The sequence below is a fragment of the Actinoplanes hulinensis genome (genome assembly GCF_019429605.1).
Lineage (GTDB): Bacteria > Actinomycetota > Actinomycetes > Mycobacteriales > Micromonosporaceae > Actinoplanes > Actinoplanes campanulatus.
In genome coordinates, this window is sequence record NZ_JAHXZI010000007.1 from 197,970 (window position 1) to 252,890 (window position 54,921).

Genomic DNA, 54,921 nt, shown 5'->3' on the forward strand with positions numbered 1-54,921 from the left:
TGTACAACACCCAAAGTATGCGGGGGGGGGGGGGGGGGGGGGGGGGCCGCCCCGCCCCCCCCCGCCGCCGGCCCACGGCCGGTCGAGCACCGTACCGTCGCTGAGGACCCGCGCGAACCGGACCAGATCCGGAGCGCTGGCGAAGCCACCGTCACGGTGCCGTATGCGGCTTTCGATACGCCCGCGACAGATCAGGTCAGAACGTGACCTGCAGGGAGACGAGCCGGTGGCCGAACGGCGGGGTCGGTTCGCGGTCCGGGGTCTCGTAGGCGGGGCGCAGGTCCGGGCAGCGGTCGAGCAGGATCCGCAGGCACTCGTCGGTCTCCATGCGGGCGAGCGCGGCGCCCAGGCAGTAGTAGGTGCCCATGCCGAAGGCGAGGTGCCGGTTGCGTTGACGGGTGATGTCGAAGACGTCCGGGTCCTCGAACACGGCCGGGTCGCGGTTGGCGGCCATCAGCGCGAGGTAGACGTGCTGCCCCGCCGGGACGGTGTGGCCGGCCAGTTCGACGGGTTCGGTGGCGATGCGGCCGATGACGCCGGCCGGGCCGCCGCAGCGCAGCATCTCCTCGACGGCGGAGGGCATCAGGTCCGGATCCTGGCGGAGCCGGTCGAGCTGGTCAGGGTGGTCGAAGAGCAGCACGAGCCCGTTGGCGATCAGGTTGGCGGTGGTCTCGTGGCCGGCGAAGAGCAGCAGGACGCAGTTGGCGACAGCCTCGTCCTCGGTGACGATGCCCTCGGCCTCGGCGGCCATGAACATGCTGAGCACGTCCTCGCGGGGCGCGCGGCGCCGGTCGGCGGCGAGCACCCGCAGGTAGTCGTGGAACTCGAGCATGCTGCGCTGAGCCTCACGCAGTTGCTGTACGTCACCGTTGCCGAAGATCGGCAGAATGTCGCGGGACCAGGCCTGGAGTTGCTCGCGGTCGCTGACCGGCATGCCGAGCAGTTCGGCGATCACGTTGGCGGGCAGCGGGTAGGCCAGGTCGTGGACCACGTCCATCTGGCCCTTCGCGGCGACGGCGTCGAGCAGTTCGTGGGTGAACGCGCGCACCCGGGGCCGGAGCCGGTCGACCATCGCCGGGGTGAAGTAGCGCTTGAGCAGCTGCTGGAAGCGGACGTGGTCGGCGGGAACGGTGTGGCCCATCCACATCTCGACAGCCCCGCGCACCGGGCCGAGTTCCTCGTGCTGGAGGGCGCGTGCCATGTTGGCGCTGTCCATGCGCTTGTCCCGCAGGGCGGCGTTGACGTCGGCGTACCGGGTGAGCAGGTAGGCGTCGAGCGGGGGCAGCCAGGCGAGCGGGCTCTCGGCCTGGATCCGGCGCAGAAAGCCGGTGGGATTCGCCATCGCCTCGGGAGTGAACGGGTCGTAGTCCTGCACTGTCGCGGCATGGTTACTCATGGTGCCGATTCTGGCCGAATTGCGTGATCGTCATCTATCCTGCGTTTCTTAAACTCGCTAACTTTCCTGGTTGACCCACTGGGAGCGCGGCCATACGGTGACATCGATCACACTCGATGTAGCCAGGAGAACGCGCATGAGGAGTCGCATCGTCGCCGTGGTGGCGGCCGTGCTCGGTTCGCTCGCCGCGACCGCACCGGCCGCCGCGGCGCCGGAATCGCCATCGCCATCGGCCGGGTTCGTGGTGCGGGACGGCCACCGGCTCGAACTGAACGGGAAGTCGTTCCGGTTCGGCGGGACGAACAACTACTACCTGTTCTACAAGAGCCGGGCGATGGTCGACGACGTGTTCGCCGACGCCCGGGCCGCCGACTTCACCGTGCTGCGCACCTGGGCGTTCGGCCTGATCGGCAACGCCGACGGCAGCAACTCGGTGGCGCCGGCCCCCGAAGGCGTCTACTTCCAGTACTGGGACGGCGAGAAACCCGCCTTCAACGACGGCCCGAACGGCCTCGAACGCCTGGACTACGTCATCGACGCGGCCCGCCGCAGCGGCATCAAGCTCGTGCTGCCGCTCACCAACAACTGGTCCGACTTCGGCGGCATCGATCAATATGTACGCTGGCGCGGCGGTCAATATCATGACGACTTCTACACGGATCCCGTCATCAAGGGCTGGTACCGCGACTACATCGATCACGTGTTGAATCGCGTCAACACGATCACCGGGGTCAAGTACAAGGACGACCCGACGATCATGACGTGGGAGCTGGGCAACGAGCCGCGCTGCAAGGGCTCGGGCATCTACCCGCAGAGCTCCGGCTGCACCACCCAGACGATCACCGCATGGGCCGACGAGATGTCCCGGCACATCAAGAGCATCGACACGAAGCACCTGGCCAGCGTGGGTGACGAGGGCTTCTTCTGCGACGGGCCGGACGCCCCGGACTGGATCGACAACTGCGGCGAGGGCATCGACACCATCGCACTGACCAAGCTGCCGGCCATCGACGTGATGTCCTACCACCTCTACCCGGACGGCTGGGGCAACCGCACCGCGCAGTGGGGCTCGGACTACATCACCCGGCACAACCGGGCGGCCCGCGAACTGGGCAAGGCCTCGATGCTGGGCGAGTTCGGCTGGAAGAACAAGAGCACCCGCAACCCGGTTTACCAGCAGTGGATGAGCGACTTCACCCGTACCGGTGGAAGTGGTTTCCTCTATTGGATCCTGTCCGGATCGCAGGACGACGGCACGCTGTACCCGGACTACGACGGCTTCACCGTCTACTGCCCGAGCCCGGTGTGCACGACCATCACCAACGGCAGCCACGAGATCGCGTCGGGGCAGCGGTCACTGCCGCCGGTCGCCGACCACGACACCGCGGTGACCGAGTTCGACACCCCGGTCACGCTGCGGCCGACCGCGAACGACATCGCCTACCGCACCAAAGTCCAGCCGGCCAGCGTCGACCTGGATCCGGCCACGCCGCAGCGCCAGACGACCCGGACGGTCACCGGCGGGACATTCACGGCGACCGCCTCCGGCGACCTGACCTTCACGCCCGACTCCGGGTACGTGGGACGCGCGGCCGTCTCCTACACGGTCAAGGACCAGGCCGGCCGGACGTCGAACGTGGCGACCGTGACGGTGACCGTGAAGCCCGATCCGGCCGCGGTGGCGGTGCTCGCCTCGTTCGAGACCGGCACCGAGGGCTGGGCGTCCGCACCGTGGCAGGCCAACGGCGGCACGGTCGAGCAGACCACCGCGTTCGCCACGCACGGCACCCACGGGCTGCGCGTCAACGCGGCCGACGGCGGATGGTTCGGCGTCACCTTCGCCGAACCGGTCGACCTGTCCACCCGGACCGCGCTCAAGTACGACCTGCGGACGAGCCCGACGGCCGGCACCAACGCGGCGATCGCGGTGCAGACCGGTTCCGGGCTCGCCTGGTGCCAGTCGAACTTCACCTGGGTCGACCAGGACTCGACCACGACCGCGACCATCGACCTGCTGTCCGCGATGTCGTGTGACAGCACGGCGCTGGCCGACGTCCGCATCCTGTGGATCTACATCAACCCGGGCACCGTCGACATCGACCACGTCCGGGCCGAATGATCCAGCGCCTGTCCCGGAAGGGGGCCCAGCCGCCCCTTCCGGGACAGGCTCTACAGAACCTGATGAGGTCTAGGTCCGCGTTTCGGTTCCTCCTCTTTTCCGGTACGCGTGTCCTCGTCCCCGCCTGATCAGGGCCGTTCCGTCCGGTCGACGCGCGCTTGCTGCCCGCTCCAGCCTGTGCCGCGCCCGCCGGGCGTAGATCGGTTGGACACCCCCGCATGTGCCGCCGCTCGCGCCGGGTGGGTGGTAGCGGTCGTGCTTACCAGGCATCCGGAGTGCCACTCCCCGCCGTCACGCCACTCGCACCAGGCGGGGTGGTGGAGCTTGATACCGGGCGCGCCTCGGGGAACCGTCGGGAGTCACTCACCGTGACCATGACGGCGAGCGCGTGGAAGATGCGGGCTGTTCCGGAGCCTGTTTCTCGGTTGTGGGTGGCCTCGATGTCAAGTCGCGCATTCGGATGGCTGCGACATCATCCCGACTCGCAACGATCTTGGGCGATGGTAGCTGTCGGGCCGACCTTGATTCCTGGTTGCCATTCGGCGGCAGATAATCGCCCATGATCTATTTTCCCTGGAAGACCTTGGGTTATCGGATACATCCGGACGGCCGCGATCGCCCAAGATCGCGCCGTTCGGCAACGATCGCTCAAGATTCACATGAGAGCACACGAAAGCCGCCACGTAGGCGACCCTCGCCGCGATAGGCCACGTAGGCGACCACGACAATGCCGCCGTGTGCGCCCACCGGGTGTAAGCGCGACAACCTGCACCGGGTGACCGGCGCAACGGCCGCAAACGGGCAACCCTGGTGCCTGGCCAGCGAACCGCGACCACCCACCCCGGGCAACCGGCGCAACGGCCGCGAGCGGGCAACCTCCATGCCTGGCCAGCGAACCGCAACCACCCACCCCGGGCAACCGGCGCAACGGCAGAGGGCAACCCGGGAGCCTGGCCGCAACACCGCGACCACCCGCCCAGCGTGACCAAACGGCCGTGAGCGGCGGCAGACGGGGTGGCTGCGACCGGGCCGGCCTGCCCGGGCACCGATCTGCGCCCGGCGGGCGCGGCAAAGGCCGGAGCGGGCAGCGAGATCGCGCCGACCGGACGGGACGGCCCTGAGAAGGCGGGACGAGGACACGCGTACCGGAAAAGAGGAGGAACCGAAACGCGGACCTCGACCACCGAAGACCTTTAGTGCACCAGGGCGGCCACCGGCTCCGGGTCGACGGCCGGGAGCCGGCGCGGCCGCACCACCAGGAAGAACACCGCGGTGGCGGCCACCATGCCCCCGGCTACGACGACGGCCATCGCGACCGCGCCGACGCCGAGGAGCCCGACCACCGGCGCGGCCAGCGCGCCCACCCCGAACTGGACCGCGCCGAGCAGCGCGGCCGCCGTGCCGGCCGCCTCGCCGTGCCGGGACAGGGCGAGCGCCGGGGCGTTCGGCATGGCCAGGCCGACCATGGCGAGAACCAGGCCGAGCGGGACGAGAATGCCGGCCAGGCCGCCGAACCCGGTGACCGCGGTCAGCACCAGCACCGCGCCGGATCCGACGCCGGCCAGCAGCGCGACGCTCATGATCTGCTGCGGTGTCCAGCGCAGCAGCAGCCGCACGTTGAACTGGGTCGCCCCGATCAGGCCGATCGCGCCACCCGCGAAGATCAGCGCGAACTGCTGCTCGCTGAGGTCGTAGCCCTCCTGGAAGACGTACGAGGACCCGCTCACGTAGGCGAACAGCGCCGCCATCGCGAGCCCCGCCACCAGGATCAGTCCCACGTACACCCGGTCGGTGAGCAGCCGCCCGTAGTCGCGGGCCGTGCCGAGCAACCCCTCGTTGCGCCGCTTGGCGACCGGCAGCGTCTCCGGCAGCACCCACGTGGAAACCGCCATGATCGCGACTCCGGCGAGGGCCAGCACCACGAACACGCCGCGCCACGAGGTCCAGTTCAGGACCAGGCCGCCGATGGTCGGCGCGAGCACCGGGGCGACGCCGATGACCAGCATGAGCCGGGAGAAGATCCGGGCCGCGTCGCGGTCGGAGAACAGGTCGCGCACCATCGCCATCGCCACCACCGACGCGGCGGCGGCGCCCAGGCCCTGGAGCACCCGCAGGATGCCGAGGGAGACCACGCCGGGGGAGACGACGCAGAGCGCCGAGGAGATCACGTGTACGGCGGTGCCGGCGAGAAGCGGGCGGCGGCGGCCGAACGCGTCGGAGAGCGGGCCGATCAGCAGCTGGCCGAACGCCAGGCCGGCCAGGGTGCCGGTGAGGGTGAGCTGCACGGCGGCGGCCGTGGTGGTCAGGTCGTCGGTGATCGCCGGAAGCGACGGCAGGTACATGTCGATGGTCAGCGGCCCGAGCGCGGAGAGGAGGCCGAGCACGAGAACGATCCGGAAGCGGCTTCGGGGCGGGGTCACAGGCACTTCTGCGACAAGTCGCGCCGCCGCGCGGATCTTCCGGCTCCGGGGATTCAGTAACGCCGGTCACGCGTACGTCTTGCCGAAAACGTTTTCGTAAGGCAGCCTTGCCGCAGGCGATACGCATCGATTGGGGCTGATGCGTGTGGTCCGTCCGGTGATGTCCCATGCACGGAGCCGACCGGGCGAAACCCATCCTCAGGCACTACTTCCGTGGAGGTTCCGTGCGAACGAAACGCCTGTTCACACTGGTCGCCGCACTGCTGGCGATCATCCTCGTACCCACGTCGGCGCAAGCCGCTCCCCCGACCTGGAGCCCGCCCGCGAACCTGGTCACGCCGCTGGCCCAGGTCTGGCAGCACCAGGAGCAGACCTACAACAACGGCAATCTGTACGGGTTCCGCAACTACGGCTGGGACCAGATCATGGCCAACCGTGGCTACGTCAACTACTGCGTGCGCTGGGACTCCTCGGCGACCGTCACCGCCGCCCAGCGCGACCAGATCCACGCCGCGCTCGCCCGGCAGCACAAGAAGTGGATGGACGAGCTGGTCGGGCACAACGCCTGGCCGTACGGTGACGTGCCGGTCCGTGTCGTCGGCTGGGCCGTGCGCAACCGCTCGCAGTTGCAGTGGTCCGACACGAGCGTGGCCATCTACGTCAACGACATCCGCGAGAACGCCCCGCAGTGCTCGGTGCCGTGCGGGCGGTTCTTCAACCAGAACGGCCAGTACCCGAACTGTCCCGGCGGCTACGCCCGCCACTACGACCAGTCGCTGTGGCTGACCGACGGCTTCGGCGGCGGCGCGGGCGGCGACTGGGGCCAGCGGATGGGCCGCGAGTACTTCATGAACAACATCAACGCGGCGAACATGCACATCCTGCTGCACGAGATCGGCCATACCTGGGGTCTGGACGACTTCTACGACTGGACCCCGTCCGGCGTCAGCAACTTCATCATGCGCGCCGGCAGTTCCACCTCGATCACCGAGTTCGACGGGTGGATGCTGCGTGACTGGTGGCGGCACCTGAAGAGCCGCTACGGCTACTGAGACGGCGACGTCCCGGCCGGGTGTCACCCGGCCGGGGCGGTCCGCTCAGGCGGTGGTCACCCACAGCCCGCGGCGGGTGAAGTGCTCGGCCGCCGCGGCCAGTTGCTCCGCGGTCGGCGGGACGGTGTCCGGCAGCGGGTAGCGCAACCCCAGTTCGCGGTACTTGGCGACGCCGAGCCGGTGGTAGCTGAGGATGTCGACCTGCTCGATGATGCCGCCGTCGTCCACCGAGCCCCAGCGGGCGGCGTATTCGGCGACTCCGTCGATGTTGGCCGGGTCGTCGGTCAGCCCCGGCACCAGCACGAACCGGATCCGGGCGCGGTTGCCGCGTGCGGCCAGCCGGTCGCCGAAGACGATGGTCGGGTGCAGGGCGACGCCGGTGAGCTTCCGGTACGTGTTCGGGTCGCTGGACTTGACGTCCAGCAGCACCAGGTCGGTGTCGTCGAGCAGCTGGTCGGTGGCGCGGGCGCCGAGGAACCCGGCGGTGTCCAGCGCCGTGTGCATCCCCTCCTCCTTGCAGCGGCGCAGGTACGCCTCGACGAAGCGGTTCTGGAGCAGCGGCTCGCCACCGGAGACCGTCACCCCGCCGCCGGCCGCCTGGATGAACCCGCGGAACGACAGCATCTTGGCGACCAGGTCGCTGAGCGTGACCTGCTGACCGTTACGGCCCTCCCAGGTGTCCGGGTTGTGGCAGTACAGGCAGCGCAGGTGGCAGCCGGCGAAGAACGTGACGAACCGGGTGCCCGGGCCGTCCGCCGCGGTGACGACGTCCCACGAGTGCACCGACGCGACCGGCTCCCCGTCCGCCGGGTGCGCCCCGACCGGCGTGATGCCCAGGTCGGGACGCTGGATGACGACCTTTCCGGTCACAGCGCGCCGTGGAAGGTGCGGGAGATGACGTCGCGCTGCTGCTCCTCGGTGAGCCGCACGAAGTTGACCGCGTACCCGGAGACCCGGATGGTCAGCTGCGGGTAGTTCTCCGGATGCGCCATCGCGTCCTCCAGGGTGTCCCGGTTCAGCACGTTGACGTTCATGTGGAAGCCGTCGACCGTCGAGTAGCCGTCCAGCACGCCGACCAGGTTGCGGACCCGCTCGTCGCGGCTGTTGCCGAGGCCGTTCGGGGTGACCGTCGTGGTCAGTGAGATGCCGTCCAGGGCGTCCCCGTACGGCAGCTTCGCCACCGACAGCGCGGCCGCGACCATGCCGTGCGAGTCCCGGCTGTTCATCGGGTTCGCGCCGGGGGCGAACGGCTGACCGGCCCGCCGCCCGTCCGGGGTGTTGCCGGTGTGCTTGCCGTAGACGACGTTCGAGGTGATCGTCAGCACCGACTGGGTGTGCACCGCCCCGCGGTACGTCGGGTGCTTGCGGATCTTCGTCATGAACGTCTCGACCAGGCCGGCGGCGATCAGGTCGGCCCGGTCGTCGTTGTTGCCGTACGTCGGGAACTCCCCGTCCACGGCGTAGTCCACGATCAGGCCGCGCTCGTCGCGGACCGGCCGGACGGCCGCGTGCTTGATCGCCGACAGCGAGTCGGCGGCCACCGACAGACCGGCGATGCCGCACGCCAGGGTGCGCAGGACGTCGGTGTCGTGCAGGGCCATCTCGATACGCTCGTACGCGTACCGGTCGTGCATGTAGTGAATGATGTTGAGCGCGTTGACGTAGGTGGCGGCCAGCCACTCCATCATCACGTCGAAGCGCTCGGTCACCTGCGCGTAGTCGAGCACGTCGCCGTCCAGCGGTGGCAGCTCCGGGCCGACCTGGGCGCCGGAGATCTCGTCGCGGCCGCCGTTGATCGCGTACAGCAGGGTCTTGGCCAGATTGACGCGAGCGCCGAAGAACTGCATCTGCTTGCCGACCGCCATCGCCGACACGCAGCAGGCGATCGCGGTGTCGTCGCCGAACTGGGGTCGCATCAGCTCGTCGTTCTCGTACTGGATGGCACTGGTGTCGATGGAGACCTGCGTGCAGAAGTCCTTGAAACCCTGCGGCAGCTTCGGTGACCAGAACACGGTCAGGTTCGGCTCCGGCGCCGGGCCCAGGTTGTAGAGCGTCTGGAGGTAGCGGAAGCTGGTCCGGGTCACCAGCGGCCGCCCGTCGGAGCCGATCCCGCCGATCGACTCGGTCACCCAGGTGGGGTCGCCGGAGAACAGCTCGTCGTACTCGGGGGTGCGCAGGAACCGGACGATGCGCAGCTTGATGACGAAGTCGTCGACCAGCTCCTGGGCCTGCTCCTCGGTGAGCACGCCCTCGGCGATGTCACGCTGCAGATAGATGTCGATGAACGTGGCGGTCCGGCCGAGCGACATGGCCGCACCGTTCTGCTCCTTCACCGCGGCCAGGTAGGCGAAGTACAGCCACTGGAGCGCCTCCCGGCCGGTCGTGGCCGGCGCGGAGATGTCGTAGCCGTAGCCGGCGGCCATCTCCTTCAGCTCGGCGAGGGCACGGATCTGCTCGGACAGCTCCTCCCGGCGGCGGATCGTCTCCTCGGTCATCGCCCCGGTGGCGCACGCGTCCTTGTCGGCCTTCTTCGCGGCGACCAGCGCGTCCACGCCGTAGAGGGCGACCCGCCGGTAGTCACCGATGATCCGGCCACGGCCGTACGCGTCGGGCAGGCCGGTGATGATGTGCGAGCGGCGGGCCGCCAGGATGTTCGGGGTGTAGGCGTCGAACACGCCGGCGTTGTGGGTCTTGCGGTACTTGGTGAAGATCTCCGCCACCCGCGGGTCGGCTGTGTACCCGTACGCCTTGAGGCCGCCCTCCACCATCCGCCAGCCGCCGTTCGGGATGATCGCGCGGCGCAGCGGAGCGTCGGTCTGCAACCCGACGATCAGCTCGTTGGGCTCGTCGATGTAGCCCGGCTTGTGGCTGGTGATCGTCGACGGGGTGATCGCGTCGACGTCGTAGATCCCGCGCTCGCGCTCGGCCGGGAACATGTCGGTCAGCCGCTGCCAGATGCCACGGGTGCGGTCGGTCGGCCCCGCCAGGAACGAGGAGTCACCGGTGTACGGCTCGTAGTTGGCCTGAATGAAGTCACGCACGGCGACACCGGCGCGCCAGTCGCCACCGGCGAATCCTCGCCACGCGTCAAGGCCGGTCACGGTTGTGCTCATCTCGATTCCTCCCGTCTCGGTGCGGTCCTCATCAAGGAAAGTTCGGCGGGGACCGCACCGCCCTGAGCCCACGACCCGCATTCGCGGCCTCAGTCCTGCTGGTAGTAGGCGGCCCGCATCAGTTCCTGCATGTCGTCGAGCATCGGCATCCGCGGGTTGGCCGGGGCGCACTGGTCCTCGTACGCGTTGAGCGCCTGCTGTGGCAGCGACGCCAGGAACGCCTGCTCGTCGACGCCGAGCCGGGCGAACGACGGCTCGATACCGACCGCCGTCCGCAGTCGCTCCACCGCGGAGGCCAGCGCCTCCACCGCCACATCCGGATTCTCGTCGTGGGCCGACAGCCCGAGCATCGCGGCGATCTCGGCGAGCCGCTGCGGCGCCCGGTAGTTCTCGTACTTCGGCCAGCCGGACAGCTTCGACGGGGCGCTGCCGTTGTACCGGATCACGTGCGGCAACAACACCGCATTGGTACGCCCGTGCGCGATGTGGAAGGTGGCGCCCAGCGTGTGCGACATGGCGTGCACGATCCCGAGGAACGCGCTGCCGAACGCCATGCCGGCGACCGTGCCCGCGTTGTGCATCCGCTCGCGGGCGTCCGGGTCGCCGTGCAGCACCGACTTCTCGATGTTGGCGAAGATCAGGCGGATGGCGTGCAGGGCGAGACCGTCGGTGAAGTCGTTGGCGTACACCGACACGTACGCCTCGATCGCGTGGGTGAGCGCGTCGAAGCCGCTGTCGGCGGCGATCGGCCGCGGCATGCTGGCCGTCAGCGCCGGGTCCACGATCGCGACCGTCGGGGTGAGCGCGTAGTCGGCCAGCGGGTACTTCTTGCCGGTGCGGTGGTCGGTGATGACCGCGAACGGGGTGACCTCCGCGCCGGTCCCCGAGGTGGTCGGCACACACACCAGGCGGGCCTTCTCACCCAGCGTCGGGAACCGGAACGCCCGCTTGCGGATGTCGAAGAACTTCTCCCGCATGTCCGAGAAGTTGATCTCCGGGTGCTCGTACTTGAGCCACATCACCTTCGCCGCGTCCATGGCCGAGCCGCCGCCGAGCGCGATGATCGTGTCCGGCCGGAACGAGCGCATCAGCTCGGCGCCGCGGTCGACCGTGGTCATCCGGGGCTCCGGCTCCACGTCGTCGATGATCTGGAGGACCGCCTGGTTGGGCCGCCGCTGGAGCACCCGGCTGATCCGGTCGACGAAGCCCAGCCGGGTCATCGTCGCGTCGGTCACCACGGTCACCCGGTTCACGTCCGGCATGTCGGCGAGATAGCGGATCGCGTACGGCTCGAAGTAGATCTTCGACGGCACCTTGAACCACTGCATGTTGTTGTTGCGGCGCCCGATCCGCTTGATGTTGATCAGGTTGACCGCCGACACGTTGTTCGACACCGAGTTGCTGCCGTAACTACCGCAGCCCAGCGTCAGCGACGGCACGAACGCGTTGTACATGTCGCCGATGCCGCCCTGCGACGACGGCGAATTCCAGATCACCCGCACCGCTTTGACCCGCTTGCCGAACTCCACGACCAGATCCCGGTCCTCGGTGTGGATGGCGGCGCTGTGCCCGAGCCCGTGGAACTCCACCATCTCGGTGGCCGCCCGCAGCCCCTCCTCCCGGGAGCCGACCCGGATCAGGGCCAGTACCGGGCACAGCTTCTCCCTGGTCAGCGGCTCGTTCGGGCCCACCTCGCCGACCTCGGTGAGGATGATCGACGTCTTCGGTGGCACGCTGAAGCCGGCCTTCTCGGCGATCCACGCCGGCGACTTGCCCACCACGTCCGCGTTCAGGCGGGCGCCGCTGCACGCCGTTCCGTAGGCGGTCACGCCGAAGATGAACTCCTCCAGCATCCGCTTCTCGTCCGGCGAGGCCAGATAGGCGTGCAGCGCCCGGAACTCGTCGAGCGCGGCGTCGTAGATCTCGTCGTCGACGATGGCGGCCTGCTCGGAGGCGCAGATCATGCCGTTGTCGAACGACTTCGACAGCACGATGTCGTTGACCGCCCGCTTGAGCTTCGCCGACGACTCGATCCAGGCCGGCACGTTGCCGGCGCCGACGCCCAGGGCGGGTTTGCCGGTCGAGTACGCCGCCCGCACCATGTTGTTGCCACCGGTCGCCAGGATCGTGGCGATCCCCGGGTGATGCATGAGCGCGGTCGTCGCCTCCACCGACGGCCGATCGATCCACTGGATGCAGTTCTCCGGCGCGCCCGCGGCCACCGCCGTGTCCCGGATGATCCGCGCGGCCTCGACGCTGCACCGCTGGGCCGCCGGATGGAACGCGAACACGATCGGATTGCGGGTCTTGAGCGCCAGCAGCGCCTTGAAGATCGCCGTCGACGTCGGGTTGGTGACCGGGGTGATGCCGGCGACCACCCCCACCGGGTCGGCGATCTCGATCAGGCCGGTGATGTCGTCCTCACTGATCACGCCCACCGTGCGCACCTTCGCCATGCTGTTGGTGACGTGCTCGCAGGCGAAGATGTTCTTGACCGCCTTGTCCTCGAAGACGCCGCGCCCGGTCTCCTCGACGGCGAATCTCGCGAGCGCGCCGTGCTTGTCGAGTGCGGCTACCGATGCCTTCTTGACGATGTGATCGATCCGCTCCTGGTCGAAGCCCTCGTAGTCGGTAAGTGCCTTGAGCCCGGCGGTGACCAGCGCGTCCACCATGATCGAGACGTCGGAGGGGGCACTCTGCTCGGTGTTGGTCATGATCGGATCCCTCGGTCGGTGACGGGGGTCTGCCGGGCCGCCGCCAGCAGACTCACCTTCCGAGGATGGACCCGCCCACGTGCCCTGACGTGGGAAACGACGGATTCCGTTGGCCCCCGCGTGCCCGTTCGCCCCACCAGCAACACCGGCCGGATTCTGTCGATGCCGTCGCGGCGGGCCTCCCCCGTGGCGAGACCCGCCGCCGTGCGATCGTCCTACCGGCCGAGCCAGTCGAGGCCGGCCGGCTCGACCACGGTCTGCTCCGCGATCCGCCGAAGGTCGTCGACGGTGAGCCCGGCGCCGCTGCCGACGAGGGTGAGCAGACGGTTCCCACCGAGATCCACGACCAGGTGGAGCAGGTCCCTACCGGCCTCGTCGGTGCGCACCGGGATCCGCGCCGGGCGGCCACCGACGGTCAGCTCGGTTCCACCCGACGGCGCGTCGGTGGTGAGACCGACCACGACGGACAGTTGCCCGGCCGCCTGGAGCCGGTCCTCCTTCATCTCCTTCTGCTGCTTCTCCGAGTAGGTCACCAACTGGTTCTTGACCGTCGAGAACTCGGCGCGCCACTGCGACGCCGACGGCCCGCTGACGGTCGCGCTGGTGGTGATCCACCCGTCGGGCAGCCAGTTCAGGCGGACCGGGGAGCCGGTGATCCCGGAGTCCGGCCGCACCGAGCGGGCCATCCGCAGCAGATCGTTCTCGCTGATGTCCAGCTTGCTGGCGTTCAGCATCAGGACGGTGTTCTGGGCGGGGTGCCAGATCACCGAGGATTTGCGGTCGTTGCGCGCGGGCGAGTAGTAACCCTGGGACCCGCTGACGTCGATCGGCTGACCACTACGGTCGACGTCGGCGCCGGTCATCCCGGAGAAGACGGACAGCGAGAGCTCGGCGCCGGTCCACGGGTCGCCGACGCCGACGTTCTGCTTCCAGACCCGCCGCAGCACCGGGCCGAAGCCGTCATCGGGGTCGGCTGCACTGGCCATCCGGATGTGCTCGGCGAATCCCGACGGCACCCACGTGGGCTTGAAGTCGAGGTCCACCTCGGCGGGCACGGGTTCCTGCGCGGGCGCCGGGGTGGCCGCCGACGCGGTGGCGGGCGCGGTGCCCGGGGCGGCCGGCTGCACGGTCGCGGCTACCCCGGTGTCGTCGCGCACGGCTAGCGAGGGCACGGCGATGGCGGCGGTGACGGCGGCCGCGGCCACGATCGCGCCGCCCAGCCCGTACCGTCGCTGCTTCTTGACCTGAGCCGTGCGCCGCGGCAAGGCCGCGCGGACGCGCTCGGCCGGTGGGGCCTGGTCGGCGCGCAGTTCCTGCGCGGCCCGGATGAGTTCCTCGATGTCCCTGGTCACGGCTTCTCCCCCGTGGTCACGAGCGGCGCGGGCAGGGCGTTCTGCAACGCGGCCAGCGCACGCATGAGATGGGTACGGACGGTGACCGTTCGGCATCCGAGTACCTCCGCGATCTGGTCGACCGCCAGGTCCTCGTAGAAGCGCAGCGCGATGACCGCACGCTGCCGGGGTGGCAGGGTGGCGATAATGCGCAACATGGCGTCCCTCTCGTCACGTTGCACGCTGGGGTCGGGCGCCTCGGGCAGGTGCCCGGCCAGCGTGTCGGTGGCGAGCGGGATCGACTGAGCCGCCCGGCGCCGTCGCCAGGACAGGAACTCGTTGACCACCATGCGCTTCACGTAGAGTTCCGGCGCGTCCATGCGGCTGATACGCGCCCAGCGTGCCTGCGCGCGGACCAGCACGTTCTGGGTGATGTCCTCGGCCAGGTGCGGATCCCACGTGACCACGGTCGCGTAGCGCACCAGGGTGCCGAGGCGGGCGGATACGAACTCTTCGAACGTCACAGCAGGGAAACGCCTCCACGGGCGCCGATTGATGACACGCCACAGTATTCGGTGTGACGCTCTCGGCCTGGCATAGCATGCCCGGATGGTTGGACAACGGGTGAGACCGCTGGCGGTCTTCGACGTGGACGGGGTGGTCGCCGACGTGCGGCACCGGCTGCGCCACGTGGCCCGCCGGCCGAAGAACTGGGCGGCGTTCTTCGCGGCGGCCGGCCGGGACCGGCCACTCGCGCCCGGTGTCGATCTGGTTCATGAGTACGCGCACGACCACGATCTCGTGTGGCTGACCGGGCGCCCCGAGCATCTGCGGGTGGTGACCGAGCGGTGGTTCGCCGAGCACGGGCTACCGGAGGGGCGGTTGCTGATGCGACCGGAGACGGATCGCCGGCCGGCCCGTGACTACAAGAGCGACCGGTTGCGGCGACTGGCGGCCGCGGCCACGATCGCGGTGGTCGTCGACGACGATCCGGCGGTGGTCACCCGGCTGAAACGGGACGGATTCCCGGTGCGGCTGGCCGACTGGGTGCCCTACGAGAGGTCGCTGCGGGAGGCCCAGGAGCGTCTCGGCCGCACGTGAGCTGTGACCGTACAGATGCCTGTTTTATGCGGCTTTATGCCCGTTTTGCACTTTCTGGTGGGTTCCGCGCAGAATGGAGCGCGCCGCGACGTCCGCGGCAGCCGAACAGGCTATGAAAGGTGGCACACGATGAGCACCCGAGGCACGGTTCGAGGCGGCCTGATCGTTCTCGCCCTGGCGGGAGGAGCGCTGGCGGCGAGCCCGGCGCTGGCCTCCCCGCCGCCGTCCGGCGCGCAGAGCGGCGCCGCCTCCGGCCCGCAGAACGTCCGCCCGCAGAACGCCGGCCCGCAGAACGCCAACCCGCAGTCCGGCCCCGCCCCCGTCAAGTACGGCTACGACACGGGCGTGCTCCCCACGGCCAGCCGGGCCCTCGCCATCGCGAACGTCCCCCGGCTGCGCTCGCTCGCCTGCGTCGACTGGGTCTGCGCCTGATTCGCACCACAGTCACAACCGGACCGGCGGGCGCGCAGAACCCGAACTGCCGCCCGCCGGCCGCGCGGGGTCAGCCGGCCTGCTCGCCGTCCTCACGACGGCGCAGATCCTCCTCGCGGCGGCGCAGGTCGGCCTCCCAGTCCTTCATCAGCCGCTGATCCTCGGCCTTCTCCCGGGCGTGCCGGGCGGCGAGATCGCGCAGGAACTCCGGATCGTCGTCGGGAGCCCCCGAACGCTTCGGGCGCTCGCTCTCCGGGAAGCCGCTGCCGGGACGCCAGGTGGTCCCGTTGCTCAGCCGGACCGGGCGTGGCGGGCGGCCGGCGACGAACCAGACGATCGCGCCGATCGGCGAGAACAGCAGGATGAGCAGCACCCAGACGACCCGCGGAAGCGCCCGGATCAGCGCCTCGTCGGTGGACAGGCAGTCGATCAGCGCGACGACGATGACGATCAGATTTATCAGGGCGAACAACGAGTAGACACGAATCACCCGGCGGATCATGCCAAATTCGGCGCGCGGCCGCCGCCCCGCCCCTCGGACCCCCCACATTCACAGCTTCGACCTGCGGGAAAGCGCTTGCCCGAATCGACTGCTGTTGATTGAATGTGGCGCCATGACCCTCGATCGCAGAACGTTGCTCCGCGCCACCGCAGGCGGCGCGATCGCCGGCGCCCTCGGAATCGCCGCACCGGCCGCCGCCGGGCGCCCGCGCCCCACCGTCTTCGTGGCCGGCGACTCGACGGCCGCCACCTATGCGGTCGCCGACCACCCCCGGGCCGGCTGGGGCCAGGCCCTGCCGGTGTTCCTGCGTGACGACATCCGGGTGGTGAACGAGGCGCTCTCCGGCGCCAGCTCGAAGAGCTTCGTGGACCTGGGACGGCTCGACCGCATCCTCGCCGCGATCGGCCCCGGCGACGTCCTGCTCGTCTCGTTCGGCCACAACGACTCCAAGACGGCGGATCCGGCCAGGTACACCGAGCCGTGGACCACCTTCCAGGACTACCTGCGGCTCTACCTGGACGGGGCTCGCGCGGCCCGGGCGACCCCGATCCTGGTCACTCCGGTGGAGCGGCGCCGGTTCACCGCGGAGGGGACACCGTACCTGTCCCACGGCGAATACCCGGCGGCCATGCGGGATCTCGCCACCACGACCCGCACCCCGCTGATCGACCTGACCGACCTGTCGTTCGCCCTGTGGGAAGAGCTGGGCCCGGAGGCGACCAAGGACTACTTCCTGTGGCTGGACGCGGGCGAGTCACCCAACTACCCGGACGGGGTCGTCGACAACACCCACTTCCAGGCCCACGGCGCGATCGAGGTCGCCCGCCTGGTCGTCGCCGCGAGCCGGCGCATCCCCGGGCGGGATCAACGGGCGCTGTGCCGCACCGGCATCCCGGACGACGTCCTGGCCTGGCCGCCGACCCGCCCCGCGGAGAGTTGACGCCGGTCAGCACGCTTCGAGGATCGACCGATCCTCCCGCACGTAGGCGGCGTCACCCAGGTAGAGAAGGTCGTGAACATGCGGCGGCCACGGCCCGGTCGGCCGGCGCACCGCGTCACCGACCCGCACCACCTGGTTGACGCCACCCGCGAGCACCCCGTAGTCGGTCATCCCGGCATCATCGGCACGTGGAGCCACCACGGGCAACCGGGTTCGCGCCCCGAAAGCGCAACCATCGGTTGCGGGTTTCGGTGGCCAGGGGTAACGTGACACGCAACCAAAGGTTGCAGGAGGATGTCATGGAGTACGGAACCATCGAGCGCGAGATCTTCATCGAGGCCGCTCCCGAGATCGTCTTCGACGTGGTGAGCAGTCCGGATCACGTCAAGCAGTGGTGGCCCGACGACGCCCGGTACGACCCGGCGCCGGGATCCACCGGGCACATCGTCTTCGGCGACTGCAACGCCGGCGGGACGACCGTCCAGTTCACCGTCGTCGACGCGCGGCCGCCGGAGATGTTCTCCTTCCGCTGGACCCATCCGGCGGGCGAGACCGCCACAGTCGGCAACTCGCTGCTGGTCACCTTCGACCTGACCGCCTCCGGCGACGGCACCCTGCTGCGGATGACCGAGACCGGCTTCCGCGAGATGGGCTGGTCGGAGGCCGTTCTCAAGCACGAGTACGAGGACCACGTCGCCGGCTGGACCCACTTCCTGTCGCGGATCGCCCCCTACGCCGACACGCTGCGGGTGAGTCCATGAGCACGGCGACCGTCGACGACGACCTGTGGGCGGCGATCGGCGACCCCACCCGTCGCCGGATGCTCGACCTGCTGCTGACCGACGGCGCCGGCACCGCGACGACACTGAGCCAGCGGATTCCGGTCACCCGCCAGGCGGTCGCCAAGCATCTGGCCGTCCTCGACCGGGCCGGGCTGGTCCACGGCACGGCCGAGGGCCGGGAGCGGCGATACCGGGTGGACGACGCCCAACTCGCCAGGGCGGTGGCGCAGCTCGCGGCGGTCGGATCGGCATGGGACGCCAGGCTGCGGCGCATCAAGCGGATCGCCGAGTCCATTCAGGCCCGGGTGGACGGGGAGTGATACTGGGCGCGTGGAGGACCTGCGCTTCGCCCGTACCGATGATGGTGTGACGTTGGGTTTCCAGGTCTTCGGGCAGGGGCCCGCACTCGTCTGGATGCCGTCGCTGAGCAACATTCTCGCCCAGTGGCGCATCCCGGCGGTGCGGGCCGCCTACCTCGGCCTGGCCAAGCATCTGACCGTGGTCCTCTACGACGGCCGCGGCACCGGCAGCTCCGACCGCCGCGTCGACCTCGATGACCTCGGCGTCGACGCGCACCTGCGGGATCTGCGGGCCGTCCTCGATCACGCGGGCATCCGGCGGGCCACCCTGCTCGGCTATTACCACTCGGTGGCGACCGCGGTCGCGTTCGCCGCCCGCGAGCCCGAGCGGGTCGAGCGGCTGGTGCTGTTCGGCGGGGCGCCGCGCATGCGGGAGGCGATGCTTCCGGCGCAGACCCAGGCGCTGTTGTCGCTGGTCGAGCAGGACTGGAGCCTGTTCGCGGACGCCGCGGCCACGGCCTGGCTCGGCTGGGATGCCGCGCCTTCCGGCCGTTTCACGGCAGAGGCATTTCGTACGGCCACCAGCGCGCCCGTCGCGAAGGCCTGGTTCGAGGCGGCCCGGGAGATCGACGTGACCGCGGAGCTGGCGCGAGTCCGGGCGCCCGCCCTGGTCCTGCACCGGCAGAGCGCCGAACAGATCCCGGTCGAGGTGGCCCGGCGCATGGCCGCGGCCCTGCCCGACGCCCGGCTGGTGGAGCTGCCCGGCTCCACCCCGACGCTGTTCATGGAGAATCCGGCGGCCGACCTGAAACTGGTCACCGACTTCGTGACACACGGCCGGGTCCACCGCCCGTCCACCGCGCCCACCACCCTGACGCCACGCGAGACAGACGTGCTGCGGTTGCTCGCGGCGGGTGACTCGAACACGGAGATCGCCCGGCAACTGGGCATCGCGGTGCACACCGTGGAACGCCATCTGGCCAACCTGTACCGCAAGATCGGCGCCCGCGGCCGCACCGACGCGGTGGCCTACGCGCTGCGCATGACGGAATTCCGCCATCCCGGCTGACGGGTCACCAGGACGCGAACCCACCCTCCAGCGGCGGACGATCAGCGGTATGACGACCTCTACGACGTCCTGGCGTCTCGCACGTACCACCGCTCCGGCCGTCCGGGTGCTCGCCGGGCGGCGCCTCATTCCGCTCTGGGCCGTGGTCCATCACCGGGGCCGGGTGAGCGGCCGCGACCTGCGGGTGCCGATCGCCATCACCACCACACCGGACGGCTTCGTGATCAACCTGCCGTGGGGCGCCCGCACCAACTGGGTCCGCAACGTGATCGCCGCCGGCGGCTGCGTGATCCGCTGGAAGGGCGCCGACCACCGGATGACGGATCCCCGGATCATCGACGCCACCGAGGCGCGCCCCTACTACGGCCGCGTCACCTGGACGATCGCGAGCCGCCTCTTTCCCGCGGACGCCTGGCTGCTGCTGCGCCAGACCGCGGATTGAGTCCGGCGGGGACCGCTTCCGGCATCCTTGCCGGTACGCGCTACGCCGTTGCGATCCCATCAGGACCGTCCCGCCCACCGGGGCGAGCGCGCCGCCACTCCGGCCTCTGCCGCGCCCGCCGGGCTGAGGAGATCGGTGGCCGGGCAGGCCCGGCCGGTCGCCACCACCCCGGCCTGTCGCCGGTCGCGGCCGGGGCGTCCGCTCCCGCCTTGTACGACCGGTCACGGTCTTACCGATCAGGTTGCCGCTCTCAGCCGTTGCGCCAGTCACGGCAGTCGTCATCCCCGGTTGTCCAGGACCAGTCCCGCACGCAGCCGGCCCTCCCATGCTGGCGGGTACGCACGATCGGGTTGTCGAACACCCGGGTGGGCGCACACGGAACACGCCTCGTGCGCGGCCACCACGGCAACCGACCAGGTAAGCGACCACGACACCGCCACCGCGTGCACCCACCCACCCGTACGGAATCGCGACCACCGGCCCACGACGACCGGCGCTACGGCCGGGAGGGGCAACCCGGGTGCCTGGCCGGCAAGACCATGACCACCCGCCCAGCGTGACCCGTCGTTCAGCGTGACCGACGGCTGGGCGGCGAGCCGGCAACGGCCGTGACCGGCGGCACGTGAAGAAGTAGCGGTCGGCCCGGCCCGCCCGAGCGCCGATCTCCGCCCGGCGGGGGCGGCACAGGCCGGAGCGGGCAGCGAGATCGCGCCGACCGGACGGGACGGCCCTGATGAGGCGGGGCGAGGTCACGCGTACCAAAGGAAGAAAGCGGAAGCGGAACGCGGACCTCGACCCCCGAAGCTCTTTCTAGAACGGCTCGCCGGCCACGCCGCTGTAGCCGTGCAGCTCGTACTTCCCGGCGAGTTCGAAGATGCCGTCGAGGTAGCTGAGCATCCGCAGCGGCAGGGTCAGCAGGACGTACCGGTCGCCGGGGCCGTCGCCCGGTTCGAGCACGTCGACCAGATCGGGCCAGCGCTCGAGAAGCTCGCCACGGAAGACCGCGACGTCGGGATGCGGCTCGAGCGCGTCGGCGACCCCCTCGGCCAGGGCGTCGTAAATCTCCGCCGGGTTGCCGCTACCGGCCTTCCAGAACGCGAAGTCACTGCTCACCGCATCAGGCTAGCGGTAGGGAGTGGACATCACGCCATAACACTTTTGTCATTCGCCCGACCGAACGAGAACGGGGACGATCGATGGCCGCCCTCCGCCTCCGGCCGCGGCCTGCCTGAAGATCGCCTTAAGGAATCGACAGCCCCGCATGGAGGCGTTATGGTGCTCACGGCATGGGAGCGCTCCCACTCCCCCATCCCCATGGAGGTTTTCATGCGCAACGCCATCATCCTGCTCGCCGGCGGGATCCTGCTCACCGCGACAGCCTGCGGCACCGCCGCCGACACCGCCGCACCAGCCGGCAGCGCGCCGGTCGTCGCCCCGGGTATCGCGACCGGCTGTCAGGCGCTCGCCGCAGCATACGGGGCCAACATGGCGCCGTTCGCCAAGGCGCTCACCGAATCGGTCTCCGACCCCAAGGCGGTTTCCAAGGCCCAGCAGGCCCTGGCCAGCTTCGCCACCGCGATCGACGACGCCACGAAGGGCAGCGAGGACGCCGAGTTGCGTACCGATGGGAAGAAGGCCGCCGAGCAACTGCGCACCAAGTCGGGTGACGCCAAGTTCTTCCAGGCCATCAAGACGCCCGAGGACGTCGACAAGACGATGGGCCAGAACCTGACCGAGTGGCTGTCCCCGGTGCAACGCCACTGCCAGTGACCGTCCGGGCTGGCATCATGGCGAGATGGCGACGAACGCCCGGATCAAGCCGATCGAAACCGCCACGAACCGCGGCTGGGACGACTGGCTGACGTTTCTGGCCGGCATCGGCGCGAAGGACCTCAGTCACCGGGCCATCGCGGCAAAGGTGCACAAGGAGCTGGACGCCACCGGAATCGTCTCGCCCGGCTGGTGGGCGCAGTCGGTGACGGTGGCGTACGAGCAGCACATCGGCCGCCGGCAGGCCGGCCAGCGCGCGGACGGCACGTTCGAGGTGAGCGTGAGCCGGTCCACCCGTCTCGGCATGGCCGCCCTGATGGACGCGTGGACCGGGTTCGCGGCGGCGGACCCGCCCACCGCCAGGCTGTTCGCCGCCCCGCCCCGGGTGAGCGGCACCGAGCGGCGGATCACCTGGCGGGCCAAGACCCCGGACGGTACGGCGATCGTCGTCACCAGCGAGCCCAAGCCGAACGGCACGGCATCGCTGGTGGCCACGCACACGCGCCTGCCCTCGCCGGAATCCGCCGCCGAGGCCCGGCAGACCTGGACGGACATCCTGACCCGCTTCCTGGGGTCGGCCGCGGCCCGCTGAGCCGGAGCGGTCAGGCGGGTTCCGGGACCGCTTCGGGCTCGTCCGGGACGGGCTGGTCGGGCACCGGTATGGCCGGGACCGGATCGGGCGGCGGCGGGGGCAGCGGGTCGGGGCTGTCGGGAGACAGTTCGCCCGGGTCGTCGGGGATCGGCGCGCCCGGATCGAGGGGCGGGTATTTGTCCGGATTTGATGGGATGCTTGCCATGGGCATCGGGTGACCTCCTTACGATTTCGCCCGATTCTGAAAGATCGCCTACCCGCCCACGGCGCCCGGTAAACGGCTGACCGGAAAGGTCACCATGGCGAGGGCGAGGACCGGCGGGATCTCCTTGCCGATCTGGCCGAGCAGCAGGCCGGCGAGCCGGTCGCCACGTCGCCGGGGCGGAAATCCGGCGCCGCTGGTGAACATGGCCAGGTCGTAGTCAAGCGCCGGAACGCTGTCGACGGCGGCTCTGGCCGCGGGGGCGCTCCTGCCGCGCATCCGGGACGCCTGAACGCGATGTGGCGGCGAGGCCGTCCTCGCCGCCACATTCAGCACCAAAGCGACTGGTCACCCAGCGGAACCCTCACCGCCACGACCGACGCTGCGCTTTCCCATCGTCATATTTTGCCCCCACACCACAGCGGGCGATCTCGGCCCTTCATCGCCCCGTGAGGCCGCTCGTGCCGATCGCCCGAATTGCGGGCCTCCGGCCCGTTGCCACCGGGAAGCCTAGCGCAGGGGTGACGAAATTGCGGATCTAACACCCGTTTCGGTTCATGCGACTCGGCGGCTCAGCATTGACCGATCGGCCCCAATCGACTCGCAGCCCGAATTCGTAGCGCGTCGGCGCAGTCGGCTGGTCGGCTCGCCAGAGCACCGACCAGTTGCCATCCGAATCCAATTCGGCATCACTTACCGTGCCGCGCCGATTACGCTCCTCTACCGAAACCGCGACCGCCGGGGAATCAAAAATGAATCGAATAGTGAATTCTCCGATGTCGATCGACCTGACGTCGTATCGAAAGACATCGAGCCCTACCGATCGAAGTGGATTCCAGAGCCCGTTCGGAATAGCGTAATTGATCTCCCACCGCAGTTCGTCGCGCCCGGCGGCGGCGGGCGTGAAGTGAACGATGCCGCGCCCGTCGATACCGATGCCGCTGGGCATCCAACTGGCCTCGACCGGCGCATTGAGAACGCGGAGAAGCGGATTGGGTGAGACCTTCTCGTTCTCCGAACCCACGTACGGGGAGATGAGCGTCAGTTTGCGGTGGTCGAGAGGGCGGGAGAAGCGGGTGGAACGCAACTCGCGAACATGGTCCTCGTCGGCGGTCGAGCCCACCCGGAGGGTGAGGTCCAGATCCTCGACGAAGAGCCGTTCCGGATCGTCGGGCTCACTGACCCCGCTCTCGGGACGGCGCCGGGGCCGCACCGCGACGAGCAGTCCGGCGCCGAGCGACACCAGGCACAGGACCAGCAGTGCCACCCGTGGGCCCGCGCTCACCCCGACCACGAGCAGAACGTTGAGGATGGTCACTACGACCGGAACCGCCCATGAGGCCACCGTCGCCGCCCGCGACAGCCGGCGACCGGGCCCGCCCGGCAGATCAGGGTTCGCCATCATGCCGCGCCCTCCCGCTTGATGAGCTTCAAGGACCAGCTGATCGGATTGACAGCGGAGCCTCCCACGCCCGGTAGACCGGCGACGTCCCGCACGGTGTAGCGGTAGAGACCGGCGTCGTCGTGCTCGAAGGTGACCTCGTCGGGCAACCGCTGCGGTTCGAGAAGGCTGCCCAGCGACGCCGGCACCCGGAAGACGAACGTCAGCGATCGCACCGGGCTTCGGCGCTCGGACTCCTCGTCGAGGCCGATGGCCGGTGGCGCCCAGGAGAACTCCTGGTAGCCCTCACGCCGCAGCGGGTCCCAATAGCCCGGCGACCGATAGCTGGCAGACCATCTGACCCGGTCCTTCGGTGGGGCGAAGAGAACGAGCGCACGAGGCGGATTTCCCGGCAACCGAATCTCGACGGCCGCCTGCGGCTCGTGCGCGAGATCCGGCTTCCGGGTCAGGAGCAGCCTGATCTTCTCCCAGGTCAGATTGTGGTTGGGGCCGCGGTTGAGGGCTTCGAGATGAAACCAGTGCACGATCGACCCCTCCGCGGCCTCCGTGACATGGTGCTCCTCGATGCTGTCGCCGTCGGCATCCTCGCCGATGTTGAAGACGATGGTTCGGTCGTCGCGATACGGCCGGTAGCCGGCGAACGTGCCGTCCAGAGCGTTCCTGGTGCGCTCCACATCGGCTCGGGCCCGGTCCAGATCGGCGGCGGCCATCGCGGATTCGCCGGATTCACCGTTGAGAATGAGCTGGTAGGCGACCGGAAGCAGGCTGGCCGCCGCAATGAAACCGAGCGTCACCAGGCCTTCCGTGGTGAACCGATCGAATGAGGCGATCTGGATGACGGTGGCGGCCAGCCCGCTGATGGCCATGAAGGAGGGTCCGGCCAGCACGACGCCCCGGAGAACACGCTTCGAGCCTCGCTTGCGGCCGGGGCCGACCGTCATCGGGCCGGGCCCTGACAATCCGAACCGCGAGCTTCTCGAGCATTGCCCGGCCCTCCGGCTCCCCCGATGTTTCGCGAAACACCCTCAGAACTACGCATTAGTATGAAGTCTACGAAGAGGATGAACCAGGCGCATAAGTCGGAAATGCTGCGTAGTGACTATGTGGACCCGATTATCCGGTTGCCCTATGACCCCCATTCCTCACCATCGCCGCTGGTCACACGACGCGAAATAAGATCAGCGAAAAATGCTCGACAATCGCCCGTCACCCATACGAGGGCCCCGGGCAGGACGACGATTACATCGTCCGGCGTACCCTTGATCGTCACGGATTGGCGAGGGCCTCGGTGGGTGGGAGGCGGGCGGCGCGCAGGGCCGGGTAGAAGCCGGCAAGGCCGCCGATCAGCAGGGTCGCGGCGACGCCGCCGGCCATCGCCCACGGGGGTACGACGACGGCCCACCCCTGGGTGGCGGCGAAGGCGGCCGTGATGCCGATGCCGAGGGCGACGCCGCCGGCACCGCCGAGCAGGGACAGCAGCAGGGCCTCGGCCAGGAACTGGGTGCGGATCTGGCCCCGGGTGGCGCCCAGGGAGCGGCGCAGACCGATCTCGGAGCGGCGTTCCAGGACCGAGATGACCATCGTGTTGGCCACGCCGATGCCGCCGACCAGCAGGGCCACGGCGCCCAGACCGAGCATCAGGGCGTTGAGCGTACGACGGGTCTCCAGCTGGGCTTTCAGCACCTCGGACGGGCGGGAGACGGTGGCCTCGCCGGGGTTCTCCGGGTTGGCGGCGGCGCCGAGCAGCGGCTGTACGACGGTGACCGCGCTCTGCTGCGGACGGGTGTAGACGGTGGTCGGGTAGCCGTCGAAGCCGAGTTCGCGTTCGGCCACCGGCCAGCCGACGAAGGCGCCGTAGTCGAGATCGGTGAGCAGGTCGTTGGGGGCCAGGATGCCGACCACCGTGAACCATCGGCCGCCGAGCCAGACCAGCTGGTCCGGGCCCGTCTCGTGGACGGCCAGGGATCTCGCGGCGGTCCAGCCGAGCACCACGGCCGGGTAGGCGGTGTGCGCCTCGGTGAGCCAGGACCCGGCGACGGTACGGGCGCCGGCCACCGTGGGCAGGTCGGTCCGGGCCGCGTAGACCACGATGCCGCCGGTGCGCTCCGCGGGGATGTGGTCGTTGCGGTAGACCCGTACGCCGGTGCGCCCGACGGCCGACACGCTGTCGACGTCGGGCAGCGCGCCGATCATGCTGACCGCCGTGGTCGGCAGGTGGGACTCCTCCTCGGCCGTGACGGTCAGCAGGTTGGTGCCGAACGAGCTGAGCCGCCGATCCAGTTCGTGGGTCGAGGACGCGGAGATGCCCATGACCCCGACCATCGCGGCGATGCCGATCGCGATGCCGAGCGCGGACAGGAACACCCGCAACGGACGTGATCGCAGGCCGTGCCCGCCGACCCGGATCACGTCGGCGACCGGCATTCTGGCCGGAACCAACGGCGGGACGCTCATGCCGACACCTCCGCCACGCGTCGGCGCCGCCCGGGCTTCATGACTGCGCTCATGCCCGTACCCCTGAAATGATCTTGCCGTCTTTGAGCCGGACCTGTCGCGGCAGCGAGGCCGCGATGTCACGGTCGTGGGTGATCACGACGATCGTCGTGCCGGCGTCGTTGAGGTCGCGCAGCAGCGCCATCACGGTCTCTCCGGATTGTGAGTCGAGGGCGCCGGTCGGCTCGTCGGCCATGACCAGCGGCGGATCGCCGAGGACGGCGCGGGCGATGGCGACCCGCTGCTGCTCGCCGCCGGACAGCTGATGCGGCAGGTGCCTCATCCGGTGACCGAGGCCGACCCGGTGCAGCGCCCGCTCGGCGGCCTGCCGCCGGAAGCCGCGTGACCGGCCGGTGTAGAGCAGCCCGTCGGCGACGATGTCGATCGCCGGCACCCCGCGGGCCAGGTGGAACTGCTGGAAGACGAAACCGATGGCACGGGCGCGCAGCACCGACAGCTCCCGGTCGCTGAGCGCGCCGACGTCGTACCCGTCGATGCGCAGCGTCCCGGTGGTGGGCCGGTCGAGGGTGCCCATGATGTGCAGCAGGGTCGACTTCCCGGAGCCGGACGGGCCGACGACGGCGAGCAGTTCCCCGCGGTCGATGCGCAGGTCGGCGTCGTCGAGGGCGAGCACGTCACCGTACCGTTTGGAGACCCCGGACAACTCGACGACGGGTGTGGTCATTCCGGCACCCCCACGGAGATGCCCTCGGTGACGCCGTCGCCGGAGATCTCCACGTAGCCGCCGGAGAACAGCCCGGTCTTGACCGGCAGATACTCGCCGCCGGTCATCACGGCATAGCCGCCGCCGGACCGGGCGACCAGAGCCGTGACCGGTACGGCGAACACGTCCTCGCGGGTCTCGGCGGCGAGAATCACCTGGACCGACGCCACCTGGTAGCGGCCCAGCTTCTTCTGCTCGGGCACGGCGAGTTCGACGGGCAGGGTGGCGCCACCCTTCTCCTGCGAGGTGGGTGTGCCGATGTCGGTGACCCGCGCGGTGACGCCTGTGCCGTCGGGCAGTTCGACGGTCGCCGAGGTGCCGTCCTTGACCAGGTCGGCGTAGTCGGTGTCGAGGTCGACGGTCACGACGAGGGTGGTGCCTGTCCAGCGCAGCAGCACGCCGGACGCGGCGGCGCCGGTCTCGGTGGCGATCTCGGCGACGCGACGTGCCCCCGATGACACCACGGCGTCGCCCGGGTCGACCCGGCCGGATTCGGTGCGGCCCAGGTCGTCCTGCCAGTCGCGGACGGCGGCCGCGGTCGACGAGGTGTATGCGGCGTCGACCGTGAATCCGGTGTAGCCGAGGGCATGGAGGTTGCGTTCCAGCTGCCGGACGTCGGCGCCCTGGCTGCCGGTGGACAGGGTGCGGTAGAGCGGGATCGTGCCGTAGAGCAGCGGGACCCGCCGCTGGTCGAGGCGGTAGACGGTGTCGCCGCGTTCGAGGACGTCACCCTCGCCGGGCAGCCAGGTGACCATGCCGCCGCCGGTCAGGGGCGCCTGCACCCCGGTGGTGTCGCCGAAGCCGAGGTCGCCGCTGACCTTCTCGGTACGGGTCAGGGTGCGTTTCTCGACGGTGGCGGTGGCCGGTGGCCCGGCGAGCGCCACCTCGGCCGGGTCGCCGTCGCCGCCCAGCATCCCGGTGCCGGCGGCGACGGCGATCACCGTGACGCCCAGGGCCGGCAGCACGAGCAGGGTTCGTTTCGGGGCCATCAGTCCAGGTCCTGGATATGCGTGTTGCCGCCCGGGTCTTGGGAGTCGCAGGCCTCTCTGGCGTCCTTGAATTCCGAGGAGTGGGAATCGATCCCCGTACCGGTGAGAACTATTTTGACGGTGTCGCCCTCGACCTCGGGGTCGGGGAAGTTCGGCAGCTTTCCGCGCATGCATGTCGTCCAGGCGGTGACCTTCGCCGGATCGACGGTGCCGCCGCCGTCGTCCTCGCCCTGCGGTTGTTTGTCGCGGCAGGCCTCCTCCGCCTTTCTCAGCACCGCGTCGTCGACCTTCGGCAGTTCCTGGCTGACGCCGTTGTCCTCCCGCACCGGGTCGGGGGCGTTCGGGATGCCGTTCTCCCGCAGGCATTTCGTGTAGTCCATCGCCTGCTGGAACATGTCCTCGTCCGATCCGCCCGGCATCGCGGCGCAGCCGGAGAGCAGCGTTCCGCACAGCAGCGCGGCGACTGTCCAGGTCTTTCTCGTGTTCGTCATGCCGGGATTTCTACGCCCCGGCCGGTCACACGGCGGGCACATTCTCCGTCGGGAAAGAGATGGTGACGGCGAGCCCGCCCTCGGGCCGGGCGCGCACCGAAAGCTCGGCGGAGTGGGCGGTCGCGATGGCCGCCACGATGGACAGGCCCAGGCCGTGGTGGCCGTCGTCGGCGATCCGGTTGAGCCTCTGGAACGGGGTGAGCAGCCGGTCCACCAGCTCCGGCGGCACCGGTGGCCCGGTGTTGGTCACCGTCAGGAAGCAACGGCCGTCCTCGGTGCCGGTCGTCACGTCGACCCGCCCGTCCGGGACGTTGTAGGCGATCGCGTTGTCGACCAGGTTGGCCAGAAGCCGTTCGATCAGCACCGGATCGCCGGCGATCCGGGCCGGTGCCAGGTCGGCCACCACGGTGAACCCGTGACGCCGCGCGAGGGCGCGTGCCACGTCTCCGGCCAGTCCGGACAGGTCGATGCCGTCCCGGCGGTCCAGGCCGCGTTCGCTGGTCGCCAACACGAGCAGCGATTCCAGCAGGCGCGCCTGTTGCTCGCTGACCGCCATCAGCTCCTTGAACCGCTCTCGGAACGTGTCGGCCGTCGCGTCCGGGTCGATGACGGCCTCTTCCAGCAGGGCGTGTTCCAACGTCAGTGGGGTACGCAGCTCGTGTGCCGCGTTGGCGACGAACCGCCGGTGCGAGTCGAGGGCCGATTCCAGTCGCCCGAGCAGGCCGTCGACCGTGTCGGCGAGGTTCTTCAGCTCGTCACGCGGGCCCGGAGCGTCCAGGCGTTCGTGCACGTTGTGCGCCGAGATGCGCTGGATGGTGCCGGTCATGGTCTGCAACGGGCGCAGCAGCCGTCCGGACACCACCCAGCCCAGGCCGATCGAGATGACCGACATGACGCCGAGCGCCACACAGCCTTGTACGACCAGCAGGTGCATGACCTCGGCCTTCTCCATCCTGACCTGCTCGCGGGCGGCCGCGACCACCTGGCGCAGATCCGCGGGCAGGTCGGAGTCCGGCGGCGCGATGTCGCCCAGCACGACGGCGGTGATGATCTCGCGGCCGTCCGCCGACCTCTCGACAGACAGCGAGGAGGCGCCCCGGTTGTAGGCGACCAGGGCGTAGGTGATGGTCAGCAGCAGTGCGCCGGAGAACAGGAAGAGCAGGCCGTACAGCAGGGTGAGCCGCAACCGGACCGTCAAGGCCACCAGGGTTCCCCTCTCAGATGCGGTAACCGGCGCGGGGCACGGTCTCGATGACGGGTGGCTCGCCCAGTTTGGCGCGCAGCCGGTTCATGGTGGCCTTGACCGTCGTGGTGAACGGATCGGCGGCCTCGTCCCACACCCGTTCCAGCAGTTCCTCGGCGGACACCACCCGGCCCCGCGCGGTGAGAAGGTACTCCAGGACGGCCAGTTCCTTGGGGTTGAGCGGCAGCCGCTGCCCGGCGCGGGTCGCGACCCGCCGCGCCGGATCCAGCGTCAGGTCACCGTGCGCCAGCGTGGGCGGCACGGCGGGCTGGCTGCGGCGGCCCAGGGCGCGGATCCGTGCGACGAGTTCGGCGTACGCGAAAGGTTTGGGCAGGTAGTCGTCGGCGCCCATGGTGAGGCCGAGCACCCGGTCGGCGAGCGTCCCGGCCGCCGTCAGCATGAGCACCCGGGTCCGCTGCGGTTCGCGCATCAGCTCGCCGCACACCTCGTCGCCGTGCACACCGGGCAGGTCCCGGTCGAGGACGACGACGTCGTAGTCGGTCTCGGCGGCGCGTTCCAGAGCGACCGTCCCGTCGTAGGCGACGTCGACGGCCATGCCCTCACGGCGCAGCACCCGGGCCACCGAGTCGGCGAGGCGGATCTGATCCTCGACCACCAGGACTCTCAACACGCCACCTCCGCCGTTCGCCGCCAGCCTACGACCTGGGCGGTCACACGGCTGTCACAGCGATTTCCCGGGTTTTGCATCCGCACTCGGATCCGAGGCGTGGGGCCCTCGACGGGCTCTCGCTGACCGTCCGCGCCGGCGAGGTCTTCGGGCTGCTCGGCCCGAACGGCGCCGGCAAGTCCACCACCGTCAAGATGGTTGCTGGCGGCGGTCGCGATGCTGCTGCTGTCGACGCGCACGTTCCGCGCGTACCAGAAATCGGTCTGAGAAAGACTCAGGTGAAGGAGACCGTGGCGTAGCGGCGGCCGTCGGCGTCGGTCACAGCGACGGACGCCACCTCGGCCACCGGGACCGCCGCGGTGCCGTCGACCGTGACGCCCTCCAGCGTGTGCGTGCTCGATCCGATCCAGGCCCCGGCGGTCACCTCGGTGCCGCCGGTGGTCCGGACGACGATGCGGTACTCCCGGGCGGGTTGAGCGGCGATCACCGTTGAGCTCAACCGGATCCAGCCCTGCTCGGCGACGATCCGCACGGTCAGCCGGACGGAGCTGCCCAGGTCCGTGGTGGTCCGGACGATCGGTGACGCGGTGGGCGCCGGCGGGCGGGGTGACGGCAGCGGGTGCGGTGGTCTCCGGCGCGACGTGGCGACCACGGCGATCAGGATCACGACCACCGCGACGACGGCGATGACGGCCACCGCCCGCAGCGTGTGCCTGCCGTGGTGGCCGTCATCCGTCATTTCCGCTCCTCAGTCCACTTCGTGGTAGAGATCAGCCACGTCGTCGTCGAAATAGGGGCTCAGCGAGTAATCGAAATCAACACCGGCGCGGGATGTCAAACCGATGACATAGCCCAGAGAATTGGAGTAATTGTAATCCTCCAGCCATGGCCCGCCGCTCGCGCCGCCGGTGAGAATGCAGCCGACGTAGACGTACGAGTCCCACCAGCTGCCGTCGTAGGTGGTGACCTTGTCGCAGTAGTAGGGGACGTCACCCGGGTAGCCGTCGTCGGCCGGGTAGCCCCAGACGACGACCGTGTTGTCGTAGCCGTTGTTGACCCGGAGCCCGTTGGCGCCGACCACGTCGGCCACGTTGCCCCGGTCGTTGGCGTAGAGGTTGACGAATCCGTAGTCGTAGTCGTCGTCGGAGTCGTCCGACCACGCTGACCAGATGGTCCAGCTGCTGGCCCAGAAGACGCCGTACGGCTGGGAGTCGCCGTAGAGCTGCGGGACGAAGAAGGCGTCCACGAACGCCCAGTCGCCGCCCTCGCCGGAGTGCAGGCAGTGCGCCGCGGTCATGATCAGGTTGCGCTGACCACTGTTGACGACCGAAGCCGAGCACCAGCCCAGGACGGAGTCGTCCGCGGTGATGGCATACATCCGGCCATGTGTGGCCGGGGCCGGCAGGGCAGCCGTCGTCGCCGAGCGGGGCGCGGCGGCGGGCGGCGCGATCGTACGGGCCGGGGCCGTGAAGTCCTTGGTGCGTTTCTGCGTCGTCGGAAGGGCCGGCGAGTACTGGATCGGCTTGGCGGTCTCGATCGCCTTGTCGATCCGTGCCTTGGTCCACCGCGCGCTGCGAGTGGCCACCTGGGCGGGCTCGGCCCTGGCGCTGAGCCGTTCGAGTTCCGGTTCCGATGTGGGCGCCGCCGTGGCCGGCCCCGTCGGAGCGGCAAGCGCCACCCCGGAGCCGAGCAGGACGGCCACGATGATCCCTCTTAACCGCTGCAAGGATTCCCCCTTGTGCTGGTTTCGATGGCACAGGAAGGGGTTCCGGCGTCGCTGCCGATCTCCCCGTGATGTGAGCCGCGCATGCGCAGGGCAACCCTAGACATCGAGGTTTAGCGATGTCAAACGGGCTATCAGAATTCCGATTTAACAATCGTGAAAGTCAATGAAAAAGTGTTGGCTGGGCCACATTCGGGTCGACCCGCACCACCGCAGCACAACCGCCGGCCAAGCCGGTCCAGAATGATCGGGCCCGCGAGGAACACGCTGGGCTGCGTTGGAGCCGCCGTCGATGACGGTGACTGATGCTCGTATTCGTGGGCTGCTCCGGAATCCGGCGGCACCGGTCGGGGCGCTGACCCGGATCCGGCGGTCCGGCAGGCGATGGCCGCGTGCCCGCGCCTGCCGGTACCCCGGATCGTCGCGCTGCTCGACGACCCGGAACTGGCCGAGCACGCGGCCGCCAACCCCGCCCTGCCCGCGGCCGAGATGCAGCGGATCGCGGGCCCGGCCTGAGGCCGGTCCCGGCGGCTGGTCAGATCGGGGTGGCCGCCGCGATACGGCCACGGACCGTGCCGAGGCCGATCAGCGTGCCGGACGGGCCGGGGGCGGTCGCGGTGATCTCGACCTCGTCGCCGTCCGCCAGGAACGTGCGGACCGAGCCGTCCGGCAGGATGATCGGCTCCTGACCGTTCCAGGACAGTTCGATCAGGGAGCCGGGGTCGCCGCCGCTGATCGTGCCGGAGGCGTACAGGTCTCCGGTGCGCAGCGAGGCGCCGTTGGCGGTGAGGTGGGCCAGCATCTGCGCGCCGGTCCAGTACATGCCCGCGAACGACGGCCGGGCCACGACGTGGCCGTTGAGCCGCACCTCCAGGCGGATGTCCAGACCCCACTGCGGGGTCTTCTCGTCGTCGAGATAGGGCAGGAGCGGCACGGTCCGGGCCGGTGGCGCGACCCGGGCGTGTTCCAGGGCGGCCAGCGGCACGATCCACGGCGAGACCGAGGTGGCGAACGACTTGCCGAGGAACGGGCCGAGCGGCACGTACTCCCAGGCCTGGATGTCGCGGGCGGACCAGTCGTTGACCAGGCACACGCCGAAGACGTGCTCCTCGAACGACTCCAGCCCGACGGGTCGGCCCAGCGTGGAGGGACGGCCCACCACGTACCCCAGCTCGGCCTCGATGTCGAGCCGCTGTGACGGACCGAAAGCGATCTCACCGTCCGGGGTTCGGCGCTGGCCGCTGGGGCGTACCACCTCGGTCCCGGACACCACGACGGTCCCGGCCCGGCCGTGGTAGCCGATCGGCAGGTGCTTCCAGTTCGGGGTGAGCGGGTCCTGCCCGGGCCGGAACATTCTGCCCAGGTTGGTGGCGTGCTGCTCGGAGGCGTAGAAGTCGACGTAGTCGGCGACGGTGAACGGCAGGTGCATGATCGCGTCGCCGGCCGGAATCAGGTGGCCGCCGAGCAGGTCCCGGTACACCTCGTCGGACAGCCAGGTGGTCAGCGCGCCGCGCAGCGTCGCCCACACCCGCGGGCCGGCCGCGAGCAGCGTGTCCAGCGACGGCCCGGCCACCGCGCCGGCCAGTTCCGGGGCGAGACGGCGGCAGGCCGCCGGCAGGTCGATGATCTGGTCACCGACCGCGACGCCCACGCGCGGATGCGGGTCGGCCGCGGTGTGGAACACCCCGTACGGCAGGGTGTCGACGCCGAACGGGTGGCCGGCCGGAATGTCGAGCCAGGTCAACGCGGATCCTCCAGTAGACCGAAACGCAGCAGGCCGTCGACCGGCTCGCTGATGCTGCACGTACCGAAACTGACGAAGTGGTGCCGGACCGCCTTGACCAGGACCTCGTCGATCCCGGCGACGGCGGCCGCGACCCGTTCGCCGTCCTGGTCGGCCAGCGCCCGTTCGATGTCGTAGCCCTGGAGGGCACGGGCGGTCGCCAGGATGACGTTGAGGTAGCCGTGGTGCTCGAACCCGGTGGCCGGATCCCGGTGCCGGACCGGATCGTGCAGCCCGGCGGTCAGCTTGAACGCGAGACCGCCGCGCACCGCCGCCCACAGGGCACCGGCCAACCGCGCTTCGCTGGGGAACGCGTCCGCGCGTACCCCTCCGGTCCTGATCTTCAATCGCTGGCCGGCGTCACGCAGGGCCGCGACGCGCGTCGCGGTGATCTCGTCGCAGGCGATCTCGTGGTACGCGGTGAGCGTGCCGCCGTAGGCGGACGCGGCCGGGCCCTCCACCGCGACGATCTCCACCGAGGGGTGTTCGGGCAGGTCAACCCCGAGATCGGGGACGACGAGCGAGACGCGCAGGGGCGGCCCGCCGGCCGTGGCGGCGACCAGTTCGTCCCAGCGGGCCAGGGAGCAGATGAACGGGCCGAGAAGCGGCGCCCACCCGGATTCCGCCCGCTCCCGATGGGCCCGAACGGCGTCGGCCATCGGCAGATTGCCGGGCGGGAAGATCGCGGCGTCGTCGAACAGGCCGGTGAACAGCGGGTTCATCGGTTCTTCGCCCAGGTCCAGGCGTAGACGCCGTCGTCGCAGAGACGCCCGGCCTCGCCCAGGCCCAGTGGCCGGAACGTGTCGACCATGACCGCCAGTTCGTCGAACCGCTCGGCGCCCAGGCTGGCCTCGATGGCGGCCGGCTGCGGGCCGTGCGAGTGGCCGCCCGGGTGCAGCGACACCGAGCCGATGTTGATGCCGGAACCCTTGCGGGCCTCGTAGTCGCCGCCCACGTAGAACATGACCTCGTCCGAGTCGACGTTCGAGTGGTAGTAGGGAACCGGCACCGCGAGCGGGTGGTAGTCGACCTTCCGCGGCACGAAGTTGCAGATCACGAAGTTGTTGCCCTCGAAGACCTGATGCACCGGCGGCGGCTGGTGGACACGGCCGGTGATCGGCTCGAAGTCGTTGACGTTGAACGCGTACGGGTACAGGCAGCCGTCCCAGCCGACCACGTCGAACGGGTGGTGCGGCAGCACGTGCACGGTTCCGGCCAATCCACCCGGCCCGTCGCCGCGATGCTTGATGTAGACCTCGACGTTCTCCCCCTCGACGACATGAGGAGCCTCGGGGGTACGCAGATCGCGTTCACAATACGGCGAATGTTCGAGGAACTGCCCGTACCGGGACAGGTAGCGCTTCGGTGGCGCGATGTGGCTGTTCGCCTCGATCGCGTACAGCCGCAGCGGAACGTCGCCGGACGGCACCCACCGGTGGGTGGTCGCCCGCGGCATGATCACGTAGTCGCCGGCCCCGACGGTCAGGTCCCCGAAGATCGTCTCCACGACGCCGGAGCCCGCCTCGACGTAGACGCACTCGTCGCCGGTCGCGTTGCGGTACAGCGGGGAGGCGGCGCCGGCCACCACGTACCCGATCCGGACATCGGCGTTGGCGAGAACCAGACGCCGGTCCCGGATCGCGTCACAGGACTTCCACTCCTCGCCGTCGAACAGCTCGTGCAGTTTGAGGTGCCGGGGCAGCAGCGGCTGGTTCGGCTCGGTCGACTGGTCGGGCAACTGCCAGAGGCGGGCGCCGATCACCGCCGACGGAACGTGCCGGTGATACAGCAGCGACGAGTCGGAGGAGAACCCCTCCTCCCCCATCAGCTCCTCGTAGTAGAGCCGGCCGTCACCGTCGCGGTGCTGGGTGTGCCGTTTGGCCGGGACGTCGCCCGCCCTCTGGTAGTGCGCCATGGGACCCTCCCGATCAGGTCAGAAGTTGCCGCGCTTGGCCTGCTCGCGCTCGATCGCCTCGAACAGCGCCTTGAAGTTGCCCTTGCCGAACCCGAGCGACCCGTGCCGCTCGATCAGCTCGAAGAAGACGGTGGGCCGGTCGCCGATCGGCTTCGTGAAGATCTGCAGCAGATAGCCGTCCTCGTCCCGGTCTACCAGAATGCCGCGCTTCTGCAGCTCCTCGATCGGGACCCGGACATTGCCGATCCGGGCCCGCAGCTCCGGGTCGGAGTAGTAGGAGTCCGGCGTCGCCAGGAACTCGACACCCTCCTCGACCAGCGCGTCGACCGCCTGGAGGATGTCGTTGGTGGCCAGCGCCAGGTGCTGCGCGCCCGGGCCGCGGTAGAACTCCAGGTACTCGTCGATCTGCGACTTCTTCTTGCCGACCGCCGGCTCGTTGAGCGGGAACTTGACCCGGTGGTTGCCGGACGCCACCACCTTGCTCATCAGCGCCGAGTAGTCGGTGGCGATGTCGTCGCCGATGAACTCGGCCATGTTCGTGAAGCCCATGACCCGGTTGTAGAAGTCCACCCACTGGTCCATGGCGCCGAGCTCGACGTTACCGACGATGTGGTCCAGCGCCTGGAAGATCCGCTTCGGCGCGCCGGGACGCTTGCGGTGCGCCGAGGTCCGGGCCACGAAACCCGGGAGGTACGGGCCGGTGTAGTGCTCCCGGTTGACCAGGGTGTGCCGGGTCTCGCCGTACGCGGCGATGGCGGCGATCCGCACGGTGCCGAACTCGTCGGAGACGTCGTGCGGCTCCTCCAGCACGGTGGCGCCCTGTGCGCGGGCGTGCTCGACGCACTTGTCCACGTCCGGCACGGTCAGCGCGATGTCGGCGATGCCGTCACCGTGGCGGGCGTGGTGGGCGATGATCTCGCTGTCCGGGTCCACGCCGCCCTTGATGACGAACTTGATGGCGCCGCTCTTGAGCACGTACGCCATGTGGTCACGGTTGCCGGTCTCCGGCCCCGAGTACGCGATCAGCTCCATGCCGAACGCGGACTGGAAGAAGTGCGCCGTCTGGGTGGCGTTGCCGACCGCCCACACGATCGCGTCCCACCCGGTGACCGGGAAGGGGTCGCCGGCGGAGTCGTACTCGACGAGCCCCACCAGCTGCTTGAGGGTGGCGAGGTCCAGCTCGGCGAGCTTCTCCTCATCGGTCAGCGTGTCGTTGACAGACATCCTGCTCCCTTCACCGCGGGCTGCTGTTGACTCGCAGCCTGCTCAAGGGCAGTGGGCTGCGCAACAAGTCCATCCGGAGACGAGCAACCTGCCCAGATCCCTTAGGTTGGAGCCCGGATCACTGCACAATCTGCCCACTGTTCTGAGGAGCCGCATGACCCGCTTCACCGACATCGACGATCTGCTCGGCCGGACCGACCTGGGGGTGAGCGGCTGGCACCTGGTCGACCAGGACCGCATCGACCGGTTCGCCGAGGTGACCGGCGACCATCAGTGGATCCACACCGACCCGGAGCGGGCCGCCCGGGAGAGCCCGTTCGGCGGCACGATCGCCCACGGCGCGCTCACCCTGTCGCTGTGCATGACGTTCCTGACCGAGGTGGTCCAGGTCGACGGCGTCTCCCTGGTGGTCAACGGCGGCTTCGACAAGGTCCGCTTCCAGGCGCCGGTCCCGGCCGGCGCCCGCCTGCGCGGCCTGGTCACCCTCCGCGAGTCCCGGCGCATCGACGGCGGCGCCCGCCTGGTGGTCCGCACCCGGGCCGAGATCGAGGGCTCCACCCGCCCGGCCTGCCTCGCCGACCAGGTCCTGGCCCTCTACAGCGGCCCCGCCTGACGCAGGCGGCGGGCCCGGGACACCAGGTGACGCTGTTCGGCGAGGCTGGCCGTGGCCTTCGCGGCCCGGTGGTAGCAGTCGTGGGCGGCGGTGCGGTCGCCGGAGCGTTCCAGCAGGTGGGCGCGGACCGACAGGAGGCGATGGTGGCGGGCCATGCGGTCGTCGCCGTCCAGGGTGGCCAGCAGGGTCAGGCCGGCGGCGGGGCCGTCGATCTCGGCCAGGGCGATGGCCCGATTCAGGGTGACCATCGGGTTGGGGGCTATCCGCTCCAGGATCAGGTAGAGGGCGTGGATCTGGCGCCAGTCGGTGCCGGCGGCGGTGGGCGCGTCGGCGTGGGTGGCCGCGATCGCCGCCTGCAACTGGTACGGACCGAGCGCCGACCCGGCCAGCGACGCCTTCGCCAGCGCCATGCCCTCGGCCACCTGAGCCCGGTCCCAGCGGGTGCGGTCCTGCTCGTCGAGCGGCACCAGGTCACCGGAGCTGGTGGTGCGGGTGTCCCGGCGCGCGTCGGTGAGCAGCATCAACGCCAGCAGCCCGGTCGCCTCGCTGTCGTCGGGCAGCCGAGTGTGCACGAGCCGGGTCAGCCGGATCGCCTCCTTCGCCAGGTCGGCGCGGATCAGGCGGTCACCGGCCGACGCCGTGTAGCCCTCGTTGAAGATCAGGTAGAGGACGTGCAGGACGACCGTCAGCCGTTCGGCGCCCGCGGGCGGTGGGAACGAGCTTCCGGCGGCCCGGATCCGCTGCTTGGCACGGCTGATCCGGGCCGCCATGGTCGCCTCCGGCACCAGGAACGCGCGGGCGATCTCCGCGGTCGTCAGGCCACCCACCGCCCGTAGCGTCAGCGCGGTCTGCGACGCCGGGGTCAGCGCCGGATGGCAGCACAGGAACAGCAGCAACAGCGTGTCGTCGGTGTCCGGCACCTCCGGCGGCGTCTCGGCGGAGACGGCCGCCTCCCGTACACGGCGGGCCTGCTCGCTGCGCACCTGGTCGACGAGCCGCCGGGACGCGACCGTGGTCAGCCAGGCGCGCGGGCTCTCCGGCACACCCTCGGCCGGCCATTGCGTGGTCGCGGCGAGAACGGCCTCCTGTACGGCGTCCTCGCAGTCCTCGAAACGGCCGTGCCGACGGACCAGCGCGCCGAGGACCTGTGGCGCGAACTCGCGCAACAGGTCCTCGATGGCCGGTTCGGTCACGCGTCGAGGTTGCCGTCGGCGAACATCACCTGGCGCACCTCGACACCGAGGCCCTCGATGGCGGCGTCCGGGATCTTCGCGGCCAGGGCGAGGGCGCGCTCCCGGTCCTCGCAGTCGACCAGGTAGAAGCCGCCGAGGAACTCCTTCGCCTCCACGTACGGGCCGTCGGTGACGACGGGCGCCTCACCCCGTACCGAAACGACCGCGGATTTGGAAGGGTCGGCGAGGGCGAGCGTGGTGATCAGCTCGCCGGACGCCTTGATCTCCTCCATGAATTTTCCGTGGCCGTCGCCGATGGCCGCCTTCTCCTCGTCGGTCAGGGCGTCCAGCACGGCCGGGTTGATGTGCAGGCTGATCAGGAAACGCATCGTCCTTCTCCTCTTCGGGGTTCGGTTCCGCCCGGTAGTCGGAGCCGCCCCCGTCGTCTTGACGTCCTCCCCGGAGAAATCTCAGCCGAGAATCTGCCAGCCGTGCGCGGGAACGGTCCCGGGCGTGCCGCCATCACCCTCCAGCACCCGCAGCCCGGCCACGTCGATGTCGAACGTCGTCTCGGTGTCACCGACGTTGAGCAGGGTGATCAGGCGGTTTCCGGGTGCGGTGGAGACCAGGGCGGCGGCCGTGTTGGTCAACGACAAGGATTCGGTACGGGCATGCGTGAGCCACGGGTGGCGACGGCGCATCCCGATGAGCCGCTGATGCAGGCGGTAGGTCGGCCACCCGTACGCCGAAAGATCCTCGGGTTTGGCCGGAAAGAGTGGGCGGACGTCGTCGTCGCCCCCGGCACGATCCTGCTTCACGCCGCGGTAGGCCTGCTCGTCGCCGTAGTAGACGCTCGGCGCGCCGCCCGTGGTGAACAGCACGGCCAGGGCATGGCCGAGATGGCGTACGTCGTCGAGTCGGCTGGCGATGCGGGTGACGTCGTGGTTGCCGACGAACGTGAACGGGAGCCCCGCCCCGAGGATCTCACCGTGCCGTTCCAGGGCCCAGACCAGCTCGAACAGGTTGCGGTCGTTGAGGCTGCTCCAGATCGCCTTCCACAGCTCGTACTGGGTGATCGAGTCGAGGCCGCTCTCGCGCAGATAGGCCGGGTAGTCGCCGTGGATCAGCTCGCCGGTGAACCAGGCCTCCGGATGGCGCGAACGCACCCGGTCGACGACGGCCCGCCAGAACCGTGGCGGCACCGCGTAGGCGGCGTCCAGCCGCCAGCCGGAGACACCGCGGTCGAGCCAGTGGTTCATCACCCGGACCACGTGGTCGAGGACCTCGGGTTCGTCGTGGTCGAGGACGACCAGCGCGTCGTGGCCCTCGAACACCTCGAAGTCGTCCGGTCCCGGGCCGGTGTGCCGGAACCAGTGACGGGGTGCCGAGAAGCCGCGGCCGACATGGTTGAAGACACCGTCGAGCATCACCCGCACACCCCGCGACCGGGCGGCGGCGACCAGCTCGTCGAAGTCGGCGTCGTCACCGAGGCGCGGGTCGATGCGGAAGTGGTCGACGGTGTCGTAGCCGTGCGTCCCGGAGGCGAAGACCGGCCCGAGTTGCAGACCGTTGACGCCCATCTCGACGGCGTAGTCCAGCCAGTCGACGAGGTGACCGAACCGGTGGCCGGGACCCCGGTGCAGCCCGCCGGTGAAGCCGAGCGGATAGACGTGCCACCAGATGGCGTGATCGGCCCAGTTACTCACCCCGGTAAGGGTAACCGGGTGGGGTCAGCACCACCTTTGTCCGGGAGCTAGCCGGATGGGAATGATTCATGAACCTTCATACGGTCGGTGGGCAGCATTTCCCGCATCCGTATGGAGGGCATGAACATGCGCGTACACCTGCGTCGATTCGGCGCGGCCGCCGCTCTGACCGCGATCGCCGTCGGGGCCGCCGCGGCACCGGTCTCGGCCGCCACCCGGCCCGGCCCGTTGCCGGCCGCCGTCGACGATCTGCACGAGCTGGGCATCACCGGGGTGCAGGGGTTCACCCGGGTCGACGGGGTGGTCAGCCGGGCGCGTGCGGGGGTCGGCGACCTCGAGCGCGGCACGCCGGTGCCGATGGACGGCTATCTCCGGATCGGCAGCAACACCAAGACGTACGTCGCCGTGGTCGTGTTGCAGCTGGTCGGTGAGGGCCGGCTGTCGCTGGACGACACGGTCGACCGGTGGCTGCCGGGTGTGGTCGCCGGCAACGGCAACGACGGCCGCCGGATCACCGTCCGGCAGTTGTTGCAGCACACCAGCGGCCTCTACAACTACACCCGCGACATGGCCGGGCTCTTCACCGAGGAGGGCTTCCGGGAGCACCGGTTCGATCACTGGGAGGACGCCGATCTGGTCGCCCTCGCCATGAGGCACGAGCCGGGTTTCGCGCCGGGCGCGAGCTGGGACTACTCCAACACCAACTACATCCTCGCCGGGATGGTGATCGAGAAGGTCACCGGGCGGCCGTGGGAGTCCGAGGTCCGTTCGCGGATCCTGCGCCCGCTCGGCCTGTCCGAGACGTCGGCGCCGGGCGACCGGTCGACGCTGCCGCGGCCGCACGCCAAGGCCTACCAACAGTGGACGCCGGGCGCGGCGCTGACCGACGTCACGCGGTGGAACCCGACCGCGGCGAGCGCCGCCGGCGCCATGGTGAGCACGCCGTCGGACCAGGCGAGGTTCTGGCAGGCGCTGCAGGACGGGCGGCTGCTCGAGCCACGGCAGATGGCCCAGATGCACAAGACCGTCCTGGCCACCACCTACCAGGACTTCATTCCCGGAGGACGGTACGGGCTGGGCATCATGTTCATCCCCAACCGGTGCGGCGGGTACTGGGCGCACGGAGGCGACGTGCCCGGCGTCAGCACCGTCAACGGGGTGAGCGCCGACGGCGACCGGGTCGCGGTGATCGCGCTGCACACGCAGCTCGCCGACGCGGAGGCGGGGGCCGCCGTGCACCGGCGCACCCAGCGGCTGATGGACGACGTCATCTGCGGATCCGACTGATCGCCTCAGGGCTGTCGTAGGGACCGTCCGATCCTCGTCGCGGGCGGCTCCGCACCGGCGTACCAGAATGTGATCATGGACGGGATCACCTTGCGCCTCTGCCCCGGCAAGGGCAGGCTCACGGGGGAATGCCGGGCAGGTACCACTGACCCGGTGTGATCTCCAGGCGGTCGACCTCTTCGGGCGGCAGTATGCCGGTCAGCAGCTCGCGCATGATCGACGGCTCGCGCTCAGGCTCGACTGTTACATCTGGAACAGTCGACTGGTCGGTGCCGGGCACCTCCCACCACCTCATGACCGCGGCCGCCGAACCGTGCCGGATCCGGTCGGCGGCTGCTCGATGATGCGGCCGACCGCCCGCTCGTACTCGGCACGCTCGACATTCCGCCACGCGTGCGCGGCAGCGACCCGGCGTCTCCACAGCAGGTGTCGCACGATCTTGACGACCATCTCGTCGGTCCCCTCATGCAGTGTCGGGGGACGGCGGCATGCGCGAAACTTCACCTGACGGCCCCGCGCCCGCTGCCGTCATACCGTGGCGCCACCGCAGGGGACAACCCACCGGCAGTTCACGGCCATGTGCCGAGAGTGGCGGAACGATGGTCCGCTGAGAGAATCCGTGCGTCCGCAGGTCACGAGGCGGCGTCCGCAGCCCTGCGGACAAGTCAGTCGGCGACGCCCGGCCGGGCTGCCTCGGCCCGCTCGCTCAGCTCACGACCCTCAGGCGCCCCCGAATCCAGCACACCGCCCACCAGCTCGTCGACGCGCCACCAGTTCGATGGCACGATTCGCCCCGACTCGATCGCCGTCCGTGCCTCCGCGGCAGCCTCGTCCGGGCGGCCTTGCGGGCCGGAAAGCAGCGCCAGGCCGAGATCGAGTCGGGCGGACGCGATCCGCCGCGGCCGCGCACCCTCCGCTTCCAGTTCGGCGAGCACCTCCCGAGCAACCCGTTCGGCGGCCGGGTCGCCGGCCCACGAAAGGGTCGTGGCCGTGTAGGCGTGCATTTTCCCCGGGTCGTACTGGTAGTGGTGCTCCGGATGCTCCGGCGTGGGCCGGTGCTCTGCCATCCGCTCGACCCGGCCCAGCGCGTCGCGCATCGCGCCCTGGTCGCCGAGCCGCGCCCACGCCCGGCCCTCCTGGGCGGTCGCCTGCACGATTGCCGACCCGCTGGCCGGGGCGATCGCCTGTGCGTGCCGGGACAGCTCCACCGCACGTCGGTGGCCGCCGCGGGTCAAATGGTCCCAGGCCTGTGTCTCCAGGCACCAGGCGGCGATCTCGGGATGCTCCGCCTGGTCGGCGAGAGCGGCCGCCGTACTCAGGTGCGCGGCGGCCGTGGCCCGCTGCTGTAGGTCGATGTGCAGTGTGGCGCGTAGCAGCGACAGCCAACCGCCGGCGACCAGGAGACGCCGGTGTTGCTGCAGGGTCGTCCGGCCGGCGAGCAGTTGGTCGATGTAGCGCAGGTGGCGGCGCACCTTCGGGAGTAGCTCGGCGGGTGGGGTGGTGGCGTAGGACATCGCCATCCGGTCGGCGATCCCGTCGAGCCGGTCCAGGATGGTATCGGAGACGTCGGATGCGGCGGCTCGCTGCGCCAGCTCCAGCGCCTCGAACTCGCCCTCGACGTCATCGGGCGCCGGAGTGCGTAGCCTCGTGACGAGCCGTCCGCGGGCGTCGAGTGCCCGGTCGAGGGCGGCGGCGATCTCCCGGGTGGGGCGCCGCTGGCCCTTCTCCAGGTCGCTGATCTGGCTGGAACTCACGGTCGAGAGTGCGGCGAGCTGCCGGTAAGACAGCCCGCGCTGGTCGCGGAGTCGGCGAAGCTCACCAGCGAACTCGGTCAAAGCGTCACATCCCTGCTTGCGGTCAGGGGGCGGCGGCCGGGCCGCAAGACACCGGCCACCGACATCGACGGTACGCCATGGGCCAACGATCAGGCGGTCCGTGAGGAAGTAGGCCGATCAGGCCGATATGGCCGCCCGATCGGGTCGCCAGATTGCCGTCCGTACGGGAAGTCGTACCGCGGGCCCATCATTGATCATGGACGGGTGACGGACTTCGCCGCATCGCTGGCCACCCCTCCCATGTTCGCCGCGCTCTCCTCGGCCCGCCGCGTGCTGATCGCCGGCGCCGGCGGCGGCTTCGACATCTACGCCGGGCTGCCGTTGGCCTTGGCGCTGTGGAACAACGGCACCGAGGTGCACCTCGCGAACCTGTCCTTCTCCGAACTGGAGCTGATCGACCGGAAGAACTGGGTCTCCGAGCAGGTGGTCGCGGTGACCCACGAGACGACCACCCCGGACTGGTACTTCCCGGAGGGCACGCTGGCCCGCTGGCTGGCCAGAAACGACCTGCCGTCGACGGTTCACGCCTTCCCTCCGCTCGGCGTCCAAACGCTGCGGGAGGGCTACCGTTTCCTGATCGACCGCCTGGACATCGACGCGATCGTGCTGGTCGACGGCGGGACCGACATCCTGTGCCGGGGTGACGAGAACGCGCTCGGCACCCCGGTCGAGGACATCACCAGCGTCGGCGCGGTGGCCGGCATCGACCTGCCGGTGAAGCTGGTGACCTGCCTCGGCTTCGGCATCGACGCGTACCACGGGGTCAACCACGTGCAGGTGCTGGAGAACATCGCGGCGCTGGACCGCGACGGCGGCTACCTCGGGGCGCTGTCGATCCCCGGCACCAGCCGTGAGGCCGTGCTGTACCGCGACGCGGTCGCCGACGCCCAGCGCGCCACCCCGGACCGGCCGAGCATCGTCAACGGCCAGATCGCGGCGGCCGTCGGCGGCGAGTTCGGCGACGTCCAGTTCACCCGGCGCACCAGCGGCAGCACCCTCTTCGTGAACCCGCTGATGGCCATCTACTTCACCGTCGACCTGGACAAACTCGCCGCCCGCTGCCTCTACCTCGACCGGCTGGAGAACACCATCGGCAGGCGGCAGGTGATCACCCGCATCGAGGCGTTCCGCAACGAGGTGTCACCACGAATCCCGCGCTCCTACCCGCATTAGGTCGTGTGTTGTAGATCTTGAGGGAAGATCTTGATGTGTCTCGATGTTGATCGAGGCGCTATGAGCGCAAGATTTGAACTCACCGATGCTGAGTGGGTTCTGCTTCAGCCGCTGCTGCCGCAGGACCCGCCCCGCGGTGGTCGCTGGCGTGACCACCGCACCGTCATCTCCGGAATCCTGTTCCGCGAACGCACCGGCATCCAGTGGCGTGACCTGCCATCTCGGTTCGGGAACTGGCAGACCGTCTACCAGCGCAAACGCCGCTGGGCCCTGGACGGCACCTGGCAGCGCATCGCCGAACGGCTGCGCCTGGGCGCCGACGACGGCGACCCGGACTGGACCGTAGGCATCGACTCCACCGTCGTCCGCGCCCACCAGCACGCCGCCGGCGCCCGTCACCGGCCACCGGCTGACCAGTCAAAACCCTGACGGCGACCGGCCCCGCCACCGAACCCGAAGCCCTGGGCCGCTCCCGGGGCGGGTTCAGCACCAAGCTGCACCTGGCCGCCGACCTGCGCAGCAGGCCCATCTCCCGATCCCTGACCGCCGGACAACGCCACGACCGCATCGGCTACGACCAGGTCATGGCCGGCATCCGCATGCCCCGCCGCCGTGGACGACCCCGCACCCGACCCGACCGGCTGCTGGGCGACAAGGCGTACTCGGTCGCCGCGATCCGCACCGGCCTGCGCCGACGCGGCATCGCCGCGACCATTCCCGAACGCCGCGACCAGCAGAAGAACCGACTCAAACGCGGTTCCCGCGGCGGCCGGCCACCGGCATTCGACCCCGACCGCTACCGGCAGCGCAACACCGTCGAACGCGCCGTCTCCAAACTCAAACAGTTCCGCGCCGTCGCGACCCGCTACGACAAACGGGCCTTCATGTACCTGGCCACAGTCGACATCGCCACCATCAAAATCTGGCTCCGCGACCTCACCAAAGATCCACTACACACGACCTAGTCCTCGTCGTCGCCCTGGACCCGGCCGCCCAGCGCGGCGGGCGAGGCGCTCGGTGCCGTCCGAGTAGACGCCCTTGATGTCGACCTTGTCCTCGCGCCAGCTGAAGCCGACGGCCTCGCCGCGGTCCGATGTCGCTCCAGACCACATAGCCGGCAAACCGCAGCTCAGGCGTGTCGTCAGCGATTTCCTCCCAGTCCAGCCGGCTGATCGGGTCGGTCTCGCTCTCGAACCCGTTCTCGGCCCGGGTGATGTGGAAGTCGTACCCATGGCCGACACTCTAGAAATGGATCTTCGAGCTGGCGACCCCTCGCGATATCTCGGCGCCGACGACATCGTCGAGACAAACCATCCGGCGGTACGGGCATTGGCCGCCGGCCTACGCGCGGCCCACCCCTCGGACGCGGAGTTCGCGCGGGCCGCCTTCGAATGGGTACGGGACCGCGTCCAGCACTCGATCGACGCGCGGGATCCGCGGGTCACGCTCACCGCCGGTGAGGTGCTCGACGCCCGGGTCGGGCTGTGTTACGCCAAGTCGCACCTGCTGGCGGCGGTCACCCGGGCGGGCGGCGTCCCCACCGGACTGTGCTACCAGCAGTTGCCCGGCGAGTCCGGGCCGGTGCTGCACGGGCTGGTCGCCGTGCACCTCGACGGCCGCTGGCACCGGCAGGATCCGCGCGGCAACCGGCCCGGCATCGACGCACAGTTCCGGCTCGGCGAGGAGCGGCTCGCCTTCCCGGTGGACGAGGGGGATCTGCCCGAGGTGCACGTGTCGCCGTCACCCGCCGTGGTCGCCGCGCTGCGTGGCGCCGACGACGTGCTGGAACTGTGCCGGAGCGGGCTGCCCGCCGCACCCTGATCAGATCGTGGCGAGACGGAAGTGGGTGATGGCCGTTTCGGCCACCTCGGCGGCTTCGAGGTGGGTGTTGTCGATCCGCAGGTAGTCGGGGCGGTCGTCGAAGCGGCCACCGGAGTTGAGGTCGTACCGCTCGTCCAGGGCGAGCAGATTGCGCCGGGACGCTTCCCGGTCCCGTTTGGACGGCTTCTCGGCCAGCCGGGACGCGCCCTCGTTACGCCGTAGCCGCTCCTGCTGAGTGGCCTCCAATTCCAGGTGCAGCACCCGGCCGCCGCGGTCGCGGAACGGCTCGGCGTACCGGGTGATCGCCTGCTCGTCCGCCGGCTCGTCGAACGCCCACACGTAGGTGAAGATCAGGCCGGGCAGGTCGCTGGCCGCCACCTCCTCGACGATCTCCCGGCGGAAGCCCTCCACCAGCCGGTGGAAGGGCGGGCTGCCGAACGGGAAGAAGCGCAGCACCGGCTCGATCGCCAGATGGTTGTGGAACAGCCGCAATCCGGTCCGGGCCGCGATCCGCTCCCCCACGGTCATCTTCCCGACGGCCGGCGGTCCGACGATGAACAGCAATGTTCCGGTCACGGACGCAAAGATACCGATGATCTACGACGGAGCCCTTCAGGGCCGGACTGCGCGGAGGTTTCCCGCGGCGGTCTCGCCTGCGAGGGCGTGTTCACCGCCTCAGACGGAGTGGCCCGCACAGTGAGCGTTCAGGGCACCGACCGAGTAGGCGCGACCAGAGAGGCAACGGTGTTTCCTTGGGATGCCAGCCGCGCGTATGCACGTGGATCAGTGCTCGGTGCGACAGGGACCACGGTCTTCGGCGGCACGGTACTCGGCATGGGCGTGATGGGCACGATCCTCGTGGCCTGCCGTCAACCGTCTCTCGCCGCCCATTCGTCGACAGCCTGATACAAGTGCGTCAGTTGACGATCGCCCCACTCAGCGTCCGGGTCGGGTTCGAGAAACGTCATCGCTACGCTGGCGAGGCTCAGCGCCGACAGCGACCAGCGCCGTTCGGCCGGTGCGCCGAACGGGCTGGCCAAGGTTCCCCACGCGCCAGCGATACGTGCGACACGTAGGCCGACGCACACGCTGACCGGCTCGCCACTCATCCCGCGTGCATCGCCATCCCGCTTGTCGCCGCGGCGCCTACGACCACGGATGTCTCCTCCGAGTACTCCGAGGGACTGGTAGGAACGGGACGGGCCCGGCATGTTCCCGGCCCCGGGCTCCGCGTCGTCGGTCAGACGGATTCGAGTTCGTGGTCGTTTGCGGGTTCGGGCGTCGCACTCGCGTTCCCGGCTGCTCCGACGCGGTTGTTCACCGTGTTCCTCAGGGCTCTGGCGAGGAGATAGACGCCGCCGAGCATGCTGATCACGGCGGCCGCGATGCCGTACGCCGGTGGCAGGTACATGGCCAGGAACCACGACTTGGTGTCGACGCCGGTCAGGATGAAGACCAGCGGGATCAGCCCTTGAGGGATCAGCAGAATCGCGCCGAGGGTCCAGTACAGGCCATTGATCGCGCCGCCCTGCTTCGACGTTTCCGCTTTTCGGGCGGCGGCGGCCCGGCCGGTGCGCATGGTGTGCAGCATCTCGGGTCCGTGAGTGATGAGCCGGCCGATGGCCAGAGTGCCTAGCCAGCGGCCGGCGAGGACGCCGGTCACCGCGCTGACCACCAGCCCCGCCCACGCCAGCCACAGCACGTCCAGGCGCTCGCCGAGAAGCACGACAGCGACCGCCGGCACGGCGGGCAGCATGCCGACCCAGAACAGGACGTTGGACTGGCCGGTGGTGTCGGCGCGTTCGAGCGGGTTGCTCGGGCGTTTGTGCGCGTCCGGGCCGGGGACCATTCCGAACACCGACGAGTAGACGATGAGCCCCGCGCCACCACCGAGCAGGGCCGGAACGATCGCGGCCACCCACGGCCAGGTCCAGGTGTAGCCGCTCCACCAGGTGAACCCGACGCTCAGCAGGATCGTGGGAGGTGCGAAGACGATCAGGTACGCCCACTGCCGGCCGCGGATGTCGGCTCGTTCGGTGCCGATCGTCAGCGTCTGCCAGAGCGCGGTGCCGTCCTGGCTGTACAGATTGCAGGCCGACGTGATGGCGAACAGGGCGAGCGCCGGACCGGCCCAGGGCAGCAGGAGCCGGGCGTCGAACGTCAGCGGCAACAGCACGGTGCCCAGCGCCCAGATGATCGGCACGATGGCGGTGGTCGTGCGCAGCGGATCGCGCAGCCAGGTGCGCAGCTCCTTGCGAACGACCGTGCCGGTCGGGCCGGCGAGCAGGCCACCGGCCGCGGGAGGCTGATCGGCGCTGCCCCGGATGGTGACGCGGCCATGACGTGGGTTGCCCAGTTCGACCGACCAGATCAGCAGCAGGAGCCCGCACAGGACGGCCAGCCCGGCGGACGCGGCGAAAGCCAGTGGCCAGTCCCCGCGCCCGGCGGCGTCCACGGCCACCACACCCCAGCTCGACGGGATCCCCCGCAGCGTGGTCGTCATCGTGCTGGAGAACCCGGTGGTGAGGACGTCGGAGTACATGATCGCGACGACGATCATCCAGCCGGACTGGGTCAGCACGAGCATCGCCGCGAACAGTAGGCCGGTGACCGCCGCGCCCACCCGGGACGCCGCGACCATCCCGAACAGCGCGTAGGCCACCCGGGACAGCAACACCACGAACACCAGTTGCAGCGCCGCCGCCGGCACCGCGACCAGCGCGGGGACGAAACCCTGCCGGGCGCCGTACGTGACCAAGGCCAGGAACCCGACCGCCGTCACCGCGGTGGTGACGCCGACGAACGCCGCTCCCAGCAGCCCCACGGCGAGCTTGCGGCGCGGCATCGGCAGCAGGGCGAAATGGTCGGCACGCAGCACCGCCGATCCACCCCACAGTGGCCCGATCAGCCAGCCGAGCGTCCACATCACGAACACGCACGCCAGAAGATCGCCCAAGACCTTCTCATTCGGTACGTCCACCAGCGTGAGCCAGATGGTCGCCGCCGCGAACAGCAACCCGAACACGGCCCCGACCAGCATCCACGCGGCTCGGCCACCGGTCATCGAGTTCTTGATGACCGCCAGTTTCATCCGGATCAGGACGCCAGCCACGACAAGCCCTTCCGGGTGTGCTCGCCGCCGCCGACCAGTCGCACGAACGTCTGTTCCAATGTGGTGTCGCCGCGCACCTCGTCGAGCGGTCCGGCCGCGACGACCTGCCCCCGCGCCATGATCGCCACCGTGTCGCAGAGCTGCTCCACCAGCGGCATCACGTGGCTGGACAGCACCACCGATCCGCCGCCGGCCACGAACCCGTTCAGGATCGATTTGAGGGCCGCCGCCGACACCGGGTCCACCGCCTCGAACGGCTCGTCCAACACCAGTAGCCGCGGCCCGTGCAGCAACGCCGTCGCCAGCCCGATCTTCTTGCGCATGCCGGTCGAATAGTCGACTACGAGCGTCCGCTCGGCCGATCCGAGTTCCATGACGTCGAGCAGTTCCTGCACACGACCCGCCAGCACACCCGCGTCGATGCGGCGCAGCTCTCCGATGTACGTCAGAAGCTCACGCCCGGTCAGCCGTTCCGGCATCGACAGCCCGTCGGGCAGCACCCCCATCAGCGCCTTGGCCTCGACGGGATCGGTCCACACGTCGACCCCGAACACCTTCGAGTCACCGGCGTCAGGCCGCAGCAATCCGACCGCCATGGACAGTGACGTGGTCTTGCCTGCACCGTTGGGGCCCACCAGCCCGAAGAAGGAACCCTGCGGCACCACGAGGTCGACATGGTCCACCGCCACATTCGCGCCGAACTCCTTGTGCAGCCCGGTCAGCCGCAGCGCTGCCGGCCGACCCGCCACGTCATGACTGTCAACATCCGCGGACTGAGTAGTCGCAGGTTCCATGGTTCCCCTCGGCATCGCTGGATGGAGCGGAAACAGTTTCGCTGACCAACCGCGCGCCCGCCGCCCCGTTCCTCAATGGACGGCACGCTACTTCCGCGCACGCTGCTAATTGGACGCCGGACTTGACCATCGCCCGACTGTTGACGACAGTACGGGCGAGCCGTCTGGCCGCCTAGGTCGCCGTCGGAGGGCTGACCAGCCGAGGGACCTGCGGCATATCTGACCGAGACGGTTCGCGCAGCGCCACGAATGACCCCTGGGCCGGCGCCGCACGTGACGACCAGCTGGAGATCCTGCGCGCCACCGACTACACCTTCCGCGCCTGCATCGCGGAGACCTGGCGTGACCGCCGCATCCTCATCGCCGGCGACGCCGCGCACTCGACGCCGCCGTTCATCGGCCAGGGCATGTGTGCGGGCGTACGCGACGCCATGAACCTGGCGTGGACGCTCGACGCCGTCATCGACGGCCACGCCTCCGCCACCCTGCTGGACAGCTACCAGGCCGAACGCCGACCGCATGCCGAAGCCCTCATCAACCTCGCCGTCGTTCTCGGGCGGGCCATGACCGGCGGCGGAGCGGCGGCCGCCGTGGCCAGACGCGCGACTTCTGACCGTGGTCAGGCACGTACCCGCCGTCGCCACCAAGGTCCTCGACGCCACCTCACCTCGACTCGAGGGGCCGCTGGTCGACAAGCGGCTGGCCGGCAAGGCCCGCGGCACGCTGCTGCCATTGACGCGCATCGGCCCCGACGGCGTCCTCGTCGACCGGCTCCTGGGGCCTGGATTCTCCTTCCTGGCGACCATCGGGACCGACCTTCCGGACCAGGCCGGCAGGCTGCCGCTGACCCGGGTGTTCATCGATCCCGCCCCGCCGGTCGCGGGCGAGCGCCGGCTCGCGGCATGGCTCGGCGAGGTCAACGCCTCCTGGACGCTCATCCGCCCCGACCGCACGGTGTACGCCGTCGGCCGGTCTGACACCGAACTGGCCCCAGCACTCGCGAAGCTCGGTCCCGACCTCACCGGAGCAACCGCATGACCGCAGAGCGACGCCGTCGGCAACCCGGCGCTGCTCGACTTCTACGCCCGGCTCGTTCCCCCGAAGGATCTCTGACCGCTTGAACCGGCCTACGGGGGCCCACCGCGGGCAGGGCACACGAAGGTCCCCGACCGGATGTGACGCCGGATCTCATCCCTGGCGAAGGAAGTCAGGATGATCGCGCGGCGTCAGAGTGAGGGCCAGACGACTACGACCGCGGAGGACTTCCGATGGACGAGGCCTATCCGTACCGTCCGGCCGCGATGGCCACCCGGGATCGCGCCCACACCCTGTTCGCGCAGACCATGGGGTACGTGGCGGGCACCACCGCGCTGTTCGCGCTCGGCGCCTATCTCGGTCGCAACCTGCCGGGCTTCGCCGCGTTCATGGCCTATCTGGCGTCGTTCGCGGCCCTGATCGCCATGCAGTTCACGGTACGCAAGTCGAAGGAGACGACGGTCGCACTGCTCGGGGGGTTCGGGCTGCTGATGGGGGTCGCGCTCGCGCCGACGCTGGTCTACTACGCGAACACCGACCCGCAGGCGCTGTGGCAGGCGGGGGCGGCGACGGCGCTGTTCGTCGCCGGTTTCGGAGCCGCCGGATACGCCACCCGCCGTGACCTGTCGGCGCTGGCCCGGCTGTGCTTCTGGGCGCTGGTCGGCCTGCTGATCTTCGGCATCGTGCTGATCTTCGTGAACATCCCGGGTGGCGCGCTGATCTACTCGATCCTCGGCCTGGTGATCTTCGCGGGTTTCATCATGTTCGACTTCCAGCGGCTGCGGCGCTCGCGGGACATCGACTCGGCCCCGCTGCTGGCGGCGTCGATCTTCCTGGACATCCTGAACGTGTTCCTCTTCTTCCTGCGGATCTTCCGGGGCGGCAACCGCTGACCGATCAAGGCCGGGCGCGGGCGGCTCGGGTGAACTGGTCGTCGAAGCGGCGCGGGAACGGCAGCATCAGGTGCCGGTCACGCCATGGCCGCATCTGGCGGACCGCGTTGAATCCGGCCGCGGTGACGACCCTCTCGGCGCGGGCGAAGAGCGGCAATGCCGGGTACGGGTCGAGGTGGCCGACGCCGGACGGCAGCCCGGCCGGGCGGTGCGGCGCGACCAGCACGAACCGGGGGCGGGCGCCTTCGAGGTCGGCGCAGTCACGGGCGTACCCGATGAGCTCTTGAATCTCGGCCGAAGGCCCGGAGTGAACGATGAGCCAGGCGCCGTCCGCGACGCCGGACGGATCGGGGTCCCCGGCGGCCGGCGGGTCGGCCAGGGACAGCGGGCCGGTCAAGGGCAGCGGGGAGTCGCCGAGGTCCTCGACCGCCCAGATCCGGTCGTAGCGGATCGGGTCCGAGGGCATCAACGGGCGGTAGACGTCCCAGCGCAGCAGCCGCGCCAGGTGCACGGTCTCCGTCCCCGGCGGAACCGACGCGGCCGACAGCGAACCGTCGATACCGGCCGGGAACGCGTCCACCACCAGCAACGACGGGCGCAGCGTGTGCAGCGCCGACGTGGGCAGCAGCCGGTGCGGGCCGAGCACCCGCGGGTCGGCGGTGAACGGCGACGTGCTCAGGATCGTCGCCGGCTCGTCGCCGTGGCAGGTGTGCAGGTAGGCGCGAATCCGGGTGAGATGCCCGAGCCCGCCACCCTGCGCATAGCAGACGATCACGACACGGTGGCCAGGACCTTCAGGTAGCCCTCGGTCTCGGCGGCCACCCCGAACCGGTCGTGGACCCGCCGCTCGGCGGCCGCGCCCAGGACGGCCAGCTGGTCGGCGGTGGCGTGCGCGGCCCGGTGCACTGCGGCCCGGCCGGCGTGCGGGTCACCGGCCGGGAACGGGAACCCGATCGTGTCGTCGACCAGGTCGGCGAGCCCACCGGCGTCGGAGGCGAGCAGCGGGATGCCGAGGGCGGCCGCCTCGAGGGCGACGTTGGGCAGCCCGTCGTAGAACGACGGCAGCGCCACCAGGTCACAGGAAGCGTAGACGGACAGCAGTTGGTAGCGGTCCTGGAACGGCAGCGCCGTGTGGGCGATCTCCGGGTGGGCCGCCAGGAACTCGCCGATGCCGGGTTCGAGTTCCCCGGCCAGGATGACGTGCAGGTCGTGCCGGCCGGCGGCGATGGCGTCGAGCAGCAGCCGTACGCCCTTCTTGTTCTTCAGCTGGCCGATGACGCCGACGGTGCGTTTTCCCGGCGCCACGTGCGCGTCCCGCCACGCCTGTGCGTCGCGGCGTTCGGACGGCAGGATCCGCCACTCGGTGGTGTCGATGCCGTTGGCCACCCAGGTGACGGGGGTGTGCGGGGCCAGCGCGGACACCAGCGGCGCGGTGTTCGCGGCGACGACGCAGACGTGGGCCGACGAGCGCAGCGCCTCGAGGACGACCGGCTGGCGGCGCAGCGAGAACATGCCGGTGTCGAAGTCGTTGCCGCGCAGCAGGGTGATCAGCGGCAGCCCGGACCAGGCCGCGTAGACGGGCGCGGACAGCAGCGGGTAGGTGCCGCCGAACGCCACGATGTGGGTGTAGTCGCCGATCACCGGGGCGAGGCTGGTCCAGAGCAGGCGCAGCGCGTGTTCCGGGTCGTCGGTGAGCGGCACCGTCCGTACGCCGGTGACCCGCTGGGCGGTGCTGCGGCGGCTCAGGTGGACGACGTCGACGTCGACACCGGCGCCGCGCAGGCCGCGGACGATGCGGTCGCAGGAGTTGGCCATGCCGCCGGGGCTGGGCGGGAAGTTCTCGGTGATCCAGAGCAGCCGCATTCAGCTGTCCACCAGGGCGTCGTCGCCGTCGTCGAGGTAGTCCTGGTCGGCGGCGGCGCCGGGCTCGAAGGCGGCCCGGTCGTAGTCGTCGAAGCTGCTGTAGTAGACGGTGTCCCCGTAGTACTGGGCCTGCCGCTGCCGGTAGACGCGACGGCGGGCGGCGGCGGCCGCGGCCGGGTGGCCGAACCGGTTGCGGGCGGCCGCGCACTCGGGGCACAGGCCGCCGTCGGCGAGGTGGTCGGCGCAGACGGCGCGGCCGCAGGCGGGACAGCCGGCGACCGCCATCTGGCCGCACTTGCCGAGGGTGAAGAAGCCGGTCGTGACCGCGCAGGGCGTCATGTTGTTCACCTGGTCCAGCGGAAGGTTTCGGTGGCGACCGTCAGGATCCGGTCGAGCTGCTCGTCGGCGGACTGCGGCAGCCGCAGCAGTTTGGCGGCGGCGAGCACGCTGCGGCGCTCCCCGTCGCGCAGGGTCACGCCGATCCAGGCCGGTGGCGCGGTCTGCGGGCGGGCCCCGGCCACGCCGCGAGGGAGCCGGCGGCGGACCTTGATCAGTTGGGTGAGCTGCGTCTTCCGCTTGATCTTGGTCTTGCCGCTGCTGCCGCGCCTGGTGACGCGGCGCAGGCGCTGCCGGTCGACGATCAGGATGTCCAGGCCGCTGCCGTCGCGCAGGCCGGCGTGCAGGCGCAGCCACGGGTCGATCGACCACGTCTCGGTGGCCGAGCGG

Annotated in this window: 60 protein-coding genes and 1 pseudogene (1 of these 61 cut by a window edge); 21 read left to right on the forward strand and 40 right to left on the reverse strand. The window is 70.0% G+C overall.

Annotated features, from left to right (window positions below; genetic code table 11):
• Positions 1-196 precede the first annotated feature (196 nt).
• Positions 197-1,396 carry a cytochrome P450 gene (locus KZ829_RS15135; RefSeq protein ID WP_220144533.1) on the reverse strand — a complete coding sequence of 400 codons (1,200 nt, stop codon included), beginning with the start codon at positions 1,394-1,396 and terminating at the stop codon, positions 197-199.
• A 136-nt stretch (positions 1,397-1,532) separates the two neighbouring features.
• On the opposite strand from KZ829_RS15135, the gene KZ829_RS15140 reads away from it, so the two are divergent.
• Positions 1,533-3,515, forward strand: a complete 1,983-nt coding sequence (locus tag KZ829_RS15140) for a cellulase family glycosylhydrolase (protein ID WP_220144534.1) — start codon at positions 1,533-1,535, stop codon at positions 3,513-3,515.
• Positions 3,516-4,708: 1,193 nt separating this feature from the next.
• On the opposite strand, the gene KZ829_RS15145 is transcribed toward KZ829_RS15140, so the two are convergent.
• Positions 4,709-5,935 carry a multidrug effflux MFS transporter gene (locus KZ829_RS15145; RefSeq protein WP_308285493.1) on the reverse strand — a complete coding sequence of 409 codons (1,227 nt, stop codon included), beginning with the start codon at positions 5,933-5,935 and terminating at the stop codon, positions 4,709-4,711.
• Between the two features lie 224 nt (positions 5,936-6,159).
• On the opposite strand from KZ829_RS15145, the gene KZ829_RS15150 reads away from it, so the two are divergent.
• Positions 6,160-6,987, forward strand: a complete 828-nt coding sequence (locus tag KZ829_RS15150) for a hypothetical protein (RefSeq protein ID WP_308285494.1) — start codon at positions 6,160-6,162, stop codon at positions 6,985-6,987.
• Between the two features lie 45 nt (positions 6,988-7,032).
• Here KZ829_RS15150 and pflA read toward each other — a convergent pair whose 3' ends face one another.
• From pflA to KZ829_RS15175, 5 genes are all read right to left on the reverse strand, one after another.
• Positions 7,033-7,857 (reverse strand): pyruvate formate-lyase-activating protein, encoded by an 825-nt coding sequence (pflA, locus tag KZ829_RS15155; RefSeq protein WP_308285495.1) that lies wholly within the window; start codon positions 7,855-7,857, stop codon positions 7,033-7,035.
• On the reverse strand, positions 7,854-10,100 hold the full coding sequence (pflB, locus tag KZ829_RS15160) for a formate C-acetyltransferase (protein WP_220144536.1): 2,247 nt from the start codon (positions 10,098-10,100) through the stop codon (positions 7,854-7,856). The genes pflA and pflB overlap by 4 nt, the downstream gene beginning before the upstream one ends.
• An 89-nt stretch (positions 10,101-10,189) precedes the next feature.
• Positions 10,190-12,814 carry a bifunctional acetaldehyde-CoA/alcohol dehydrogenase gene (gene adhE / locus KZ829_RS15165; protein WP_220144537.1) on the reverse strand — a complete coding sequence of 875 codons (2,625 nt, stop codon included), beginning with the start codon at positions 12,812-12,814 and terminating at the stop codon, positions 10,190-10,192.
• Between the two features lie 215 nt (positions 12,815-13,029).
• A complete protein-coding gene (locus tag KZ829_RS15170) occupies positions 13,030-14,166 on the reverse strand; it encodes a hypothetical protein (protein WP_220144538.1) in 1,137 nt (378 codons plus the stop codon).
• Positions 14,163-14,669 carry a SigE family RNA polymerase sigma factor gene (locus KZ829_RS15175; protein WP_220144539.1) on the reverse strand — a complete coding sequence of 169 codons (507 nt, stop codon included), beginning with the start codon at positions 14,667-14,669 and terminating at the stop codon, positions 14,163-14,165. Before KZ829_RS15175 ends, KZ829_RS15170 begins: the two co-directional genes overlap by 4 nt.
• A gap of 85 nt (positions 14,670-14,754) precedes the next feature.
• Here KZ829_RS15175 and KZ829_RS15180 point away from each other — a divergent pair, with 85 nt between their 5' ends.
• Together KZ829_RS15180 and KZ829_RS15185 are read left to right on the forward strand one after the other, a co-directional pair.
• On the forward strand, positions 14,755-15,246 hold the full coding sequence (locus tag KZ829_RS15180; protein WP_220144540.1) for a phosphatase domain-containing protein: 492 nt from the start codon (positions 14,755-14,757) through the stop codon (positions 15,244-15,246).
• A gap of 129 nt (positions 15,247-15,375) precedes the next feature.
• Entirely contained in the window at positions 15,376-15,678 is a 303-nt protein-coding gene (locus tag KZ829_RS15185) for a hypothetical protein (protein ID WP_220144541.1), read from the forward strand.
• 70 nt (positions 15,679-15,748) lie between these two features.
• On the opposite strand, the gene KZ829_RS15190 is transcribed toward KZ829_RS15185, so the two are convergent.
• On the reverse strand, positions 15,749-16,168 hold the full coding sequence (locus KZ829_RS15190) for a PLD nuclease N-terminal domain-containing protein (protein ID WP_220144542.1): 420 nt from the start codon (positions 16,166-16,168) through the stop codon (positions 15,749-15,751).
• A 124-nt stretch (positions 16,169-16,292) separates the two neighbouring features.
• On the opposite strand from KZ829_RS15190, the gene KZ829_RS15195 reads away from it, so the two are divergent.
• Positions 16,293-17,120 carry a rhamnogalacturonan acetylesterase gene (locus KZ829_RS15195; protein WP_220144543.1) on the forward strand — a complete coding sequence of 276 codons (828 nt, stop codon included), beginning with the start codon at positions 16,293-16,295 and terminating at the stop codon, positions 17,118-17,120.
• 6 nt (positions 17,121-17,126) lie between these two features.
• On the opposite strand, the gene KZ829_RS15200 is transcribed toward KZ829_RS15195, so the two are convergent.
• On the reverse strand, positions 17,127-17,291 hold the full coding sequence (locus tag KZ829_RS15200; RefSeq protein WP_220144544.1) for a hypothetical protein: 165 nt from the start codon (positions 17,289-17,291) through the stop codon (positions 17,127-17,129).
• 128 nt (positions 17,292-17,419) lie between these two features.
• On the opposite strand from KZ829_RS15200, the gene KZ829_RS15205 reads away from it, so the two are divergent.
• The 4 genes from KZ829_RS15205 to KZ829_RS15220 are packed head-to-tail and all read left to right on the forward strand — an operon-like array spanning position 17,420 to position 19,712.
• Positions 17,420-17,881 carry an SRPBCC family protein gene (locus KZ829_RS15205; protein ID WP_220144545.1) on the forward strand — a complete coding sequence of 154 codons (462 nt, stop codon included), beginning with the start codon at positions 17,420-17,422 and terminating at the stop codon, positions 17,879-17,881.
• Positions 17,878-18,222: an ArsR/SmtB family transcription factor gene (locus tag KZ829_RS15210; RefSeq protein ID WP_220144546.1), complete on the forward strand. Its 345-nt coding sequence runs from the start codon at positions 17,878-17,880 to the stop codon at positions 18,220-18,222. The genes KZ829_RS15205 and KZ829_RS15210 overlap by 4 nt, the downstream gene beginning before the upstream one ends.
• 10 nt (positions 18,223-18,232) lie before the next feature.
• On the forward strand, positions 18,233-19,270 hold the full coding sequence (locus tag KZ829_RS15215) for an alpha/beta fold hydrolase (protein ID WP_308285496.1): 1,038 nt from the start codon (positions 18,233-18,235) through the stop codon (positions 19,268-19,270).
• A 49-nt stretch (positions 19,271-19,319) separates the two neighbouring features.
• A complete protein-coding gene (locus KZ829_RS15220; RefSeq protein ID WP_220144547.1) occupies positions 19,320-19,712 on the forward strand; it encodes a hypothetical protein in 393 nt (130 codons plus the stop codon).
• Between the two features lie 810 nt (positions 19,713-20,522).
• Here KZ829_RS15220 and KZ829_RS15225 read toward each other — a convergent pair.
• A complete protein-coding gene (locus KZ829_RS15225) occupies positions 20,523-20,825 on the reverse strand; it encodes a hypothetical protein (protein WP_220144548.1) in 303 nt (100 codons plus the stop codon).
• A 213-nt stretch (positions 20,826-21,038) separates the two neighbouring features.
• Here KZ829_RS15225 and KZ829_RS15230 point away from each other — a divergent pair, with 213 nt between their 5' ends.
• Positions 21,039-21,482: a hypothetical protein gene (locus KZ829_RS15230; RefSeq protein ID WP_220144549.1), complete on the forward strand. Its 444-nt coding sequence runs from the start codon at positions 21,039-21,041 to the stop codon at positions 21,480-21,482.
• A 25-nt stretch (positions 21,483-21,507) separates the two neighbouring features.
• A complete protein-coding gene (locus KZ829_RS15235; RefSeq protein ID WP_220144550.1) occupies positions 21,508-22,074 on the forward strand; it encodes a hypothetical protein in 567 nt (188 codons plus the stop codon).
• A gap of 10 nt (positions 22,075-22,084) precedes the next feature.
• Here the strand turns inward: KZ829_RS15235 and KZ829_RS15240 are convergent, their stop codons facing one another.
• The 10 genes from KZ829_RS15240 to KZ829_RS15285 all read right to left on the reverse strand — a co-directional run bounded on the left by KZ829_RS15240 (position 22,085) and on the right by KZ829_RS15285 (position 30,246).
• On the reverse strand, positions 22,085-22,285 hold the full coding sequence (locus KZ829_RS15240) for a hypothetical protein (protein ID WP_183221245.1): 201 nt from the start codon (positions 22,283-22,285) through the stop codon (positions 22,085-22,087).
• Positions 22,286-22,327: 42 nt separating this feature from the next.
• Positions 22,328-22,555 (reverse strand): hypothetical protein, encoded by a 228-nt coding sequence (locus tag KZ829_RS15245; protein WP_220144551.1) that lies wholly within the window; start codon positions 22,553-22,555, stop codon positions 22,328-22,330.
• A gap of 259 nt (positions 22,556-22,814) precedes the next feature.
• On the reverse strand, positions 22,815-23,681 hold the full coding sequence (locus KZ829_RS15250; protein WP_220144552.1) for a hypothetical protein: 867 nt from the start codon (positions 23,679-23,681) through the stop codon (positions 22,815-22,817).
• A complete protein-coding gene (locus KZ829_RS15255; protein WP_220144553.1) occupies positions 23,678-24,619 on the reverse strand; it encodes a hypothetical protein in 942 nt (313 codons plus the stop codon). The genes KZ829_RS15250 and KZ829_RS15255 overlap by 4 nt, the downstream gene beginning before the upstream one ends.
• Positions 24,620-24,944: 325 nt before the next feature.
• Positions 24,945-26,132 carry an ABC transporter permease gene (locus KZ829_RS15260; protein WP_220144554.1) on the reverse strand — a complete coding sequence of 396 codons (1,188 nt, stop codon included), beginning with the start codon at positions 26,130-26,132 and terminating at the stop codon, positions 24,945-24,947.
• A 49-nt stretch (positions 26,133-26,181) separates the two neighbouring features.
• Complete coding sequence (locus tag KZ829_RS15265; RefSeq protein ID WP_220144555.1) at positions 26,182-26,856, reverse strand: ABC transporter ATP-binding protein; 675 nt, start codon at positions 26,854-26,856, stop codon at positions 26,182-26,184.
• Positions 26,853-27,884 carry an efflux RND transporter periplasmic adaptor subunit gene (locus KZ829_RS15270; RefSeq protein WP_220144556.1) on the reverse strand — a complete coding sequence of 344 codons (1,032 nt, stop codon included), beginning with the start codon at positions 27,882-27,884 and terminating at the stop codon, positions 26,853-26,855. Before KZ829_RS15270 ends, KZ829_RS15265 begins: the two co-directional genes overlap by 4 nt.
• Positions 27,884-28,375, reverse strand: a complete 492-nt coding sequence (locus KZ829_RS15275) for a hypothetical protein (RefSeq protein ID WP_220144557.1) — start codon at positions 28,373-28,375, stop codon at positions 27,884-27,886. Before KZ829_RS15275 ends, KZ829_RS15270 begins: the two co-directional genes overlap by 1 nt.
• A gap of 25 nt (positions 28,376-28,400) precedes the next feature.
• Positions 28,401-29,579 (reverse strand): sensor histidine kinase, encoded by a 1,179-nt coding sequence (locus KZ829_RS15280; protein WP_308285497.1) that lies wholly within the window; start codon positions 29,577-29,579, stop codon positions 28,401-28,403.
• A gap of 13 nt (positions 29,580-29,592) precedes the next feature.
• A complete protein-coding gene (locus tag KZ829_RS15285) occupies positions 29,593-30,246 on the reverse strand; it encodes a response regulator transcription factor (RefSeq protein WP_220144709.1) in 654 nt (217 codons plus the stop codon).
• A gap of 74 nt (positions 30,247-30,320) precedes the next feature.
• Here KZ829_RS15285 and KZ829_RS44880 point away from each other — a divergent pair, with 74 nt between their 5' ends.
• Positions 30,321-30,545, forward strand: a complete 225-nt coding sequence (locus tag KZ829_RS44880) for an ATP-binding cassette domain-containing protein (RefSeq protein WP_372453869.1) — start codon at positions 30,321-30,323, stop codon at positions 30,543-30,545.
• Here the strand turns inward: KZ829_RS44880 and KZ829_RS15295 are convergent.
• Together KZ829_RS15295 and KZ829_RS15300 are read right to left on the reverse strand one after the other, a co-directional pair.
• Positions 30,521-30,985 (reverse strand): hypothetical protein, encoded by a 465-nt coding sequence (locus KZ829_RS15295; RefSeq protein WP_220144558.1) that lies wholly within the window; start codon positions 30,983-30,985, stop codon positions 30,521-30,523. The genes KZ829_RS44880 and KZ829_RS15295 overlap by 25 nt on opposite strands.
• A 9-nt stretch (positions 30,986-30,994) precedes the next feature.
• On the reverse strand, positions 30,995-31,972 hold the full coding sequence (locus tag KZ829_RS15300) for a trypsin-like serine peptidase (protein WP_220144559.1): 978 nt from the start codon (positions 31,970-31,972) through the stop codon (positions 30,995-30,997).
• A gap of 381 nt (positions 31,973-32,353) precedes the next feature.
• Between KZ829_RS15300 and KZ829_RS43960 the strand changes: the two genes are divergently transcribed.
• A complete protein-coding gene (locus KZ829_RS43960) occupies positions 32,354-32,485 on the forward strand; it encodes a hypothetical protein (protein WP_281428131.1) in 132 nt (43 codons plus the stop codon).
• Between the two features lie 19 nt (positions 32,486-32,504).
• On the opposite strand, the gene fahA is transcribed toward KZ829_RS43960, so the two are convergent.
• The 4 genes from fahA to hppD are packed head-to-tail and all read right to left on the reverse strand — an operon-like array spanning position 32,505 to position 36,891.
• Positions 32,505-33,713, reverse strand: a complete 1,209-nt coding sequence (gene fahA / locus KZ829_RS15305) for a fumarylacetoacetase (protein ID WP_220144560.1) — start codon at positions 33,711-33,713, stop codon at positions 32,505-32,507.
• A complete protein-coding gene (locus tag KZ829_RS15310) occupies positions 33,710-34,474 on the reverse strand; it encodes a hypothetical protein (RefSeq protein WP_220144561.1) in 765 nt (254 codons plus the stop codon). The genes fahA and KZ829_RS15310 overlap by 4 nt, the downstream gene beginning before the upstream one ends.
• The gene (locus KZ829_RS15315; RefSeq protein ID WP_220144562.1) at positions 34,471-35,667 is read right to left on the reverse strand and encodes a homogentisate 1,2-dioxygenase; all 1,197 of its coding nucleotides are present in this window, start codon (positions 35,665-35,667) and stop codon (positions 34,471-34,473) included. The genes KZ829_RS15310 and KZ829_RS15315 overlap by 4 nt, the downstream gene beginning before the upstream one ends.
• An 18-nt stretch (positions 35,668-35,685) precedes the next feature.
• Positions 35,686-36,891: a 4-hydroxyphenylpyruvate dioxygenase gene (hppD, locus tag KZ829_RS15320; protein ID WP_220144563.1), complete on the reverse strand. Its 1,206-nt coding sequence runs from the start codon at positions 36,889-36,891 to the stop codon at positions 35,686-35,688.
• A 154-nt stretch (positions 36,892-37,045) separates the two neighbouring features.
• On the opposite strand from hppD, the gene KZ829_RS15325 reads away from it, so the two are divergent.
• Positions 37,046-37,504 carry a MaoC family dehydratase gene (locus KZ829_RS15325; protein WP_220144564.1) on the forward strand — a complete coding sequence of 153 codons (459 nt, stop codon included), beginning with the start codon at positions 37,046-37,048 and terminating at the stop codon, positions 37,502-37,504.
• Here the strand turns inward: KZ829_RS15325 and KZ829_RS15330 are convergent.
• From KZ829_RS15330 to KZ829_RS15340, 3 genes are all read right to left on the reverse strand, one after another.
• Complete coding sequence (locus KZ829_RS15330) at positions 37,486-38,697, reverse strand: RNA polymerase sigma factor (protein ID WP_220144565.1); 1,212 nt, start codon at positions 38,695-38,697, stop codon at positions 37,486-37,488. The genes KZ829_RS15325 and KZ829_RS15330 overlap by 19 nt on opposite strands.
• Positions 38,694-39,065 carry a YciI family protein gene (locus KZ829_RS15335; RefSeq protein ID WP_220144566.1) on the reverse strand — a complete coding sequence of 124 codons (372 nt, stop codon included), beginning with the start codon at positions 39,063-39,065 and terminating at the stop codon, positions 38,694-38,696. Before KZ829_RS15335 ends, KZ829_RS15330 begins: the two co-directional genes overlap by 4 nt.
• Positions 39,066-39,146: 81 nt before the next feature.
• Complete coding sequence (locus KZ829_RS15340) at positions 39,147-40,382, reverse strand: alpha-amylase family glycosyl hydrolase (protein ID WP_220144567.1); 1,236 nt, start codon at positions 40,380-40,382, stop codon at positions 39,147-39,149.
• 126 nt (positions 40,383-40,508) lie between these two features.
• Between KZ829_RS15340 and KZ829_RS15345 the strand changes: the two genes are divergently transcribed.
• Positions 40,509-41,669: a serine hydrolase domain-containing protein gene (locus KZ829_RS15345; protein WP_220144568.1), complete on the forward strand. Its 1,161-nt coding sequence runs from the start codon at positions 40,509-40,511 to the stop codon at positions 41,667-41,669.
• Positions 41,670-41,787: 118 nt separating this feature from the next.
• Here the strand turns inward: KZ829_RS15345 and KZ829_RS15350 are convergent, their stop codons facing one another.
• The 3 genes from KZ829_RS15350 to KZ829_RS15360 all read right to left on the reverse strand — a co-directional run bounded on the left by KZ829_RS15350 (position 41,788) and on the right by KZ829_RS15360 (position 43,504).
• Positions 41,788-41,949 carry a hypothetical protein gene (locus KZ829_RS15350; protein WP_220144569.1) on the reverse strand — a complete coding sequence of 54 codons (162 nt, stop codon included), beginning with the start codon at positions 41,947-41,949 and terminating at the stop codon, positions 41,788-41,790.
• 11 nt (positions 41,950-41,960) lie between these two features.
• Positions 41,961-42,119, reverse strand: a complete 159-nt coding sequence (locus tag KZ829_RS15355) for a hypothetical protein (RefSeq protein WP_220144570.1) — start codon at positions 42,117-42,119, stop codon at positions 41,961-41,963.
• 215 nt (positions 42,120-42,334) lie between these two features.
• Positions 42,335-43,504, reverse strand: coding sequence for a helix-turn-helix domain-containing protein (locus KZ829_RS15360; protein WP_220144571.1), 1,170 nt, complete (start codon positions 43,502-43,504; stop codon positions 42,335-42,337).
• 204 nt (positions 43,505-43,708) lie between these two features.
• Between KZ829_RS15360 and KZ829_RS15365 the strand changes: the two genes are divergently transcribed.
• From KZ829_RS15365 to KZ829_RS15375, 3 genes are all read left to right on the forward strand, one after another.
• Positions 43,709-44,677 (forward strand): DUF1152 domain-containing protein, encoded by a 969-nt coding sequence (locus tag KZ829_RS15365; RefSeq protein WP_308285498.1) that lies wholly within the window; start codon positions 43,709-43,711, stop codon positions 44,675-44,677.
• A gap of 60 nt (positions 44,678-44,737) precedes the next feature.
• Positions 44,738-45,642 (forward strand): IS5 family transposase gene (locus KZ829_RS15370; protein WP_372453870.1). Its coding sequence is split into 2 segments (ribosomal slippage): positions 44,738-45,089 and positions 45,089-45,642, totalling 906 coding nucleotides; the frame shifts between segments, so codons are not numbered across the junction.
• Between the two features lie 283 nt (positions 45,643-45,925).
• On the forward strand, positions 45,926-46,498 hold the full coding sequence (locus tag KZ829_RS15375; protein ID WP_220144572.1) for a transglutaminase-like domain-containing protein: 573 nt from the start codon (positions 45,926-45,928) through the stop codon (positions 46,496-46,498).
• Here the strand turns inward: KZ829_RS15375 and KZ829_RS15380 are convergent, their stop codons facing one another.
• The 4 genes from KZ829_RS15380 to KZ829_RS15395 all read right to left on the reverse strand — a co-directional run bounded on the left by KZ829_RS15380 (position 46,499) and on the right by KZ829_RS15395 (position 50,404).
• Positions 46,499-47,074, reverse strand: coding sequence for an ATP-binding protein (locus KZ829_RS15380; RefSeq protein WP_220144573.1), 576 nt, complete (start codon positions 47,072-47,074; stop codon positions 46,499-46,501). It abuts the gene before it with no gap.
• A gap of 293 nt (positions 47,075-47,367) precedes the next feature.
• Positions 47,368-47,607 carry a hypothetical protein gene (locus tag KZ829_RS15385; protein WP_220144574.1) on the reverse strand — a complete coding sequence of 80 codons (240 nt, stop codon included), beginning with the start codon at positions 47,605-47,607 and terminating at the stop codon, positions 47,368-47,370.
• A 131-nt stretch (positions 47,608-47,738) separates the two neighbouring features.
• The gene (locus KZ829_RS15390; protein ID WP_220144575.1) at positions 47,739-49,610 is read right to left on the reverse strand and encodes a hypothetical protein; all 1,872 of its coding nucleotides are present in this window, start codon (positions 49,608-49,610) and stop codon (positions 47,739-47,741) included.
• Complete coding sequence (locus KZ829_RS15395) at positions 49,595-50,404, reverse strand: ABC transporter ATP-binding protein (RefSeq protein ID WP_246635709.1); 810 nt, start codon at positions 50,402-50,404, stop codon at positions 49,595-49,597. Before KZ829_RS15395 ends, KZ829_RS15390 begins: the two co-directional genes overlap by 16 nt.
• A 293-nt stretch (positions 50,405-50,697) precedes the next feature.
• Between KZ829_RS15395 and KZ829_RS44885 the strand changes: the two are divergent.
• The 3 genes and pseudogenes from KZ829_RS44885 to KZ829_RS15405 form a co-directional block, all read left to right on the forward strand.
• A pseudogene (locus KZ829_RS44885) lies at positions 50,698-50,931 on the forward strand (FAD-dependent monooxygenase); the annotation flags it as partial.
• 88 nt (positions 50,932-51,019) lie between these two features.
• On the forward strand, positions 51,020-51,442 hold the full coding sequence (locus KZ829_RS42970) for a hypothetical protein (RefSeq protein ID WP_246635649.1): 423 nt from the start codon (positions 51,020-51,022) through the stop codon (positions 51,440-51,442).
• A 230-nt stretch (positions 51,443-51,672) separates the two neighbouring features.
• A complete protein-coding gene (locus tag KZ829_RS15405; protein WP_220144576.1) occupies positions 51,673-52,332 on the forward strand; it encodes a Bax inhibitor-1/YccA family protein in 660 nt (219 codons plus the stop codon).
• Positions 52,333-52,336: 4 nt separating this feature from the next.
• Here the strand turns inward: KZ829_RS15405 and KZ829_RS15410 are convergent, their stop codons facing one another.
• The 4 genes in view from KZ829_RS15410 to KZ829_RS15425 are tightly spaced (at most 5 nt apart) and all read right to left on the reverse strand, a layout consistent with a single transcriptional unit that may run on beyond the window.
• Positions 52,337-53,107 (reverse strand): hypothetical protein, encoded by a 771-nt coding sequence (locus KZ829_RS15410; RefSeq protein WP_220144577.1) that lies wholly within the window; start codon positions 53,105-53,107, stop codon positions 52,337-52,339.
• On the reverse strand, positions 53,104-54,195 hold the full coding sequence (locus tag KZ829_RS15415) for a glycosyltransferase family 4 protein (RefSeq protein WP_220144578.1): 1,092 nt from the start codon (positions 54,193-54,195) through the stop codon (positions 53,104-53,106). Before KZ829_RS15415 ends, KZ829_RS15410 begins: the two co-directional genes overlap by 4 nt.
• Positions 54,196-54,534 (reverse strand): hypothetical protein, encoded by a 339-nt coding sequence (locus KZ829_RS15420; RefSeq protein WP_220144579.1) that lies wholly within the window; start codon positions 54,532-54,534, stop codon positions 54,196-54,198. It lies immediately after the preceding gene.
• Positions 54,535-54,539: 5 nt separating this feature from the next.
• Positions 54,540-54,921 carry the 3' portion of a hypothetical protein gene (locus KZ829_RS15425; protein ID WP_220144580.1) on the reverse strand. 323 nt of this gene lie beyond the right edge of the window, so only the last 382 of its 705 coding nucleotides appear in the window; its start codon lies beyond the right edge, outside the window; its stop codon occupies positions 54,540-54,542.

Bases quoted from the DNA above. Each gene is read 5' to 3' on its own strand.
- KZ829_RS15240 (WP_183221245.1), bottom strand. From the start codon at position 22,285: ATGCCCATGGCAAGCATCCCATCAAATCCGGACAAATACCCGCCCCTC.
- adhE (WP_220144537.1), bottom strand. From the start codon at position 12,814: ATGACCAACACCGAGCAGAGTGCCCCCTCCGACGTCTCGATCATGGTG.
- KZ829_RS15405 (WP_220144576.1), top strand. From the start codon at position 51,673: ATGGACGAGGCCTATCCGTACCGTCCGGCCGCGATGGCCACCCGGGAT.
- KZ829_RS15335 (WP_220144566.1), bottom strand. From the start codon at position 39,065: ATGCGTTTCCTGATCAGCCTGCACATCAACCCGGCCGTGCTGGACGCC.
- pflB (WP_220144536.1), bottom strand. From the start codon at position 10,100: ATGAGCACAACCGTGACCGGCCTTGACGCGTGGCGAGGATTCGCCGGT.
- KZ829_RS15310 (WP_220144561.1), bottom strand. From the start codon at position 34,474: ATGAACCCGCTGTTCACCGGCCTGTTCGACGACGCCGCGATCTTCCCG.
- KZ829_RS15375 (WP_220144572.1), top strand. From the start codon at position 45,926: ATGGATCTTCGAGCTGGCGACCCCTCGCGATATCTCGGCGCCGACGAC.
- KZ829_RS15230 (WP_220144549.1), top strand. From the start codon at position 21,039: ATGCGCAACGCCATCATCCTGCTCGCCGGCGGGATCCTGCTCACCGCG.
- KZ829_RS15235 (WP_220144550.1), top strand. From the start codon at position 21,508: ATGGCGACGAACGCCCGGATCAAGCCGATCGAAACCGCCACGAACCGC.
- KZ829_RS15260 (WP_220144554.1), bottom strand. From the start codon at position 26,132: ATGAGCGTCCCGCCGTTGGTTCCGGCCAGAATGCCGGTCGCCGACGTG.
- KZ829_RS15255 (WP_220144553.1), bottom strand. From the start codon at position 24,619: ATGACGGTCGGCCCCGGCCGCAAGCGAGGCTCGAAGCGTGTTCTCCGG.
- KZ829_RS15345 (WP_220144568.1), top strand. From the start codon at position 40,509: ATGCGCGTACACCTGCGTCGATTCGGCGCGGCCGCCGCTCTGACCGCG.
- KZ829_RS15200 (WP_220144544.1), bottom strand. From the start codon at position 17,291: ATGACCGACTACGGGGTGCTCGCGGGTGGCGTCAACCAGGTGGTGCGG.
- KZ829_RS15265 (WP_220144555.1), bottom strand. From the start codon at position 26,856: ATGACCACACCCGTCGTCGAGTTGTCCGGGGTCTCCAAACGGTACGGT.
- KZ829_RS15135 (WP_220144533.1), bottom strand. From the start codon at position 1,396: ATGAGTAACCATGCCGCGACAGTGCAGGACTACGACCCGTTCACTCCC.
- KZ829_RS15420 (WP_220144579.1), bottom strand. From the start codon at position 54,534: ATGACGCCCTGCGCGGTCACGACCGGCTTCTTCACCCTCGGCAAGTGC.
- KZ829_RS15270 (WP_220144556.1), bottom strand. From the start codon at position 27,884: ATGGCCCCGAAACGAACCCTGCTCGTGCTGCCGGCCCTGGGCGTCACG.
- KZ829_RS15395 (WP_246635709.1), bottom strand. From the start codon at position 50,404: ATGGAACCTGCGACTACTCAGTCCGCGGATGTTGACAGTCATGACGTG.
- KZ829_RS15275 (WP_220144557.1), bottom strand. From the start codon at position 28,375: ATGACGAACACGAGAAAGACCTGGACAGTCGCCGCGCTGCTGTGCGGA.
- KZ829_RS15325 (WP_220144564.1), top strand. From the start codon at position 37,046: ATGACCCGCTTCACCGACATCGACGATCTGCTCGGCCGGACCGACCTG.
- KZ829_RS15205 (WP_220144545.1), top strand. From the start codon at position 17,420: ATGGAGTACGGAACCATCGAGCGCGAGATCTTCATCGAGGCCGCTCCC.
- KZ829_RS15315 (WP_220144562.1), bottom strand. From the start codon at position 35,667: ATGGCGCACTACCAGAGGGCGGGCGACGTCCCGGCCAAACGGCACACC.
- KZ829_RS15140 (WP_220144534.1), top strand. From the start codon at position 1,533: ATGAGGAGTCGCATCGTCGCCGTGGTGGCGGCCGTGCTCGGTTCGCTC.
- KZ829_RS15180 (WP_220144540.1), top strand. From the start codon at position 14,755: ATGGTTGGACAACGGGTGAGACCGCTGGCGGTCTTCGACGTGGACGGG.
- KZ829_RS15185 (WP_220144541.1), top strand. From the start codon at position 15,376: ATGAGCACCCGAGGCACGGTTCGAGGCGGCCTGATCGTTCTCGCCCTG.
- KZ829_RS15245 (WP_220144551.1), bottom strand. From the start codon at position 22,555: ATGCGCGGCAGGAGCGCCCCCGCGGCCAGAGCCGCCGTCGACAGCGTT.
- KZ829_RS15220 (WP_220144547.1), top strand. From the start codon at position 19,320: ATGACGACCTCTACGACGTCCTGGCGTCTCGCACGTACCACCGCTCCG.
- KZ829_RS15415 (WP_220144578.1), bottom strand. From the start codon at position 54,195: ATGCGGCTGCTCTGGATCACCGAGAACTTCCCGCCCAGCCCCGGCGGC.
- KZ829_RS15295 (WP_220144558.1), bottom strand. From the start codon at position 30,985: ATGACGGATGACGGCCACCACGGCAGGCACACGCTGCGGGCGGTGGCC.
- KZ829_RS15385 (WP_220144574.1), bottom strand. From the start codon at position 47,607: ATGAGTGGCGAGCCGGTCAGCGTGTGCGTCGGCCTACGTGTCGCACGT.
- KZ829_RS43960 (WP_281428131.1), top strand. From the start codon at position 32,354: ATGGCCGCGTGCCCGCGCCTGCCGGTACCCCGGATCGTCGCGCTGCTC.
- KZ829_RS15195 (WP_220144543.1), top strand. From the start codon at position 16,293: ATGACCCTCGATCGCAGAACGTTGCTCCGCGCCACCGCAGGCGGCGCG.
- hppD (WP_220144563.1), bottom strand. From the start codon at position 36,891: ATGTCTGTCAACGACACGCTGACCGATGAGGAGAAGCTCGCCGAGCTG.
- KZ829_RS15355 (WP_220144570.1), bottom strand. From the start codon at position 42,119: ATGGTCGTCAAGATCGTGCGACACCTGCTGTGGAGACGCCGGGTCGCT.
- KZ829_RS15210 (WP_220144546.1), top strand. From the start codon at position 17,878: ATGAGCACGGCGACCGTCGACGACGACCTGTGGGCGGCGATCGGCGAC.
- KZ829_RS15250 (WP_220144552.1), bottom strand. From the start codon at position 23,681: ATGATGGCGAACCCTGATCTGCCGGGCGGGCCCGGTCGCCGGCTGTCG.